Consider the following 56314-nt stretch of genomic DNA (forward strand, 5'->3'; position numbering starts at 1 on the left):
CCTGGGGCTCCGCCCCAGACCCCGCGCCTCAATCGCCGGCGAGGCTGGATTTTGCCCAGCGGCGTCTGGATCTGGCCCGGCGGCGCCGGGGCGTGCCGGCGCCGCTTCGCGGAGGCCTGGAATGCGGTGTCCCTCACGGTAGCCGCGGGTTGACAGGCCGAAGCGCTGGACGCCCGTGTGAGCCTCTTTGAGCCCCTCCCCGGATATGGGGAGTCGGACAGAGGAGGTTCAGGGCGGCACATGCGGACTCAGGCACCGGCAAACCCCCACTCATGTCAGTGGTACCGGTAGACTGGAGACAATCCCGCCCGATCGCGGGATCACGCAGACAACGCAGATCGACGCGGCCGCTCCCGCCGGCGCACATGCTGGTCCGGAGTACGGGCTGCGCTGTGCCAGAAAGGGCGCTTCGTGGCCGATTCCGGCGACTCCAACGAGAAGAATTACGACGCCAGTGCGATCCAGGTCCTCGAGGGCCTGGACGCGGTCCGCAAGCGGCCGGGTATGTACATCGGCTCGACGGGTGAGCGTGGTCTGCACCACCTCGTCTACGAGGTCGTCGACAACTCCGTCGACGAGGCGCTGGCCGGGCACGCGGACACCATCGACGTCACGATCCTCGCCGACGGCGGGGTGCGCGTGGTCGACAACGGCCGCGGCATCCCGGTCGGCATCGTGCCGTCCGAGGGGAAGCCGGCCGTCGAGGTCGTCCTGACCGTCCTGCACGCGGGCGGCAAGTTCGGCGGCGGCGGCTACGCCGTCTCCGGCGGTCTGCACGGCGTCGGCGTCTCCGTCGTCAACGCGCTGTCGACCAAGGTCGCGGTCGAGGTCAAGACGGACGGCCACCGCTGGACCCAGGACTACAAGCTGGGCGTCCCGACGGCCCCGCTGGCCAAGAACGAGGAGACCGACGAGACCGGCACGTCGGTGACGTTCTGGGCCGACGGCGACATCTTCGAGACCACCGAGTACTCCTTCGAGACGCTGTCGCGGCGCTTCCAGGAGATGGCCTTCCTCAACAAGGGCCTGACCCTGACGCTGACCGACGAGCGCGAGTCGGCGAAGGCCACGGCGGGCGCCGACGACCCGGACGCGGACACGGCCGAGCCCCAGGCGCGCACGGTGAAGTACTTCTACGAGGGCGGCATCGTCGACTTCGTGAAGTACCTCAACTCGCGCAAGGGCGAGCTGATCCACCCCACCGTCATCGACGTCGAGGCCGAGGACAAGGAGCGCATGCTCTCGGTCGAGATCGCGATGCAGTGGAACTCGCAGTACAGCGAGGGCGTGTACTCCTTCGCGAACACGATCCACACGCACGAGGGCGGCACCCACGAAGAGGGCTTCCGCGCGGCGCTGACCGGTCTGGTCAACCGCTACGCGCGCGACAAGAAGCTGCTCCGCGAGAAGGACGACAACCTCGCCGGCGAGGACATCCGCGAGGGTCTGACGGCGATCATCTCGGTCAAGCTGGGCGAGCCGCAGTTCGAGGGCCAGACCAAGACCAAGCTGGGCAACACGGAGGCCAAGACCTTCGTGCAGAAGGTGGTCCACGAGCACCTCAGCGACTGGTTCGACCGGAACCCGGTCGAGGCCGCGGACATCATCCGCAAGGCGATCCAGGCGGCCACGGCGCGCGTCGCGGCCCGCAAGGCCCGTGACCTGACGCGCCGCAAGGGCCTGCTGGAGAGCGCCTCGCTGCCGGGCAAGCTGTCCGACTGCCAGTCGAACGACCCGACCAAGTGCGAGATCTTCATCGTCGAGGGCGACTCCGCCGGCGGCTCGGCCAAGTCCGGCCGCAACCCGATGTACCAGGCCATCCTGCCCATCCGCGGCAAGATCCTGAACGTCGAGAAGGCGCGCATCGACAAGATCCTCCAGAACACCGAGGTCCAGGCGCTGATCAGCGCCTTCGGCACCGGCGTGCACGAGGACTTCGACATCGAGAAGCTCCGCTACCACAAGATCATCCTGATGGCGGACGCCGACGTCGACGGCCAGCACATCAACACCCTGCTGCTGACCTTCCTCTTCCGCTTCATGCGTCCGCTGGTCGAGGCCGGCCACGTCTACCTGTCCCGCCCGCCGCTCTACAAGATCAAGTGGGGCCGCGACGACTTCGAGTACGCGTACTCGGACCGCGAGCGCGACGCCCTGGTCGAGCTCGGCAAGCAGAACGGCAAGCGCATCAAGGAAGACTCGATCCAGCGCTTCAAGGGTCTGGGCGAGATGAACGCCGAGGAGCTGCGCGTCACCACCATGGACGTGGACCACCGCGTGCTCGGCCAGGTCACGCTGGACGACGCGGCGCAGGCCGACGACCTGTTCTCGGTGCTGATGGGTGAGGACGTCGAGGCGCGGCGCTCCTTCATCCAGCGCAACGCCAAGGACGTCCGCTTCCTCGACATCTGAGTCGGCCCGACGCTGACCGCCGCCTGAAAGGATTTCTGACCAGCAATGGCCGACGAAACCACCCCCACCGCAGAGAACCCCGCGGAGGAGCAGCCCGTGCTGCGCATCGAGCCCGTCGGGCTCGAGACGGAGATGCAGCGCTCCTACCTCGACTACGCGATGTCCGTCATCGTCTCCCGCGCGCTGCCCGACGTACGGGACGGCCTCAAGCCCGTCCACCGTCGCGTGCTGTACGCGATGTACGACGGCGGCTACCGGCCCGAGAAGGGCTTCTACAAGTGCGCCCGCGTCGTCGGCGACGTCATGGGCACCTACCACCCGCACGGTGACAGCTCCATCTACGACGCCCTGGTCCGCCTGGCCCAGCCGTGGTCGATGCGCATGCCGCTGGTGGACTCCAACGGCAACTTCGGCTCCCCGGGCAACGACCCGGCCGCCGCCATGCGGTACACCGAGTGCAAGCTCATGCCGCTCGCCATGGAGATGCTCCGGGACATCGACGAGGAGACCGTCGACTTCCAGGACAACTACGACGGCCGCAACCAGGAGCCCACCGTCCTGCCGGCGCGGTTCCCGAACCTGCTGGTCAACGGCTCCGCCGGTATCGCCGTCGGTATGGCCACCAACATCCCGCCGCACAACCTGCGCGAGGTCGCGGCCGGCGCCCAGTGGGCGCTGGAGCACCCGGAGGCCTCGCACGAGGAGCTCCAGGACGCGCTCATCGAGCGCATCAAGGGCCCGGACTTCCCGACCGGCGCCCTCGTCGTGGGCCGCAAGGGCATCGAGGAGGCGTACCGGACCGGTCGCGGCTCCATCACGATGCGCGCGGTGGTCGAGGTCGAGGAGATCCAGAACCGCCAGTGCCTGGTGGTCACGGAGCTCCCGTACCAGACCAACCCCGACAACCTGGCGCAGAAGATCGCCGACCTGGTCAAGGACGGCAAGATCGGCGGCATCGCCGACGTCCGCGACGAGACCTCGTCCCGGACCGGCCAGCGCCTGGTGATCGTGCTCAAGCGCGACGCCGTCGCCAAGGTCGTGCTGAACAACCTCTACAAGCACACCGACCTGCAGACGAACTTCGGCGCGAACATGCTGGCGCTGGTGGACGGGGTGCCGCGCACCCTGTCGATCGACGCGTTCATCCGCCACTGGGTGCAGCACCAGATCGAGGTCATCGTCCGCCGTACGCGCTTCCGCCTGCGCAAGGCGGAGGAGCGGGCCCACATCCTGCGCGGCCTGCTCAAGGCGCTGGACGCCATCGACGAGGTCATCGCCCTCATCCGGCGCAGCAACACCGTCGAGATCGCGCGCGAAGGCCTGATGGGCCTCCTGGAGATCGACGAGATCCAGGCCAACGCCATCCTCGAGATGCAGCTGCGCCGCCTGGCGGCCCTGGAGCGCCAGAAGATCGTCGCCGAGCACGACGAACTCCAGGCGAAGATCAACGAGTACAACGCGATCCTGGCCTCGTCGGAGAAGCAGCGCTCGATCGTCAGCGAGGAACTGGCCGCGATCGTCGAGAAGTACGGCGACGACCGGCGTTCCAAGCTGGTGCCCTTCGACGGTGACATGTCCATCGAGGACCTGATCGCCGAAGAGGACATCGTCGTCACCATCACGCACGGCGGCTACGTCAAGCGCACCAAGACCGAGGACTACCGCTCGCAGAAGCGCGGCGGCAAGGGCGTGCGCGGCACGAAGCTGAAGCAGGACGACCTGGTCGACCACTTCTTCGTCTCCACCACCCACCACTGGCTGCTGTTCTTCACGAACAAGGGCCGCGTCTACCGGTCCAAGGCGTACGAGCTCCCGGACGCCGGCCGCGACGCCCGCGGGCAGCACGTGGCGAACCTGCTGGCCTTCCAGCCGGACGAGAAGATCGCCCAGATCCTCGCGATCCGCGACTACGAGGCGGCGCCCTACCTGATCCTGGCCACCAAGGGCGGCCTGGTGAAGAAGACGGCGCTCAAGGACTACGACTCCCCGCGCTCGGGCGGCGTCATCGCGATCAACCTCCGGGAGACCGAGGACGGAAGCGATGACGAGCTGATCGGCGCCGAGCTGGTCTCCGCCGATGACGACCTGCTGCTCATCAGCAAGAAGGCGCAGTCCATCCGCTTCACGGCGACGGACGACTCGCTGCGCCCGATGGGCCGCGCCACCTCCGGCGTGAAGGGCATGAGCTTCCGCGAGGGTGACGAACTGCTCTCGATGAGCGTTGTCCGGCCGGGTACGTTCGTGTTCACCGCGACCGACGGCGGCTACGCCAAGCGGACCGCGGTGGACGAGTACCGCGTCCAGGGCCGTGGCGGTCTGGGCATCAAGGCCGCCAAGATCGTGGAGGACCGCGGATCGCTCGTCGGCGCGCTGGTGGTGGACGAATCGGATGAGATCCTCGCCATCACGCTCGGCGGCGGTGTGATCCGTACGCGCGTCAACGAAGTCAGGGAGACGGGCCGTGACACCATGGGCGTCCAGCTGATCAACCTGGGCAAGCGGGATGCCGTGGTGGGCATCGCCCGCAACGCCGAGGCCGGTCAGGAAGCTGACGAGGTCGACGAGATCGAGACAGGGATCGAGGCCGCGGCAGCCGAGGGAACGGCCGCCGAGGCCGCCGGGGGCGAAACGTCCCCGGATCGGGAGCACGAGGAGTAAGTCGTGAGTGGAGCCACGGGCGCCGGACCGGCCAAGACTGGAGCGAACGGTGCCCGTGGCCCCGCCGCGGACTCCAAGGGCGGGGAGACCCCCGCCGAGGGCAGGGGGGGAACCGTGACGGACACCCGAGGACCGCAGTCCGAGCCGCAGGCGAAGCCGCAGTCCGGGTCGAAGCAGAAGCAGAAGCCCGCCGCGGACGGGGCCGGGGCCGAGTCCGAGGCCAAGGGCAAGGCCAAGGACGCGGCCGGGCAGCCCTACCGTCCCCCGCAGGCGTACGCGGCCCCCAAGAAGCCGGGTGTGCAGCGGGGGCCCGTGCCGGGGACCCGTACGACGCCCCGGACGCGCAAGGCGCGGCTGCGGGTGGCCAAGGCCGACCCGTGGTCGGTGATGAAGGTCAGCTTCCTGCTGTCCATCGCGCTCGGCGTCTGCACGATCGTGGCGTCGGTGGTGCTGTGGATGGTCATGGACGCCATGGGCATCTTCTCGACCGTCGGCGGCACCATCAGCGAGGCCACCGGCTCGAACGAGGGCAACGGGTTCGATCTCCAGTCGTTCCTCTCGCTGCCGCGCGTGCTGATCTTCACCTCGGTGATCGCGGTGATCGACGTCGTGCTGATGACCGCCCTGGCGACGCTGGGCGCGTTCATCTACAACCTGTCGGCGGGCTTCGTGGGCGGCGTGGAGCTCACGCTGGCCGAGGACGAATGATCCGCTGACTGACCTGCGGGAATCTCCCACAGGAACGGATTTGGGTTCCACTGCGTCTGTGCGCTAATCTTCAGGAGTCAGCGCGCAGGCGCGGAGGGGCTATAGCTCAGTTGGTTAGAGCGCATCCCTGATAAGGATGAGGCCACAGGTTCAAATCCTGTTAGCCCCACAGTGAAGAAGACCCCCAGGCCCCCGGGCCCGGGGGTCTTCTTTCGTTGGGCCGTCCGAGGGGCTCCCAGATAACCGATCGGTATCGGTCGGTGTGTATTGTTGGCGCCCAGAAGTCCCCAACGTCAACGAAAGACGAGGTCGCGCGGTGAAGAAGCTGCTCCTGGTCGCACTGGCCGCCATCGGCGGGCTCCTCGTGTACCGCCAGATCCAGGCGGACCGCGCCGAGCAGGACCTGTGGACGGAGGCTACCGACTCCGTGCCTTCCGGTTCCGGCGTGTGAGCCCCACGTTTGATCTCATGAAGCCCCGACTGCCGCTGCAGTCGGGGCTTCGTGCTGTTCGGGCCGTGTTCGCGCTGGGGGTCCTGGGGACGGTGCTCTGGCCGGCGGGGAGCGCTCTGGCGGCCGCGCGGCCGCTGCCGGAGTACCGCGCGGCCGACGGGGCGCGGCGGATCGAGGGGAAGCCGTCGACGGCGGACGCTCCGCTGCTGGAGACCGGCGCGGTGTACGAGGACGTCCTGGCGCCGGGCGAGCGGGTGTACCGGCTCAACCTGGACGCCGCCTCCAGCGTGTACGTCTCCGCGGTGCTGCACCCGCCGGCCGGGACGGCGGCGGGGTACGGGGACGGTCTGGAGGTCGAGCTCATGACCACCGGGGGCCGTTCCTGCCCCGGCAACCCCGGCCGGGCGACGTTCGCCCACGACGCGGTCCCGCTCGGGGCGGTGGGCCAGCGGCTGCTCGCGGAGGACGCCGAGTGCCAGGCGGCCGGGACGTACTACGCGAAGGTGACCCGCAGCACCGCCGGGAAGGACTCCCCGCGGGCCGCCTGGCCCGTGGAGCTCCAGGTGCGGCGGGAACCCGCCCCGGCCGCCGGGACCGCCCCGACGGCGGCGCCGGGCGCGTGGCCCTCGGCCTCCCCGGTGCTGCCGGGCACCGACCCCGTCCCGCGCGGCGGGGGCACCGGCTTCAACGACGCGCGGGCGCTGGACGCGGGGGTGTGGCGGGACGAACTGCGGCCCGGGCAGACGCGGTTCTACCGGGTGCCGCTGGACTGGGGGCGCCAGCTCGGGATCGGCGCCGAGATCGCGAAGGCCCGGATGACGAAGGAGTACGGCTCGGCGGCGGACGGGCTCACCGTCGCGCTGTACAGCCCGTACCGGGGGCCGGTGGACTCGAAGGCCACCTCGTACGACGGGAAGCAGGCGGCGGTCACGCTGCCGAGGACCGCGCCGGTGGCGTACGGGAACCGGTTCGCCGACGCGGCGCCGGTCCGGGCCGTGCGGGTGGCCGGGTGGTACTACGTCGCGGTCACGCTGGGCGGGAAGGTGGGGGAGTTCACCGAGGACGCGGCCGCGGTGCCGTTGACGCTGCGCGTGGAGGTGTCGGGCGGCGGTGGCGGTGCGGGCGGCGGGGCTCCGGCGTACCGGGAGAGCCTGGCCGCGGCTGGGTTCGGGGTCGGGGAGGCCGAGCGGGGCGCGGCGCGGGAGGGGCTGACGGCTCCGGAGGCGGCGGCCGCGCGGGAGGACCACCGGTTCGCGATGCGGGTCGTCGCGGGGGCGGGGTTCGGGACGGGGGCGGTGTTGTCGCTGGTGCTGGGGGGCTGGGTGCTGCTGGCGCGGCGGGGGAGGCGTTGAGTTCCGCCGGGGGGTGGTCCGGGTGCGGGGGTGTCCGCGCGCCTCAGAGGCGGGTCAGGGCCCAGGTGCCGGTCGCGAAGCAGAGCAGGGCGGCCGTGAGGAGGGCCGCGGTCACCTTCGGGCCGGGCGGGGGGATGCGGCGCGGGGCGGCCGGCGGCGGGGCCGGGGGTGCCAGGTGGAAGCCGGTCGTGTCCGGGGCCGGGGGACCGCCGGGTACGGAGGCGGCCGGGGTGGCCGGAGCGGCCTGCGGGGGACGTGCGGCGGGCGGCGGGGCGGGGGCGGGCCCGGTGGCGAACGGCGGCCCGAAGCCCGGAGGAACGGCCGCGGCCGGGTGTCCGGGCTGCTGCGGCGCGGGCGGTGCGGTGTCGTCCGCGGGGCGCGCGGCGGGGCCCTGCGGGGTGTAGCCCGGGGGGAAGGGCGGCAGGTGGTCGAAGATCTCCACGGGTTCCTCGTCCGCGGGCGGGGCGGGGAGCAACTGGGCTGCCTCGACAAGGGCCTTGCGCGCCCCTGTGGCGGTCCGGAACCGGTTCGCGGGGTTCGGGTGCAGGAGGTTGGCGATCACGTCCCACAGGGGCGCCGGGACGCCTTCAGGGGCCTCGGGGACGCCGTGGGCGGGGAAGTGTTCGAGCAGGGCCCGGGAATCGGGCTTGCGGCCCGTCAGCAGGTACAGGGCGACCAGCCCGGCCGCGAAGAGGTCGGCGGGGAAGTCCGGTTCGGCGCCGCGCAGTTGCTCCGGGGCGAAGTAGCCCGGGGTGCCGACCGCGAGGCCCGTCTCGGTCAGTCTGGGCTCGCCCTTGCGCAGGGAGATCCCGAAGTCGGAGAGCCGCAGGTGCGGCCGACCCTTCCCGGTGGCCTCCAGCAGGAGGTTGGCGGGTTTGACGTCGCGGTGGACGACGCCCTCCGCGTGCACCGCCGCCAGCCCCGACAGGAGCTGGTCGAGCAGGACGCACGCGAAGCGGGGCGGCAACGGCCCGTAGTCCGCGACCACATGGGCCAGGGAGCCGCCGCCGACCAGGTCCATCGTGAGCAGGACCTCGTCGTCGTCGGCCGCCCAGCCGGCGGGTGCCAGGACGTGCGGGTGGTCGATGCGCAGGGCCTGCTCGCGCACGAACCTCAGGAGCATGGGGGCGTCGGTCCGCAGGAGCACCTTCGCCGCGACGTAGCGGCCCCGGCGCCGGTCCCAGGCCCGCCAGACGGCGCCCGCGCCGCCCTGCCCGATCGGGTCCACCAGCTCGTACCGGCCGGCGAAGAGCTCGCCCATCGCTGCGCCCGTCCCCCCGTTCCGTCCCCCGTCGCCCCCCCCGGTGCGTCAGTTCTGGTGGGCCTCGTAGTGGGCCACCGCCTCCGCCGTGCGCCCGGCGCCGTACACCCGGAGGAACTCGGCCAGTTCGGGGTGGCTGGGGGCGAGGGCGTTCGCCGCGTCGATGATGTCGCCGGCCGCCGAGACCGACCGCAGCAGCGACTGGATCTCGCGGACCACCCGCTTGACGGTGGGGGCGCCGGAACTCGTCGTGGTCTGGCCGCTGTTGCTGAGGACGGAGCCTCCCTGGGTGTTCTTGATCTCGTCCATCCGGTCGGTGGCCTCGCCCGCGCTGACGCTGCCGTCCGCCACCTGCCCGGCGAGGTCCTGGAGGGCCTGCACCCGCTGGACGACGGCGGGGTTACCGATCTTGGCGCGCTGCCCGCTCATCAGCTGGGACAGCATCGGCGCCGACAGTCCGAGGACAGCAGCGAGGCGGGCCTGGTTCAGACCGAGGTCATCTATGAGCCGCCGGAACAGGGCGCCGAGCGGCTCCCCGTACCAACTGCGCTGAAGCTCCCGGGCTCTGGCCGTGGCCTCTTGCTGAACTGCGTCCACTCTTACTACTCCCCTTCGCTGGTGCGAACCTCGCGAGCATCTTACGGAGCGTGGTCGCGGGGCGGGAGTCCCCATCATTTTGCGGGATGAGGGGGTGCACCGGGTACTCTGTCCTGCGGAACGGACACTCCCTCCCGGGGGAGGGCCCGCGTCCGGACGCACGGGGCCTTAGCTCAGTTGGTAGAGCGCTGCTTTTGCAAGGCAGATGTCAGGAGTTCGAATCTCCTAGGCTCCACTTCACAAAGACCCCCTGACCTGCGAAAACGCCGGTCAGGGGGTCTTTTGCGTCCCCCGGATGGCCCTGTCGCGGGGCCGCCCGGCCGCCCGTGGACGAGAGTGGGTGGAGGTACGCACCCGGGTACCACCAGGTACCACCAGGTACCGCCCAGGGGGTACCCAGGGGGCACCCACACCACGCCGGAGGCGCACGCAGATGGGACTCTTCGACTTCCTCAAGCACGACAAGAAGAAGCAGCAGGAGCAGACCGAGCAGCAGGCGGCCGCGCCGGGCGCGGGCGCCGCGCCGCCGACGCCCTCCGACATGGGCTCGAAGTACACCGACGCGGCGGCGGCCACCAAGGCGGCCGCCGAGCGGATGGCGGCCTCGGCCCCGCCCAAGGCGGCCGCGGCGCCGAAGCCGGCCATGCCGCCGACGGCCGGCGCGGGGCGGGCCCGGCCGGCCGAGCCCAGTGACCTGTCGGCCGCGCACAAGGCCGTACCGGTGCCGCCGAAGCCGGCTCCGGCGGCCAAGAAGCGCACGTACACCGTCAAGCCGGGGGACTCGCTCTCCGTGATCGCCCGCCGCGAGCTCGGCAACGAGGCCCGCTGGCGCGAGCTGTACGCCATGAACCGGGGCGTGATCGGCGCCAACCCCGACCTGATCCACCCGGGGCAGGTGCTGACGCTGCCCAGCTGAGCGGGTGGCGGACGGCACGCACGGAAGGGGCCCGGATCCTGGTGGATCCGGGCCCCTTCCGTGGCGTGCGCGTGGGCGGCCGGGCTCAGTGCGCCCCGTTCTCCTTCTCCTTCGCCGCCAGTTCGTCGTCGAAGTTCGCCGGAGCGGCGTCCTGCGCCGACAGTTCGGTGGCGGCCGGGGGCTCCACGAGCCAGTCCGGGTTCGACTGCTGGTCCCACCACTTCCAGGCCGCGAACGCCCCGCCGGCCAGGATGCCGACGAGCGCGATGCCCTTGAACAGCCGCCCGCACCTGGCGCGCCGTTCGCCGCGCCGCACCAGCCGCTGCACGTCCTGCGCGGAGACCTGCCCGCGCAGCGCGGCCAGCGCGGCCATCGAGCGGTTCGAGGCCTCCTCGGCGACCGGGTGGGCGGCGGCGAGGGCGCTCTCCAGGCGCGGCGCCGTGTAGTCGACGGCGTGCCGGCAGGCCTGCCGCGTCTGGTGGACGGCCTTCGTGGCGGCCCGGTCCACGTTCGGCGGGAGGTGCGTGCGGGCCGCCGTCATCCGTGGGTGCAGATGGGTGTCGTAGGCGGCGCGGGCCTGTTGGGACGCCTGGTTGGCGGCGTTGGAGACCTTCGGGGCCAGCCGTGCGTTCGCCTCCTGGGCGTAGTGGACGGCCGCGTCCCTGGCGGTCCCCGCATAGGGTGCCACCACTTCCGCCGCGTGCCTCATGGCGTCCCTGGCGTTCTCGGCGGCCAGGCTCACGCTGTCCTTGCGGGTCACGGGATCCTCCTCCTCGGTGGCGGACACAGTTCACCTTTCCACCCTTTGTCGGATCATGCCTGTCCGGGCGGCCCGCGGCATGCGTGACGGGGCATCCGGGGCGAGAGGGCATCCGGGTGGAGGAATTTCCGCCGGGCGGCGGCCTCCGTGGGAGGATCGGGACCGACAGCGATGACTATGGAAGGCAGATCCGTGGCCGAGAAGCTCTACGCCACCCTGAAGACGAACCACGGCGACATCGAGATCGAGCTGCTGGAGAACTTCGCGCCGAAGACCGTCCGCAACTTCGTGGAGCTCGCCACGGGCGCCCGTGAGTGGACCCGTCCCACGGACGGCCAGAAGACCACGGCCCCGCTCTACGACGGCACCGTCTTCCACCGCGTCATCAGCGGCTTCATGATCCAGGGCGGCGACCCGCTGGGCAACGGCACCGGCGGCCCCGGCTACCGGTTCGCCGACGAGTTCCACCCGGACCTCGCCTTCACCAAGCCGTACCTGCTCGCCATGGCCAACGCCGGCCCGGGCACCAACGGCTCGCAGTTCTTCATCACCGTCGCGCCCACCGCCTGGCTGACCCGCAAGCACACCATCTTCGGCGAGGTCACCGACAAGGCCAGCCAGAAGGTCGTGGACGCCATCGCCTCCGGCCCGACCAACCCGCGCACCGAGCGGCCGCTGGACGACGTGATCATCCAGTCGGTCTCCGTGGAGCGGCGCGCGGCCACGCGCTGACGGGAACCAACGCGGCCCGCCCGTCCGTACTGCTTGTGTACGGACCGGACGTATCCGGACCGGCAGGGGCGCGTCCCCTGCCCCGCCGCCGACCGAGGGGACCGATGGACACCGAGCGTCTGCCGGGCTGCTACCGCCACCCGGACCGCGACACCGGCATCAGCTGCACACGCTGCGACCGGCCCATCTGCCCGGAGTGCATGATCAGCGCCTCGGTCGGCTACCAGTGCCCCGAGTGCGTCCGCGGCGGATCCGGCACCGGGCACGCCCCGGCGGCCAACGCGCCGCGGACGGTCGCGGGCGGGCTGGTCGCCGCCGATCCCCAGCTCGTCACCAAGATCCTGATCGGGATCAACGCTGCGGTGTTCCTCGCCGCGTACGCCGTCCCGGGCCTGGCGGTCCAGCTGGAGCTGCTGGGGCGGTACGTGGAGTACTACGGGGCGCCCCTGGAGGGCGTCTCCACCGGGCAGTACCACCGGCTGCTGACCTCGGTGTTCCTGCATGTCGAGTGGTGGCACATCTTCGGCAACATGGTCGCCCTGTGGGTGATCGGCGGCCCGCTGGAGGCGGCCCTGGGCCGGGCCCGGTACCTCGTGCTCTACCTGCTGTCGGGGCTGGGCGGCAGCGCCCTGGTCTACCTGCTGACCGCGCCGAACACCCCGACGCTCGGTGCGTCCGGCGCCATCTGCGGGCTGCTCGGCGCCACCGTGGTCCTGGCCCGCCGGCTGCGCTACGAGATGCGGCCGGTGCTGATCACCCTCGGGCTGATGCTGCTGGTGACCTTCGTGCCCCTCGGGGGCGGCTGGTCGGTGTCCTGGCAGGCGCACATCGGCGGCCTGGTGACGGGCGCGCTGGCCGCCCTGGGGCTGCTCGCCCCCGCCACGGGCAGACGGCGCACCCTGGTCCAGGGGGCGGTCTGCGCGGCGGTCCTGCTGCTCACGGCAGCGGTGGTGGTCATGCGGACCGCCGCACTCACCTGATCACACCGGCGTCAACTCTCCACAGAGTTATCCACAGATCTTCTGTCTTTTCCTCAGGTGTGGATGACGCTGTGGATAACTCATGGGGAGAGGTTGCGCCGCTGGGCTATCCGTGTACTACTTCCACTGCGTGGAGACGCCGAATCCGGCGGCGATGAATCCGAAACCGACCACGATGTTCCAGTTGCCCAGCGCCTCGATCGGCAGCTGGGTATCGGTCACGTAGAAGACGACGATCCACGCGAGACCGATCAGGAAGAAGGCCAGCATGACCGGGGCGACCCAGCCGCGGCTTCCCAGCCTGATCTGCTGCGCCTGCTGCTTCGCCGGCGGCGGCGTGTAGTCGTCCTTCTTGCGGATACGTGACTTCGGCACGAGGGGCTCTCCTGTCGATGCGCTGGGGGACCTTGCCTGCCCCGGGCGTCCGTTAGCGTAGTGGACCTGTGGCGTTGAAGGAGAAGGGTACGTTGACCAATTCCGACGACTCCTCCGCGGGTCCCCGCCGCCGGGCCAGGCCGGTGCGGCTGCTCACGGCCGCCGTGTTCGCCCTGGCGGGCCTCATCTTCGTCACCAGCTTCAACACGTCCAAGGGTACGAACATCCGCACGGATGCCTCCCTCCTCAAGCTCTCCGACCTGATCCACGAGCGCAGCGCGAACAACGCCGAGCTGGAGAAGAGCGCCGCCGCCGTCCGCGCCCAGGTCGACGCCCTCGCCGACCGGGACAACGGCAGCACCAAGGCCGAGGACGCCAAGCTCGCCGCCCTGCGCAAGGCGTCCGGCACCGAGGAGCTGACCGGCAAGGGCCTCAGCGTCACTCTCAACGACGCCCCGCCGAACGCCACCGCCCGCGTCCCGGGCGTCCCCGAGCCGCAGCCCAACGACCTCGTGATCCACCAGCAGGACCTCCAGGCCGTGGTGAACGCGCTGTGGCTGGGCGGCGCCGAGGGCATCGAGGTCATGGGGCAGCGGCTGATCGCCACCAGCGCCGTGCGCTGCGTCGGCAACACCCTGATCCTCCAGGGCCGCGTCTACTCGCCCCCGTACAAGGTGTCGGCGGTCGGCGACCCCGGGGCGCTGCGCAAGGCCCTGAACAACTCCCCCGCCATCCAGAACTACCAGCTGTACGTCAACGCGTACGGGCTCGGCTGGAAAGTGGAGGAGGACAAGCGGCTGACACTTCCCGGCTACTCCGGCACAGTGGACCTCCACTATGCGAAGCCGCTGGAGTCCGCCTCGCCCTGACGCCGTACCGCGCCTGCTGCTACGGACGTTCAGCGAGCTGTGCCTGACGGCCGGGACGCTGATCGTGCTGTTCACCGCGTACGTCCTGCTGTGGACCGGGGTCAAGGCGGACCGGGCCATGGACGGGGAACGGGCCCGGCTGCGCGACCGCTGGGCGGCGGCCGCCCCGGCCCCCGCACCCCCGCCGGCCCCCTCCGACTCCCCGGCCCCCTCCGCTCCCGCACCGCAGCCCTACCCGGCCGGCGAGGCCTTCGCCGAGATGTACGTCCCCCGCTTCGGCGCGGACTGGAGCAAGCCGGTCCTGGAGGGCACGGACACCGCCCTGCTCAAGAAGGGCCTCGGCCACTACACCGGCAGCGCCCGCCCCGGAGGGGACGGGAACTTCGCCGTCGCCGGCCACCGGCGCACCTACGGAGACCCCTTCAAGGACCTGGACGAACTACGCCCCGGCGACACCGTGATCGTCCGCGACGCGGTGAACCGCTACACCTACACCGTCCGGGCCGAGCCGCTGCGGGTCCTGCCCACCGAGACCGCGGTCGTGGACCCCGTCCCCGCCCGCTCCCCCTTCGCCGCCCCCGGCAGGTACCTCACCCTCACCACCTGCGACCCCGAGTGGGGCCACAGCCACCGCCTGGTCGTCTGGGCGCAGCTCACCGCCACCGCGCCCGCCGATCCCGGAGGTTTGCCCGGGTGACCCCCGCCGCCGGGCCCCCGGCCCGTAGTCTGGTGCGGTACCGCCCCTGCGGTGCGTGAGTGAATCGTGGACGACGAAGGAAACAGACGGAATGTACGGCTGGATCTGGCGGCATCTGCCGGGCAACGCGTGGGTGCGGGCGCTGATCTGTCTCGTACTGGTCCTGGCGGTGGTGTTCGTGCTGTTCCAGTACGTCTTCCCGTGGGCCGAGCCGCTCCTTCCCTTCAACGATGTGACGGTGGACGAGGGATCGGGAGCCACTCCGTGAGCGCGCGCATTCTGGTTGTCGACAACTACGACAGCTTTGTCTTCAATCTGGTCCAGTACCTCTACCAGCTCGGCGCCGAATGCGAGGTGCTGCGCAACGACCAGGTGGAGCTCGCCCACGCCCAGGACGGCTTCGACGGCGTCCTGCTCTCCCCCGGCCCGGGCACGCCCGAGGAGGCCGGGGTCTGCGTCGACATGGTCCGGCACTGCGCCGACACCGGCGTCCCCGTCTTCGGCGTCTGCCTCGGCATGCAGTCCATGGCCGTCGCCTACGGCGGTGTCGTGGACCGGGCGCCCGAGCTGCTGCACGGGAAGACCTCCCCCGTGGTCCACGAGGGACTCGGGGTCTTCGCCGGGCTGCCCTCGCCGTTCACCGCGACCCGCTACCACTCCCTGGCCGCCGAACCGCAGACCCTGCCCGACGTGCTGGAGGTCACCGCCCGTACCGAGGACGGGATCATCATGGGCCTGCGGCACCGGGAGCACGACGTGGAGGGCGTCCAGTTCCACCCCGAGTCGGTGCTCACCGAGTGGGGCCACCGGATGCTCGCCAACTGGCTCGTGCGCTGCGGTGACGCCGGCGCCGTCGCCCGGTCGGAAGGCCTGGCCCCGGTGGTGGGCAAGGCCGTCGCGTGACGACGGTCGCGCCGTCCGCGCCCAGCGAGGGCCGGGCCGCGCGGCGCAGGGCTGCGCAGGAGGCCGCGAAACGCTCGCACGCGCGGGCCCGCAAAGGGGGCGGGCGGGGACGCCGTCGCGCCCGCCCGCGGTCCGGCGGACCGGTGGTGGTGCTCAGCCGGGCCGTCGGCGAGCTGTTCATCACCGTCGGCGTGGTGATGCTGCTGTTCGTGGCCTACCAGCTCTGGTACACGAACCTGCTGGCCGAACGGGCGGCCGACGGGGCCGCCGGTTCCCTGCGCCAGACCTGGGAGCACCCCCCGGCGGCCGCCGCGCCGCCCGTGGCCGCCTTCGAGCCGGGGCAGGGCTTCGCCATCCTCCACATCCCCAAGCTGGACCTGAAGGTGCCCGTGGCCGAGGGCGTCAGCAAGGTGAAGGTGCTCGACAAGGGGATGGTCGGCCACTACTCCGAAGGCGCCCTGAAGACGGCCATGCCGGCCGACAAGGAGGGCAACTTCGCCCTCGCCGGGCACCGCAACACCCATGGCGAACCGTTCCGGTTCATCAACCAGCTGGCGCCCGGTGACCCGATCGTGGTCGAGACCCGGGACGCGTACTACACGTACAAGATGACCTCGGTCCTGCCGCAGACCTCCCCCGCGAACGTCTCCGTGATCAAGCCGGTGCCGGAGGGTTCCGGGTTCACCGGACCCGGCCGGTACATCACGCTGACGACCTGCACCCCGGAGTTCACGAGCACCTACCGGATGATCGTATGGGGCAGGATGGTCGACGAACGCCCGCGCAGCCAGGGTGCTCCGCCCGCGCTGAACAGCCGCTGAACAGCCCGTAAGGACGAATCCGCAGTGTCTCGTGCCCGCCGCCGCTCCGCACCGCCGCCCGCCGACCGCAGTGTGGTCGCCGGGGCCCTGAGCCTGCTGGGGGAGCTCCTGATCACCGTCGGGCTGATCCTGGGCCTGTTCGTGGCGTACTCGCTGTGGTGGACCAACGTCCTCGCCGACCGGCAGGCCTCGGCCGGGGGCGACCAGGTGCGCCGGCAGTGGCAGCGGACGCCCGGCGCGGCCGAGGGCGGGACCGGGCAGCCCGGGGCCCTCGACACCCAGGACGGGATCGGCTTCCTGCACGTGCCGTCGATGAAGAACGGCGAGGTACTGGTCAAGCCCGGCACCTCTCCGGACGTCCTCAACGACGGCGTGGCCGGCTACTACACCGACCCGGTGAAGGCGGCCCTGCCCTGGGACGACAAGGGCAACTTCGCGCTGGCCGCGCACCGCGACGGGCACGGGGCGAAGTTCCACAACATCGACAAGGTGAAGAAGGGCGACTCGGTCGTCTTCGAGACCAAGGACACCTGGTACGTCTACAAGGTCTTCGCCGAGCTCACCCAGACCTCGAAGTACAACACGGACGTGATCAACCCGGTCCCCAAGGAGTCGGGCAAGACCGCCCCCGGCCGCTACATCACGCTGACGACCTGCACCCCGGTCTACACCTCGAAGTACCGGTACATCGTCTGGGGCGAGCTGGTGCGGACGGAGAAGGTGGACGCCCGGCGCACGCCTCCGGCGGAGCTGCGCTGACGGACCGCGCTGCGTCGCTTCCGCTGCGTTGTTTCACGTGAAACAGGCCCGGCCCCCCTCGGGGGCCGGGCCTGTTCTCCGTTCTCGTTCCTAGCGGCGTCCGCCGCCGGTGAGGCCGCCGAAGAAGCCTCCGTCGCCCTGGCCCCCGTCCTGGGGCTGGTTCGGGTTCGCCATGGTGCGGACGTTGATCACCGTCCCCGCCGGAACCGGGGTGCCGGCCGCGGGGTCGGAGGTCACGACGATGGCGTTGTCGTCGGTCGGGCCGCCCAGGACCGACCCGAAGTTCAGGTTGGCCTGCTTGAGGGTGTTCTTGGCCTGGGCCACCGTCTGGCCCGTCAGCGGCGGCACGGCGGACGGCTGCGCGTTGCCCTTGGCGATGCTGACGTTGACGGTGGTGTCCTTGGGCAGCTGGGTGCCGGGCTCGTACTGCTGGGCCACGATCGTCTTCGGGGCGGCCCCGGGCTGGTCCACCTCGGTGGTGCTGCCCAGCTTGAGCTTGGCGTCCTGGAGCGCCTTGACGGCCTGCTCCTTGGTCATGCCGCCGAGGTTCGGGACGGCGCCCTTCGCGATCTCCTTGGCGACGGTGAGGGTGACCACGGAGCCCTGCTCGGCCTGGGTGCCGGCCTTCGGGTTCTGGTCCATCACCGTGCCGGGGTTGGCCCCGTCGGACTCGACCTGCTTCTTCTCGACCTGGAACTTCTTGTTCTTCAGCAGGGTCTCGGCGTCGGCGAACGGCAGCCGCGACACGTCGGGGACGGCCGACTTCGGGGCGCCCGAGGAGACCTTGACCTTGACGACCGTGCCCTTGTCGACCTTGGTTCCGTCGGCCGGGTTCTGCGAGCAGACGTTGCCCTTGGGCTGGTCCGCGCAGGGTTCGTCGGCCTCCTTCTCCACGGTCAGGCCCACGTTCTTGCCGCTGCTCTGCGCCGACTCGAAGGTCTGGCCGACGAGCTTGGGCACCGCGGGGCGGTTGTCCGTGGGGGTGAAGATGGTCTTGCCGATCAGGATCGCGCCGACCAGCACGAGCACGGCGGCGACGGCCAGCAGGATCGTCGAGGCCCGACTCTTCTTCTGCTGCCGGCGTCCGTGGCCCTGGTCGTAGCCGCCCTGGTCCTGGTAGCCGTATCCGCCGTCGCCCCCGGGGGGCATCGGCGGCATCATCGAGGTCTGGCCCGCGTCCGGGGAGCGCAGGGCGGTGGTGGGCTGGTCGTAGCCCTGGTGCCCGTAGCCGCCCTGGTCGGGGTAGCCGTAGCCGGCGCCCATGGTGGCGGTCGCGGCGACGGGCTGGCCCTCGAGGCAGGCCTCGATGTCGGCCCGCATCTCGTCGGCGGACTGGTAGCGGTAGTCGGGGTCCTTGACCAGGGCCTTGAGGACGATGGCGTCCATCACGGGCGTGATCTCGGGGTCGAAGTTCGACGGCGGCTGCGGTTCTTCCCGCACGTGCTGGTAGGCGACCGCCACGGGGGAGTCGCCGACGAACGGGGGCCGCACGCACAGCAGCTCGTAGAGCAGGCAGCCCGCGGAGTAGAGGTCGGAGCGCGCGTCGACCTGCTCGCCCTTGGCCTGCTCCGGCGAGAGGTACTGCGCGGTGCCGATCACGGCGGCCGTCTGCGTCATGGTCATCCCGGAGTCGCCCATGGCGCGGGCGATGCCGAAGTCCATGACCTTGACCTGGCCGGTCCGGGTGAGCATGACGTTCGCGGGCTTGATGTCACGGTGGACGATGCCCGCGCGGTGCGAGTACTCCAGCGCCTGGAGGATGCCGATGCACATCTCCAGGGTCCGCTCGGGCAGCAGCTTGCGGCCGGAGTGCAGCAGCTCGCGCAGGGTGGAGCCGTCGACGTACTCCATCACGATGTACGGGATGGAGATGTTGTCGACGTAGTCCTCGCCGGTGTCGTAGACCGCGACGATGGCCGGGTGGTTGAGCGACGCGGCCGACTGGGCCTCGCGGCGGAACCGGGCCTGGAAGGACGGATCACGGGCGAGGTCGGCACGCAGGGTCTTGACGGCTACGGTACGGCCGAGCCGGGTGTCGTGACCGAGGTAGACCTCGGCCATGCCACCGCGGCCGAGCACGTGGCTCAGCTCGTACCGGCCGCCGAGGCGACGCGGCTCTTCCATAACGTTCCAGCCCTCTCCGTCAGTCCCGACCGCACCCGTGTGTGGTCCGGCGGTGTGCTGTTCGCGGCAAGGCTACCGGCCGATCGTCGGTGATCGGTTCGTGACCACAGGCTGATATCGGACCGGTACCGAGCGCTCGGATCCTGTCTGCGGGTCTCATCCCTTGTTCTTCAGGACGGCTTCCATGACGGCCTTCGCGACCGGCGCGGCCAGGCCGCCGCCGGTGATGTCCTCGCGGTCCTTGACGTCGCTGTCCTCGATGACGACGGCGACGGCGACGGGGGAGGAGCCGTCGGGCAGCTCCGCGTAGGAGATGAACCAGGCGTAGGGGCGCTTGGCGTTCTTCTCGCCGTGCTGGGCGGTGCCGGTCTTGCCGCCGACCTTGACGTTCTTGATCTTGGCCGAGGTGCCCGTGCCGTTCTCGACGACGTTCACCATCATCTGCTGGACCTTCTGCGCGTTCGCCGCGCTGAGGGGCCGGCTCATCTCCTGCGGCTCGTGCTTCTCGATCGTGTCGAGGTTGGGCGCGGTGAGCTGCTCGACCATGTACGGCTTCATCAGCTTGCCGTCGTTGGCGATGGCGGCGGTGACCATGGCCATCTGGAGCGGGGTGGCCGCCGTGTTGAACTGGCCGATCGAGCTCAGCGCGTTGCCGTCCTTGCCCATCGTCTTGTCGTAGACGCTGGCGAAGGCGCGGACCGGGGTGTCGATGGTGCTGTTGAAGCCGAACTTCTGGGCGGTCTCGACCATGCCGTCGCGGCCGACCTTGTCACCGATGTGCGCGAAGACCGAGTTGCAGGACCACTGGAGGGCGTAATTGAGCGTCGCCTTCTCGCAGCCGGTGGCGTGGTTGACCATCGGGGTCTTCGTGCCGGGCAGGATGTACGGCTCGGGGGTGTCCGTCGGGGCGTTGATGTCGCTGATCACCCCGTGCTCCAGCGCGGCGGCGGTGGTGACCACCTTGAAGGTGGAGCCCGGCGGGTAGGTCTCGCGCAGGGCGCGGTTGACCAGGTTCTTGTCGGCGCTGTCGTTGAGCGTCCGCCAGGCCTTCTCGTCGTTCTTCGAGTTGCCCGCGAAGGTCGACGGGTCGTACGAGGGGGTGCTGGCCAGGGCCAGGATGGCGCCGGTGCGCGGGTCGATCGCGGCGACCGCGCCCTTCTTGTCGCCGAGCTGCTGGAAGGCGGCCTTCTGGGCGTCGGCGTTCAGGGTGGTGATGACGTTGCCGCCCTGCTTCTTCTCACCGGTGAACATGCCGATCGTCCGGTCGAAGAACAGCCGGTCGTCGTTGCCGGTGAGGATGCCGTCGTCGATCTTCTCCAGCTGGGTGGAGCCGAAGGCCTGCGAGGCGTAGCCGGTGACCGGAGCCCACAGCGGACCGTCGACGTAGGTCCGCTTGAACTTGAAGTCGCTGCCGTCGGTGACCGCGGAACCGGTGATCGGCTGGCCGCCGACGATGATGTTGCCGCGCTCCGTGGCGTACTGGGCGATCTGGACCCGGCGGTTCTCCTTGCGGGTGCTGAGGTCCTCGGCCTGCACGTACTGCAGCCAGTTGGTCCGGATCAGCAGGGCGAGGACGAGGAGCCCGCAGAACAGCGAGATGCGTCGCAGGGGCTTGTTCATGACGGGCGGACCACCTGGGTCATCTCGGAATCGGGGGACGGGGCGGGGGCCGGGGCGGGGCGGCGTGCGGTGTCGCTGATCCGGATGAGGATGGCGATGAGCACCCAGTTCGCCAGGACGGAGGAACCGCCGGAGGCGAGGAAGGGCATGGTCATGCCGGTGAGGGGGATGAGGCCCATGACCCCGCCGGCGACGACGAAGATCTGGAGGGCGAAGGCGCCGGAGAGCCCGATGGCGAACAGCTTGCCGAAGGGGTCGCGGGCGGCGAGGGCGGTGCGCACGCCCCGCTCGATGATCAGGCCGTAGAGCAGGAGGAAGGCCATGACACCGGTCAGGCCGAGCTCCTCGCCGACGGTCGAGAAGATGAAGTCGGAGTTGGCGGCGAAGCCGATGAGGTCCGAGTTGCCCTGGCCCCAGCCGGTGCCGAGGACGCCGCCGGAGCCGAAGCTCATGATCGACTGTCCGACCTGCTCACAGGCGCCGGAGGTGCTGTAGCAGGCGAAGGGGTCGAGCCAGGCGGTGACACGGACCTTCACGTGGCTGGCGGTCATGCCGACGACGGTGGCGCCGCCGACCGACATCAGCAGGCCGATGACGATCCAGCTGGTCCGCTCGGTGGCCACGTACAGCATGATCACGAACATGCCGAAGAACAGCAGCGAGGTACCGAGGTCGTTCTCGAAGACGAGGACGAGCAGGCTCATCGCCCAGATCATCAGGATCGGGCCGAGGTCACGGCCGCGCGGCAGGTAGAGGCCCATGAAACGGCGGCTGGCCAGGGCCAGCGCGTCGCGCTTCACCATCAGGTAGCCGGCGAAGAAGATCGCGATGACGATCTTGGCGAACTCACCGGGCTGGATGGAGAAGCCGCCGACGCTGATCCAGATCTTCGCGCCGAAGACGTCCGCGCCCAGACCCGGGACCACGGGCAGGATCAGCAGGACGAGGGCGCCGGCCATCGAGATGTACGTGAAGCGCTGGAGCACGCGGTGGTCCTTGAGGACCAGCAGGACCACGGAGAACAGGGCGATGGCGAGCCCCGTGTACATCATCTGCCGCGGCGCGGACTCCGTGAAGGTGCCGAAGCTGCGCTTGGCGAGGGTCTGCAGCCGCTCGGACTGGTCGAGGCGCCAGATCAGGACGACGCCGAGCCCGTTGAGCAGGGTCGCGATCGGGAGCAGCAGCGGGTCGGCGTACTTGGCGAAGCGGCGTACGACGAGGTGCGCGATGCCGGCGAGCACGGCGAAGCCGAGCCCGTAGACCAGCATGCCCGGGGGCAGCTCGCCGTGGATCGACAGGCCCACGTTGGCGTAGGCGAAGATCGGGATGACCACGGCGAAGGCGAGCAGCAGGAGCTCGGTGTTCCGCCGGCTCGGCGCCTCGATGGCGCCGATGGTGGTCGTGTTGGTGACAACGCTCATGGTGTGGCGGGCCCCCTGTGCCCGCGTATGTCTACTGCTTCTCGCACTGGCCGACGACAGCCTGCTCCGCAGGAGTCAGGGTGGGGCCGGGCGTCTGGTTGCCCTGCGCTTCGGCGGCGCGGCGGACCTCTTCCTGCTTGCAGGCGGAGACCTGGGTGCCGAGCTCGTCGATCTTCTTGCGCGCCCCGTCGAGGCTGTCTTCGCTGATGGTGGCCTCGACCTGCTTCCGCTTGAAGGACGGCAGGTACTTCAGTTCGATCTCGGGATGATCCGTCTCGACCTGAGAGAGGTGGATCCACGCCAGGTTCTGGCTGATGCCGCGGTAGAGCGCGACGTGGTCACCCTTGACGCCCACGTAGTACTGGGTCTGAGTCCAGCGGTGCGCAGCGTACAGGCCTCCGCCGACGACACCGGCGACGAGCAGCAGGATCAGGGTGCGGGTGGTCCACTTGCGCCCTTTGCTGCGCCGCTTGCGCGGGTGGTCGTACGTGTCCTCGTACTGGCCGTCGGCGTCGTAGGCCTCGGGTTCGCCGAAGGTTCCGTACGGGGCGCCGCCGCCCTGGCTCTGGTCGGGGTATCCGTAGCCGGCGGCGTCACCGCTGCCCGGGGGGCCGAAGGCGCCCGGGGGCGGCGGGGTCTGGCGGCCGAGGCCCGAGGCCCGGCCGGCCGGGGTCTGCATGGCGTTGCCGTCGAACAGCTGGTGCGGGTTCTCGGCGACCGCGCCGACGACCACCGGGGTGTCGCTCAGCTGGGCGGCCATGGTGTCGCCGCTGTCGGTGTCGAGGACGTCCGCGACGATGCAGGTGATGTTGTCCGGTCCGCCGCCGCGCAGGGCGAGCTGGATCAGGGACTGCACCGTCTCGTGCGGGCCGTGGTAGTCGGCGAGGGTCTCCTCCAGGGTCTGGTGGGAGACCACGCCGGACAGGCCGTCGGAGCAGATCAGGTAGCGGTCGCCGGCCCGGACCTCGCGGATGGAGAGGTCGGGTTCCACCACGTCGCCGCTGCCGAGCGCGCGCATCAGCAGGGAGCGCTGCGGGTGCGTGGTGGCCTCTTCCTCGGTGATCCGGCCCTCGTCGACGAGCCGCTGGACCCAGGTGTGGTCCTGGGTGATCTGGGTGAGGACGCCGTCGCGGAGCAGGTAGGCGCGGGAGTCGCCGACGTGGACGAGGCCGAGGCGCTGGCCGGTCCACAGCAGGGCGGTCAGCGTCGTGCCCATGCCCTCGAGCTGGGCGTCCTCCTCGACCATGACGCGCAGCTGGTCGTTGGCCTGCTGCACGGCGATGCCGAGGGCGGTGAGGATGTCGGAGCCGGGGATGTCGTCGTCGAGCTGGACGAGCGAGGAGATGACCTCGGAGCTGGCGACCTCGCCGGCGGCCTGGCCACCCATGCCGTCGGCGACGGCGAGGAGCCGGGGACCGGCGTAGCCGGAGTCCTCGTTGCCCTCGCGGATCATCCCCTTGTGCGATCCGGCGGCGAAACGCAGGGACAGACTCATGCGCACCTGCCCTGTCGACGAAGTTGCTGCCCCGGAATACAACCGGTCTCGAGCCACACTGCCCACCCTCCGGTCGGGAGCGCGCTCGGGCCCGTGTCCCCGGTGGGACGGACCACTGCGGCTCGCTCGCTCCGCTCGCTCATTCTCGTACTACTTCCGCAGCTCGATGACGGTCTTGCCGATGCGGATCGGGGCGCCCGGCGGAATGGGCGTCGGGGTGGTGAGACGGGTCCGGTCGAGATACGTGCCGTTGGTGGACCCGAGATCCTCGACGATCCACTGGCCGTCACGGTCGGGGTAGATCCTGGCATGGCGGCTGGAGGCGTAGTCGTCGTCCAGCACGATCGTGGAGTCGTGGGCGCGGCCCAGCGTGATCGTCTGGCCGGCGAGGGTCACGGTGGTGCCCGTGAGGGTCCCCTCGGAGACGACGAGCTTGGTCGGCGCTCCCCGGCGCTGGCGCTGCTGGGGCGGGGCGGCCTGCCGTCCCGTCTGCTGCGGTGCGGCGGCGGCCCCGCCGCCGCGGCGCGAGCCGCGTTGCGTGACGCGCGTACCGAAGAGGTCGCTGCGGATGACCTGAACGGCCACGATGACGAACAGCCACAGAACGGCCAGGAAACCCAACCGCATGACCGTCAGGGTCAGCTCTGACATTGCCCCCGCTTCACCCTTCGGCTTGCCGGTAAATGATGGTGGTGCTGCCCACGACGATCCGCGAGCCGTCGCGGAGCGTAGCGCGGGTGGTGTGCTGCCCGTCCACCACGATGCCGTTGGTGGACCCGAGATCCTGGATCGTCGGGGGTGTTCCGGTCCGGATCTCACAGTGCCGGCGGGACACGCCGGGGTCGTCGATCCGCACATCGGCCTCGGTGCTGCGGCCGAGTACGAGCGTGGGACGCGAGATCTGGTGGCGGGTGCCGTTGATCTCGATCCAGCGGCGCATGGTGCCCGGAGCGCCGGAAGACGTGGGGGGGCCGCCGGGGCGGCCGCCGGGTGCGCCCGGGGGCGGACCCGCGGGCATGGGAGGGGCGCCGGCCGGCGGGTAGCCGTAGCCGCCCTGCTGGCCCTGCTGGCCCTGGGGGGCCTGAGAGGGGTCCTGGGAGGTGCTGGAGGCCAGGGTGCGGCTGCGGACCCGGTAGAGGCCCGTGTCCAGGTCCTCCGCCTTCTCCAGGTGGACCTTGATGGGGCCCATGAAGCTGTAGCGCTGCTGCTTGGCGTAGTCGCGGACGAGGCCGGCGAGCTCGTCGCCGAGCTGCCCGGAGTAGGGGCTCAGGCGCTCGTAGTCGCCGGTGCTCAGCTCCACGATGAAGTCGTTGGGGACGACGGTCCGCTCGCGGTTCCAGATGGTGGCGTTGTTGTCGCACTCCCGCTGGAGGGCGCCGGCGATCTCCACCGGCTGGACCTCGGACTTGAACACCTTGGCGAAGGTGCCGTTCACCAGACCTTCGAGACGCTGCTCGAACCGCTTCAGGACTCCCATCGGGCACCTCCTCCGTCGCTGTCGCCCTGTACTGCTTACTGATCGTATCCACGCGTGGCGGATTCGGGTGGTTCCCCTTCGCTCCTGTCCACAGGAGTGTTGGTCCTCACAAGGGATCGTAGGGGCGCTCCGGGAACAGTGTCCCGCACCCGGAGGGGGCTGCGGGAGGGGCCGTCGGGAGGTCCACCGGGGGTGACGGGAAAGCGATTTCAATCCACCCCGTCTGACGTGCTACTGTTTCGACGTCGCCAGGGGAACGGGCCGAAAGGCAAGATCCACTGGAGAGCTACTCGGGCGAGTGGCGGAACGGCAGACGCGCTGGCTTCAGGTGCCAGTGTCCTTCGGGACGTGGGGGTTCAAATCCCCCCTCGCCCACATCGGGGAAGCCCCGATCCGGAATCCGGATCGGGGCTTCCTGCTGTTCCGGGGTCGGCCGTCCGACGGTCGGCCGTCCGACTTTCGTCGTGCGGGGCGAGACGAAAGAGAGCGGGTGCGCGGGGGCGCCGCTGTCTAGGGTCGGTCGCGTGGATGCCGAGGCGAGGATGCGTGCGGGCCGGGACTGGCTGAAGGGGCCGGAGCCCTGGTCCCGGCGGGTGCTGGCGGGGGACCTGACGGTCGCCGGGGTGCTGGCCCTGACGGGGCTCGGCATCGACGAACTGGTCTCCAGCTCCGGTCTGAAGACGGTCCTCGGGTTCGTGGCCGTGGTGGCCCTGGTGATGCTGCGCAGGCGGCTGCCGGCGGCCACGCTGGTGCTCGGGGCCGCCGCGAGCGCGTTCCTGCCGGCCGTGTTCCTCGTGACGGTCGTACTGGGCTGGTCCGCGGGACGGCGGATCGTCGGGGTGGGCCGGGCGCTCGGCGCGTTCGTACTGGCCTTCCTCGCGTCGGTGGGCCTCACGCTGGTCGACCAGTGGACGCAGACCCGGCCCTTGCTGACGGTCGTGTTCACCACCCTGCTGTTCCTGGCCGCCACCGTCATGCCCGGCCTGGCCAGCCGGTACTGGCACCAGCGCCGGACCCTGCTGAGCGCCCTGCAGGAGCGCAACGACCGGCTGGTGCGGGAGCGGACCATGGTCGCCGGGCAGGCCCGGCTGCGGGAACGGCAGCGGATCGCCCAGGACATGCACGACAGCCTGGGCCACCAGCTGGCGCTCATCTCCGTGCACACCGGGGCGCTGGAGGTGGACCCCTCGCTCACCGACCGCCAGCGGGAGGCGGTCGGGGTGCTGCGGCAGGCCTCCGTGGCGGCGATGCACGAGCTGCGGGAGGTCGTGGGGATCCTGCGCGACGGGGTCGAGGCCCCGGTCCCCGTGGAGGAGGCGCAGCCGGCCGCGCGGGGGGTGGCCGGGATCGCGGGCATCGTGGAGGCGGCCCGGGCGGCCGGGACCGACGTACGGCTCGCCACGACGGGGCGGCCCCGCCCGCTGGTGTCGGCCTGCGACCACGCGGCGTACCGGATCGTGCAGGAGGCGCTGACCAACGCCTACAAGCACGCGCCGGGTTCGGCGATCACCGTGGAACTGCGCTACGAGGACGACTCGCTGGTGGTGGAGATCGCCAACGGCGCGGCGGCCGACCGGGGTTCCGGGGAGGTGGTCTCCGGCGGTCAGGGGCTGACGGGGCTGCGCGAGCGGGCCCGTCTGGTCGGCGGCATGGTGCACGCGGGTGCCACCGAGGGCGGCGGGTTCCGGGTGGCGGGCGTGCTCCCGTACGGGACGGAGCCGGCCGGGCTCGTCGAGGACGAGGTCGCCGACGACTTCGGGCAGCGGTCGCAGGCGCGGGCGCTCGTGCCGTACGGGACGCCCCCGCCGATGGACTGGGCGGCGCTGGACCGTGAGCTGGTGCCCGTCCGGACCCGGACCGGGGGTGTCGCGATGGGCTGCGGGATCGCCGTCGCCGCCGTGGTGCTGCTGGTCATCGTGCTGGGCGCGGGGGTGGCCCTGCTGCTGGGCTCCGCGAACAAGGCGATGATCAGCCGGAGCGACTACGACGCCGTGCGGGTGGGGCAGTCCGAGCAGGAGGTCCGGGACCGGCTGCCGGACGGTGACAGCGTCCTGACGTCGGGGCTGGAGCGCAAGGGCCCGCCGCGGCCGGCGGGGGCGGACTGTCTCGCCCTGCTGTCCGCGGAGGACTCCAGGATGACGACCGACACGGTTTTCCGGTTCTGCTTCCGGGACGGCAAGCTCGTCGAGAAGCAGGCGTACGAGGTCGAGCAGTAGGAGCGCGGGTGACAGCCAAGGTGATCCGAGTGGTGATCGCTGACGACGAGCCGCTGATCCGGGCCGGGATCAGGATGATCCTGACCTCGGCGCCGGACATCGAGGTCGTCGCGGAGGGTGCGAACGGCCGGGAGGCGGTCGAACTGGCCCGCTCCCACGCCCCGGACGTGGTGCTGCTGGACATCCAGATGCCCGTGATGGACGGGCTGACCGCGCTGGGCGAGCTGGGCCGGGCGGTGCCGGGGGCGCGGGTGCTGATCCTGACCACCTTCGGGGAGAAGGAGAACGTGCTGCGGGCGCTGGGCCAGGGCAGCGCGGGCTTCCTGCTGAAGGACTCGGCACCGGCCGAACTGATCGGCGCCGTCCGGGCGGCCGCCGCCGGGGACGCCTACCTGTCCCCCGCCGCGACCCGGCACGTGGTCGACCAGCTGGCCACCGGGCGGGCCCCGGGCCGGGGCGAGGAGGCCCGGCGGCGGGTGGACGCGCTGAGCGAGCGGGAGCGCGGGGTGCTGGCGCTGCTCGGGGAGGGACTGTCCAACGCGGACGCCGGCCGCCGGCTCCACATGAGCGAGGCGACGGTGAAGACGTACGTGAGCCGGATCCTCGCGAAGCTGGAGTGCGAGAACCGGGTGCAGGCGGCGCTGCTGGCCCGGGACGCGGGTTTGTAGCAGGGCTGTGGCAGCCCTGCGGCGGTGCCGTGCACGGGACTTGGGGTACGGTCGGGCCGATCTGACCGGCGAAGAAGCCGCCGGTGGGGCGCGACGAGGTGCGGGGGCTGCGCAGATGGTGACGGCATCGGGACAGTACGCGACGGACGCGGCGGCGGCCGCCGGTGCGGCGCGGGACGGCGGGCGGATCCCGCGCGTCCCGGGCTTCGCGCCGAGGACCGTGACGGGTTCCCCCAAGGAGGCCGGCAAGGCCCTGCGGCTGCGCGTGCCGCGCGCCGCCCACGCCGCCTTCGAGATGCCCGCCGACCGCCCGGACGCCGTGCGCGCCGTGGAGGAGTCCAACGTGGGCCGGGTCGCCGAGCTGACCCCGATACGCGTCGGCCGGATGGCCGCCAACCCGTTCGCCTTCCTGCGCGGAGCCGCCGGGCTGATGGCGCACGACCTGTCCGGCGGTCCGGTGACCGGCGTGGGCGCGCAGATCTGCGGTGACGCGCACGCGGCCAACTTCGGCCTCTACGGTGACGCGCGCGGCCGGCTCGTGATCGACCTGAACGACTTCGACGAGACCGTCTTCGGCCCGTGGGAGTGGGACGTGAAGCGCCTCGCGACCTCGCTGGTGCTGGCCGGGCGCGTGGCGGGTGCCGACGAGGTCACCTGCCGGGCGGCGGCGCAGGACGCCGTGGGCGCCTACCGGCGCACCATGCGGCTGCTGGCCAAGCTCCCCGCGCTCGACGCGTGGAACGCCATCGCCGACGAGGAACTCGTCTCGCACACCGACGCCCGCGACCTGCTGGGCACCCTGGAGCGGGTCTCGCAGAAGGCCCGCAACAACACCTCCGCCCGGTTCGCCGCCAAGTCCACCGAGGCCGCCGAGGACGGCGGCCGCCGCTTCGTGGACGCGCTGCCCGTGCTGCGCCGGGTCGGCGACGCGGAGGCCGCCGCCGTGGCCGCCTCGCTGGGCCCGTACCTGACCACCCTCTCGGGGGACCGGCTGCCGCTGCTGGCCCGGTACTCGATCCACGACGTGGCCTTCCGCGTCGTCGGCACCGGCAGCGTGGGCACCCGCTCGTACGTGGTGCTGCTGCTGGACCACCGGGGCGAGCCGCTGGTGCTCCAGGTCAAGGAGGCCCGTCCCTCGGTGCTGCTGCCGCACCTGCCCGCGCTGGGCTTCCACTCCCCCGCCGAGGAGCACGAGGGCCGCCGGGTGGTGGCCGGGCAGAAGCGGATGCAGGTGGTCTCCGACATCCTGCTGGGCTGGACCACCGTCGAGGGGCGCCCCTACCAGGTCCGTCAGTTCCGCAACCGCAAGGGCAGCGTGGACCCGGCGGCGCTGACCCCCGACCAGATCGACGACTACGGCCGGATGACCGGCGCCCTGCTGGCCCGGGCGCACGCCCACAGCGCCGACCCGCGGCTGCTGGCCGGCTACTGCGGCAAGAACGAGGAGCTGGACGAGGCGGTGGGCGCCTTCGCCGTGGCCTACGCCGACCGCAGCGAGGCCGATCACGCGGACCTGGTGGCGGCGGTGCGCTCGGGCCGGATCGCGGCCGAGTTCGGGGTCTGAGAGCCGGGCCCGTCGGGCGGGGGCCGGTTTCACGTGAAACATCCGCGTGGACCGTCCCCGGCCGGGCCGTAGGCTGGCCGGGTGAGCGAGCAGAGCGGACAGACCGCCCCCGAAGATCCCGCCGTCTCCGGTGACGAGCGGCCCGAGGCGCGCCTGGAGCGTGCCGTGCGGGCCGCCGAGCAGGCACTGATCGAGTTCGAGATCGCGGTGGAGACCTTCCGGGTGGAGGTCGAGAACTTCTCCCGGCTGCACCACCAGAAGCTCGGCCCGATGTACGCGCGGCTCGACGAGCTGGACGCGCTGATCGCGGAGGCGAAGGCCGCCCGCAGTGGCGATGCCGAGGACCTGCGCCGGGCCCGGGAGGCCCGTTCGCTGGTCATGCCGATGCCCGGGGTAGACGAGCTGTTCCACGACTGGCTGGGTTCGGACGGGATCTCCGACGACGCGGCCGCCATGCTCACCGACCGGCCGGTGCGCCCGCCGGAGCGGGTGCGGCCCTCGGAGGAGGTCCGCCGGCTCTACCGGGAGCTGGTCCGCCGGGCCCACCCCGACCTCGCCCAGGACGAGGCCGAGCGGACGCGGCGCGACGGGTTCATCGCGCGGGTCAACGCCGCCTACGGGCGCGGTGAGGAGCAGCTGCTGCGCGAGCTGGCCGAGGAGTGGGACGCCGGTCCGGTGGCGCCGGCCGCGGCGCCGAGCGAGAGCGAGGAGCTGTACGCCCGGCTGGAGTGGCTGTCGCAGCGCAAGGAGCTGCTGTCGATGGTGGCCAAGGAGCTGGAGGACAGCGCGATCGGCGCGATGCTGCGGATGGCGCCGGACGATCCGGACCGGCTGCTGGAGGAGATCGCCGAGCAGCTGCTGGCGGAGGTCTCCGAGCGCGAGGCGGAACTGGCGGCCCTGGCGACTCCGTGAGCCGGGGCGGCGGGGTCGGATAGGTTGGCAGGCCAGACCCGCGAAGAGAGAAGGCGACTGTCATGAACTTCGGACCGCTCCCCTCGGTGGAGGCCGCCGCGGTGCCCGCCGAAGGCCTCGTCCTGGACGTCCGTGAGGGCGACGAATGGGCGGCCGGTCATGTCGAGGGCGCGCTGCACGTCCCGATGAGCGACTTCGTCGCCCGCTTCGGTGAGGTGACGGAGGCGGTCGCGGACGGCCGGACGGCGTACGTGATGTGCCGCGTGGGCGGGCGCAGCGCCCAGGTCACCCAGTACCTGGTGGGCCAGGGCATCGACGCCGTCAACGTGACCGGCGGCATGCAGGCCTGGGAGGGTGCCGGGCGCCCGATGGTGACGGACAACGGGAACCCGGCCTTCGTCCTCTAGCGGTTCCGGCTCCGGGCCGCCGTCTCAGCCGAGGGGGTGGGCGGCCAGCAGGTCGCCCAGGGCCTCCTCGTGCGCGGCGGCCGGGCCGAGCTGGAGTTCCAGCTGCTTGGCCCAGGCGTGGTAGCGGTGCAGCGGGTAGTCCGTGTCGGCGCCGAAGCCGCCGTGCAGGTGCTGGGCGGTCTGCACGACCCGGCGGACGCCCTCGGAGGCCCAGATCTTCGCGACGGCCACGTCCCCGGAGGCGGGCAGCGGGCCGCCCGCCGTGCCGGTCGCGGCGTCGAGGCGCCAGGCCGCCTGCCAGAGGGTGACTTCCATGGCGCGCAGGTCGATGTAGCGGTCGGCGGCCTGGACCGCGACGGCCTGGAAGGTGGCCACGGGGAAGCCGAACTGCTCCCGCTTGCCGGTGTAGGCGCTGGTCATGGCCAGGACGGCCTCGCCGAGGCCGAGTGCGAGGGCGCAGGTGCCGGTGGCCAGGACCTGGCGCAGCCGCTCCCAGGCGCCGGGGGTGTCGATCACGTGGGTGGCGGGCACCCGGACCCGGTCCAGGGTGAGTTCGGCGAACTTCTCGCCGCTGGTGGAGTACTGGTCGGCGAGGGTGAGGCCCTCGGTGGTGCGCGGGAGCAGCGCGAGGACGGCCTCGCCGTCGCCGGCGTGCGCGGGTACGGCGATCCAGTCGCTGCTGTGCGCCCAGGGGACGGCCGTCTGCACCCCGTCCAGGGTCCAGACCGTTTCCTCGCGGTGTGCGGTGACGGCGAGTTCGGCGGGGTCGTGGCCGGTGCGGCCCTGCGCGGCGACGGTGAGGACGAGCGAGCCGCGCCCGGCGGCGGGCAGCAGGGCGGCGGTCAGTTCGGGGCTCCCGTGGGCCTGGACGGCCACGGCGGTGGCGCAGTGTTCCAGCAGCGGGACCCGGGCCAGGACCCGGGCCGCCTCGCGGAGCACCAGGCAGAGCGCGATGGTGTCGAGGCCGGCCCCGCCGTGTTCCTCGGCCAGGACGAGGCTCAGCAGATCGGAGCCGGCGAGGGTGGCCCACAGGGGGCGGTCGAAGTCCTCGGCGACGGCTCCCGGCGTGAGCGCGGGGCTGGGCACACCGTCGGGGGCCACGTCGGCGAACACGGCCTTCGCCGCCTCGACGGCCGCCTGCTGTTCCTCGGTGAAGGTGAAGTCCACTGCCTGTCCTCCCGCGCGCACCGGTTCCGATCCAGCTGCTGGATCTGACGGGCCGTCAAGATAAGGCAGGCGGCGGGAAAAACACAGCCCGCCGGGGTGGCCCGGCGGGCCCGGCGGGGCTCAGCGGTCGAAGTCGATCTCCACTTCCTCGGTCACCGGGTGGGACTGGCAGGCCAGCACGAACCCGGCCTCCGTCTCCTCCTCCTCCAGCGCGAAGTTCCGGTCCATCCGCACCTCGCCCGACACCACGAACGCCCGGCAGGTGCCGCAGACCCCGCCCTTGCAGGCGTACGGGGCGTCCGCGCGGTTGCGGAGCACGGCGTCGAGCAGGGACTCCCCGTCCTGCACGGCCCAGGTGCCCGAGCGGCCGTCGAGGCGGGCCGTGACCCGGCCGTGGGCCGCGACCGGAGCCGAGGACCGGACCGGATCCTGCGGGGCGGTGTCCTCGACGTGGAAGATCTCCTCGTGCACCCGGGTGCGGGCGACGCCGAGGGCGGCCAGGGCCCGCTCCGCACCGGTGACCAGCCCGTACGGGCCGCACAGGAACCAGCCCGTGACCTCCCCGACCGGCAGCAGCGCGGGCAGCAGGGCCGTCAGACGGGCCTCGTCGAGACGCCCCGACGGCAGCCCGGCCTCCTGCTCCTCACGGGAGAGGACGGTCACCAGCTGGAAGCGGTCGGGGTGGCGGTCCTTGAGGTCGGCCACCTCCTCCAGGAACATCGTCGAGGCCGCCGTACGGTCACTGCGCACCAGGCAGAACCGGGCGTCGGGGCGGGCCGCCAGCAGCGTGGCCGCGATCGACAGCACCGGGGTGATGCCGCTGCCGCCGACGATCGCCGCGTAGTGCGGCGAGGCCGGGGCCGCCGCCGGGTCCAGCACGAACCGGCCGGCCGGGACCATCACGTCCAGCACGTCCCCGGCGGCGATCTCCTTGTGGGCGAAGGTGGAGAACTCGCCGCCCTCCACCAGCCGCACCCCGACCCGCAGCTCGGCCGGCCCGGGGCCGTCGGCGGCCGGGGCGGGGGAGCAGATGGAGTACGTCCGGCGGACCTCGGCGCCCTCGGCGGCCCTGCGGCGGAGCGTCAGGTGCTGGCCGGGGGCGTGCCGGTACTCGGCGCGCAGCGCCTCGGGCACCGCGAGGGTCAGCGCCACCGAGTCGTCGGTGAGCCGGTCGACCGCCGCCACCGTCAGGGGGTGGAACGCGCCGTGGCGGGGTGCGGCCATCTACAGCTCCTTGAAGTGGTCGAACGGTTCGCGGCAGGCGACGCACCGGCGCAGCGCCTTGCAGGCGGTGGAGGAGAAACGGCTGAGCAGCTCGGTGTCGGTCGAGCCGCAGTTCGGGCAGCGCACCGACAGGGTGAGCGGGACCGGTCCGCCGGCGGCGTGCGGGCGGGGCGGGGCGATGCCGAACTCGGCGAGCTTGCGGCGGCCCTCGGCGCTGATGTCGTCGGTGGACCAGGCGGGGGACAGCACCGTGGTGACCCGCACCTCGGGTATGCCGTGGCAGGTCAGGACCCGCTCGATGTCGGCGGACATGGCCTCGATGGCCGGGCAGCCCGTGTAGGTGGGGGTCAGGAGGACCTCGGCGTGCCCGTCGTCATGCATGCGTACGCCGCGCAGGACGCCGAGCTCGGCGAGGGTCAGCACGGGCAGCTCCGGGTCCGGGACGGTGCCGGCCAGCTCGGCCAGCTCCGCCTCCAGACGGGTGGTCCCGGCGGCGGTCACCAGGACGCCCCGGGGTGGCTGCGGTGCAGGTGCTGCATCTCCGCGAGGAGCCGCCCGAAGGACTCGGTGTGCAGGCCCTCGCGGCCGGCTCCGGCGGCCCAGGCGCCCGTCCGCGGGCCCTCGGGCAGCTCCAGGCCCGCCTGCTCCAGTACGCCGCCCAGCGCGGCCAGCCAGCGGGCCTCCAAGGCGGCCGGGTCCACGTCCAGGCCGTCGACCGGGCGGAACATCTCCCCGGTGTACTTCCACAGTCCGTCCAGGGCCGCGCGCATCCGGCGGCGGCTCTCCTCGGTGCCGTCGCCGAGCCGCAGCGTCCACTGCTCGGCGTGGTCGCGGTGGTAGGCCGTCTCCTTGACCGCCTTGGCGGCCAGCGGGGCGAACGGGCCGTCGCCCGCGGCCAGCTCCGCGTACAGCTCGTGTTGGTAGAGGGAGAAGTACAGCTGACGGGCGATGGTGTGCGCGAAGTCCCCGTTCGGCTGCTCGACCAGCTGGAGGTTGCGGAAGGCGCGCTCCTCGCGGAGGAAGGCCAGCTCGTCCTCATCGCCCGCCATGGACAGCAGGACGCGGGCCTGGCCGAGCAGGTCGAGCGCGATGTTCGCGAGGGCGACCTCCTCCTCCAGGACCGGGGCGTGGCCCGCCCATTCGCCGAGGCGGTGGGAGAGGATCAGCGCGTCGTCCGCGAGGGCGAGGACGGCGGCCGTGGCCGCGGACGGGACGGCGGTGTCGGCGGTGTCGGCGCTCACAGGTGGCGCACCCCCTCGGGGATCTCGTAGAAGGTGGGGTGCCGGTAGGGCTTGTCGGCGGACGGAGCGAAGAACGGGTCCCGCTCGTCCGGCGAGGAGGCGGTGATCTCGGCCGAGGGCACGACCCAGATGGAGACGCCCTCGTTGCGCCGCGTGTAGAGGTCGCGTGCGTTGCGCAGGGCCATCTCCGCGTCGGGGGCGTGCAGGCTGCCCGCGTGCGTGTGCGAGAGGCCGCGGCGCGAGCGCACGAACACCTCCCACAGGGGCCAGTTCTGCGTCATGCCTGTACCTCTCGTCCGGTGCCGGTGTGCTTCTGCGCGTACGCCGTGGCCGCTTCGCGGACCCAGGCGCCTTCCTCGTGGGCCCTGCGGCGCTGGCTGATGCGCTGTTCGTTGCAGGGGCCGTTCCCCTTGAGCACGTCCCAGAACTCCGCCCAGTCGATGGCGCCGAAGTCGTGGTGCCCGCGCTCCTCGTTCCACTTGATGTCCGGGTCGGGGAGGGTCAGGCCCAGGGACTCGGCCTGCGGGACGGCGATGTCGACGAAGCGCTGGCGCAGCTCGTCGTTGGAGTGGCGCTTGATGCGCCAGGCCATCGCCTGGGCGCTGTGCACCGACTCGTCGTCCGGCGGGCCGAACATCATCAGCGAGGGCCACCACCAGCGGTCCACCGCGTCCTGGGCCATCGCGTGCTGGGCCTCGGTGCCCTGGGAGAGGGCGAGGAGCAGCTCGTAGCCCTGGCGCTGGTGGAAGGACTCCTCCTTGCAGATCCGGACCATCGCGCGGGCGTAGGGGCCGTAGGAGCAGCGGCAGATCGGCACCTGGTTGGTGATCGCCGCACCGTCCACGAGCCAGCCGATGGCGCCGACGTCCGCCCAGGTCAGGGTCGGGTAGTTGAAGATCGAGGAGTACTTCTGCTTGCCGGAGTGCAGCTTGTCGAGCAGCTCGTCACGGCTGGTGCCGAGGGTCTCGGCGGCGCTGTAGAGGTACAGCCCGTGCCCCGCCTCGTCCTGCACCTTGGCCATCAGGATCGCCTTGCGGCGCAGGGAGGGCGCACGCGTGATCCAGTTGGCCTCGGGCTGCATGCCGATGATCTCGGAGTGGGCGTGCTGTGCCATCTGGCGGACCAGGGAGGCGCGGTACTCCTCGGGCATCCAGTCGCGCGGCTCCACGCGCTCCTCCGCCGCGACGGCGGCGTCGAAGTCCGCCCTCAGCTGCGCGCCGAGGCCGGCGGATCCTCCGTCCACCCCGCCCGACGTCCCCGTCTCCGGAGTCACTGCGACCATCACGGCTCCCTGTCCGAATCTGCGTCCGCGCCTGCCGTCCGCGCCTGTCGTCCGCCCGACCGACCGATCGTTCGGTTCATCCTCTTCAATGGTGAGACGGCGGCCCGTAGGGTGTCAACCTCTGTGGGCAACCCTGTGGACGCCGGATGATCGGGGCGGGATGGACGCGAACGAGCGCGAGCGCGCGGACGAGCCCGGTTCCGCGCCTCCCCGGCCGCCCGGGATCGCCGGGCTGTCCCTCCCGTACCGGATCCTCGCGGCGCTGGTCCTGGCGGCCCTGGCCGTCGCCGCCTGCCTGCACCTGGGGCTGGTCTTCCTGCACGTCGCGCCGTCCAACACGCTCAGCAAGCGGAACGCCGGCCTGGTCGACGGCTGGGTGTACCCGGAGTTCGAACAGAACTGGAAGCTGTTCGCCCCCAACCCCCTCCAGCAGAACATCGCCGTGGAGGCCCGCGCCCAGGTCCGCGACGGGGACGGCGCCCTGGTCACCACCGGCTGGCGCGACCTGTCGGCCGTGGACGCGGCCGCGATCCGGCACGAGCCGCTGCCGAGCCACACCCGGCAGAACGAGCTCCGCCGGGCCTGGGACTTCTTCACCGGCTCCCACGACGACCAGAACAAGGCGACCGACGCCCGGCGCGGGGAGCTGTCCGAGGCGTACCTGAAGCGGATCGCGGGAGCCCGGCTGGGGGCCGGTCTGGCCGACGGCGAACGGCTCGTACGGGTCCAGCTGCGCTCGGCGACGCGGGCCGTGGCCGCGCCGGCCTGGAGCGAGGAGAAGACCGACACCCAGACGTACTACCGGGAGCTGCCGTGGTGGACCGTCTGAGGCGCGTGCTCGCGAGGGTCAGCGGGGAGGCGCTCGGGCCGTACCAGAGCGCCGTCGTGCGGATCGGCTTCGGCGGGACGTGGCTGTTCTTCCTGCTGCGCGAGTTCCCGCACCGGCACGAGCTGTACGGGCCCGACGGGCCGTGGAGCTGGGAGCTCGCGCAGCGGCTGGTCGCCGGGAACCACGCCTTCACGGTGCTGCTGTGGTCGGCGTCCGGGTGGTGGTTCGAGCTCGTCTACGGCCTCGCCGTGGCCGCGAGCGCGCTGCTGGCCCTGGGCTGGCGGACGCGGGCGACGTCGGTGCTGTTCATGGTCGGGGTGCTGTCGCTGCAGAACCGCAGCGTGTTCATGGGGGACGGCGGGGACAACGTCGTCCACCTGATGGCGATGTACCTGGTGCTGACGCGCTGTGCCCGGGTGTGGTCGCTGGACGCGCGGCGGGCGCGGCTGCGCGGCACCGCCTCGGCCGGGGCGGCGGGGCCGGTGCTGTGGGGGGTGCTGGGCGCGGTCCTCGCGTACGGGGCGGTGAGCGGGCGGCTGAGCGGCGGGTGGACGGCCGTCTTCGCGGCGCTGTGGACGGGCGCGGCGCTGTGGTGGCTGGTCGAGCGGTACGAGCCGGAGGGGGAGCGGCGGGCCGCGCTGGACGTGCTCGCGAACCTGCTGCACAACGCCGGGATGCTGGTGATCATGGCGGAGGTGTGCCTGATCTACGCGACGGCGGGCTGGTACAAGATCCAGGGCTCGCGGTGGCAGGACGGCACCGCGCTGTACTACCCGTTGCGGCTGGACTACTTCAGCCCGTGGCCCGGGCTGTCGGGGGTGCTGGCGGGGAGCGGGGTCGTGGTGATGCTGCTGACCTACGGGACGGTGGCGGTGCAGGTCGCGTTCCCGTTCGCGCTGTTCAACCGGCGGGTCAAGAACGTGCTGCTGGCGGGGATGATGCTGGAGCACGCGGGGATCGCGGTGCTGCTGGGGCTGCCGTTCTTCTCGTTGGCGATGATCGCCGCTGACGCGGTGTTCCTGCCGACGGGGTTGCTGGTGTGGGTGGGGGTGCGGGGGGCTGCGCTGCGGGTGCGGGTGCGGGTGCGGGTGCCGCTGCGCGGAGCTGGTCCCCGCCCCGCCCTTTCTCCGTTTCCCGGGGCAAGCCCCGGACCCCTTCTGGGGGCTCCGCCCCCAGACCCCCGCGCCTCAAACGCCGGCGAGGCTGGATAGTGCCCGGCGGGGCCGGATAGTCCCCGGCTCGGTACCGCGCAGCGGTCGGCGGGGTGGCGCGTCGTAGGGTCGGGGCATGAGTGGTGTGGTGCTGGAGTGGGTCGAGAATGTCGGGCGGGACGATGTCGTCCTGCTCGACGGGTTCCATGCGTTGAAGCACGCGCTGCGGTTCGGGGCCGAGGTGCTGGTCGTTGTGGCCGAGGAGCCCGAGGGGGTGCGGGGGCTCGCCGCCGCGCTCGCGCCCGACGTGGAGGACGCGGTGGCGCGGCTCGTGCGCCGGGGGAAGCTGAAGGGGCTGCTGCCCCGCGTGCACCCCACCGGGGTCGCGGCCCTCGCCGTGCGGCCCGACCGGGAGGCCGGGCGGGCCGCCCTCGCGCGGACGCCCCGCCCCGCGCCGGTCGTCCTGCTCGACAACCCCCGCAACCTCGGCAACGTCGGCGCCGTCGTCCGCCTCGCCGCCGGCTTCGGCGCCACCGGCGTGGTGACCCGGGGCGACCTCGACCCCTGGCACCCCAACGTGGTCCGCGCCGGGGCCGGCCTGCACTACGCGACCACCGTGGACCGGCTGGAGCTGGAGGAGCTCCCGCCCGGGCCCGTGTACGCGCTGGACCCGGAGGGGGAGGACATCCGCGGCCTGGTCCTGCCCGACGACGCGCTGCTCGCCTTCGGCTCCGAGCGGCACGGGATCTCCCCCGAGCTGCGGGACCGGGCCGACCACCTCGTCTCGCTACCGATGCGCCCGCAGGTGTCCAGCTACAACCTGGCCACCAGCGTGGCCATGACCCTCTTCCACTGGGGCGGGCCCGCCGCGCAGTGACAGCGCGGATGCCAGCGCGCCGGCCAGCACGATCGCCGCGCCCGCGCCGAGGGTGGCCCCGTCCGGGTGGACCAGCGGTTGGCCGCGCAGGGCCTGCCAGGTCAGCAGGGCCAGCACCGCGGCGTAGGCGGTGCCCGCGACCAGCACGAGCCGCAGCCGCACCCGCTCGTCGTACAACCGGACGAAGCGCGGGGCGAGGGCGGTCAGCGCCAGGGCCAGCAGCGGCAGGAGCTGGAGCGCGTGCATCCCGACGAAGTGCGGGATCCGCAGGTCGCCGCCGGTGGTGGACCAGCCGGTCAGGGGCATGCCCGGGCCGCCGTCCGGGACGCCCACGCTGTGCCCGCCGGTGATCGGCGGGTCGTCCAGGCCCGCCGCGCGCTGCTCCGCGGTGGGCTGGGTCATCAGGAAGCCGAGTCCGGCGCCGGTGAGGGTGAGCACGGCGGCGAGCCGGATCGACCAGGTGGTCGCCCGGTCGGCGAGGGGGGCGCGGAAGAGGAGGACGGCGATGACGAGCGTGGCCGTCCACAGCGCCACCGCCATGAAGGCCATGCCCTGGTACACGGCCGAGTCGAAGGGCGTCGCGTTGTTGAAGTGGCTGCGCTCGCCGCGCACCACCTGGCCGGTGATCAGCACCATCTCCACCGTGCCCGCCGCGACGAACGCGGTCCCGGCCCACCAGGCCGGCCTGCGCAGCCGCGGCCGGGCCCGGCCCAGCAGGGTGATCATCCAGGCGAGGCTGAGCGTGTAGCCGGTGAAGGAGAGGGCGAACTTCAGCGGCTTCGCCCAGATCGGCGCGCCCACCAGGACGCGGTCGTCGAACAGCAGCCCGGCGGCGGAACCGGCCGCCCACACCAGCATCACCGCCGCGAACACCACCAGCGGCCGGTGCCATGTCCGTAACGCAGCCCGGTTCATCGATGTCATTCCGACCCACCCCCGTAATGGATAGTGGCACTCGCCGCTATCTGATAGCGCCACTATCTATCATGGGGCGGGAAGTGGGCAAGCGGAAAAGAAACGGAAAAGCACGGTGCGCATCGGCGAGTTGAGCCGCCGGACCGGGGTGACGGTCCCGACGATCAAGTACTACGTACGGGAGGGGCTGCTCCCGCCAGGCGAGCTGACCAGTCCCAACCAGGCGAGTTACGGGGACCCGCACGAGCGGCGCCTGCGGCTGATCCGGGCCCTGCTGGAGGTCGGCGGGCTCTCGCTCGCCGCCATCGGCGAGGTCCTCTCGGCGGTGGACGACCGGGAGCGGCCGGTGCACGACATGCTGGGCGAGGTGGCCGACCGGCTGGTGGCGGAGCACGCCGGGGGGCCGGACGCGGAGACCGTCCTGGCCCGGGAGAGGGTGGCGCGGCTGATCGCGGAGCGGGGCTGGGACGCCGACCCGGACAGCCCGGCGGGCGAGGCGCTGGCGGCGGCGCTGGCGGCCTTGGCCCGGGTGGGGCACGGCGCCTTCGCCGAGGTGCTCGACGCCTACGCGGGGGCCGCCGAGGAGGTGGCCCGCGCGGACCTGGAGTTCACGGCGCGCCGGGTGGACCGCGAGGACCTCGTCGAGACGGTCGCCGTCGGCACCGTGCTCGGCGACGCCATGTTCGCGGCCCTGCGCAGGCTGGCCCAGACGGACGCCTCCTCCCGCACCTTCCCGAGGGAGTAGCGGGGGCGTCCGCCCGGGCCGCCGGGCCGACCGGCCCGGCTCACGGGTCAGGCCTGGCGGCGTACCTCCACCACGCGGAAGCGGTTCGCGACGAACGCGCCGTCGCACAGGGCGGCGTTCGCCGCCGGGTTGCCGCCCGAGCCGTGGAAGTCGGAGAAGGCCGCCGTCTGGTTGACGTAGACCCCGCCCGTCAGGTTCAGCGACAGCTGCGCCGACTCCTCCAGGCAGACCTCCTCGATCGCCCGCTCGGTGTCCGCGGAGGTGGTGTAGGCGCCGACCGTCATCGCGCCCTTCTCGCGCACCGTGCGGCGCAGCAGCTCCAGGGCGTCGGCCGTGGAGTCCACGGCCACCGCGAAGGAGACCGGGCCGAAGCACTCCGACAGGTACGCCGCCTCCGGGTCGGGCTTGCCGGCGTCCAGCTTGACGATGACCGGGGTGCGCACGACCGCGTCCGGGAACTCGGGGTTGGCCACCTCGCGGGAGGCCAGCGCGACCTCGCCCAGGCCGGCCGCCGCCTCCAGGCGGGCCTTGACGTCCGGGTTGACCAGGGCGCCCAGCAGGGCGTTGGCCCGGGCGTCGTCGCCCAGCAGGCCGCCGACCGAGGCGGCGAGGTCGGCGACGACCTCGCCGTACGACTTGTGGCCGGCGTCCGTCGCGATGCCCTCGCGGGGGATCAGCAGGTTCTGCGGGGTGGTGCACATCTGGCCGCTGTAGAGGGAGAGCGAGAAGGCCAGGTTGGACAGCATGCCCTTGTAGTCGGAGGTCGAGTCGACGACGACCGTGTTGACGCCGGCCTTCTCCGTGTAGACCTGCGCCTGGCGGGCGTTGGTCTCCAGCCAGTCGCCGAACTCCGTCGAGCCGGTGTAGTCGATCAGCTTGATCTCGGGGCGGACCGCGAGGGTCTTGGCGATGCCCTCGCCCGGCCGCTCGACGGCGAGGGCCACCAGGTTCGGGTCGAAGCCGGCCTCGGCCAGCACCTCGCGGGCCACCTTGACCGTGAGCGCCAGCGGGAGGACGGCGCGTGGGTGCGGCTTGACCAGGACGGCGTTGCCGGTGGCGAGGGAGGCGAACAGGCCGGGGTAGCCGTTCCAGGTGGGGAAGGTGTTGCAGCCGATCATCAGGGCGATGCCGCGGGGCACCGCCGTGAAGGTCTTGCCGAGCTCCAGCGGGTCGCGCTTGCCCTGCGGCTTGGACCAGTCTGCCTGGCCGGGGACCCGGGTCTGCTCCTCGTACGCGTAGGCGACGGCCTCCAGGCCCCGGTCCTGCGCGTGGGGGCCGCCCGCCTGGAACGCCATCATGAAGGCCTGGCCGCTGGTGTGCATCACCGCGTGCGCGAACTCGTGGGTGCGGGCCGAGATGCGGGACAGGATCTCGATGGAGACGGCGGCGCGGGCCTCGGGGCCGGCGTCGCGCCAGGCCGGGATGCCGGCCTTCATCGCGGGCAGCAGCACGTCCGCGTCGGCGTGCGGGTACTCCACGCCCAGCTCCGGGCCGTACGGCGAGACCTCTCCGCCGGTCCAGCCGTCGGTGCCGGGCTGGTCGAGGTCGAAGCGGGTGCCGCGGACGGCCTCGAAGGCGGCGAGCCCGTCGGCCGGGGCGGTCTCCCCGTAGGCCTTGGGGTGCTCGGGGTGCGGGGACCAGTAGGCGCGGCTGCGGATGGCAGCCAGCGCCTGGTCCAGGGTGGGCCGGTGCTTCTCGGTGAGCTGGGAGAGGGTGAGCTCGGCGGCCATCAGGGACCAACTCCTCGTTGAGCCGGGCGGGATCGGGCTGGTTCTCAGCGCGGGATCGGGCAGGGGCGGGTGAAGACGAGCAGACTGGAGTTAGAGTAACCGAACGATCGGTCGGGACAAGAGGGCCCGGCAGGACCTGTGGACAACCCCGTGCGGGAGGATCAGGACATGACAGCAATCGAGCGGTCCCGCACTGTGGCGGTCGTCGGCGCCGGCACCATGGGCCAGGGCATCGCCCAGGTGGCCCTCCTCGCAGGTCACCGCGTGCTGATCCACGACATCGACGCCGCCCTCGCCGCCACCGGCGCCGCGCTGGTCCGCGACCGGGTCGAGCGGATGGCCGCCAAGGGCCGCCTCGACCGGGCCGAGGCGGAGGACGCCGCCGGCCGGATCGGCGCCGCCGACGGCCTGGCCGGCCTCGCCGACGCCGCCCTCGTCATCGAGGCCGTCGTGGAGGACGTCACCGTCAAGCAGGCCCTCTTCGCGGCACTCGAAGAGGTGGTTTCGCCGGACGCCCTGCTGGCCACCAACACCTCCTCCCTCTCCGTCACCGAGCTCGCCGCCGGTCTGGCGCACCCCGGCCGCTTCCTCGGCCTGCACTTCTTCAACCCGGCCCCGCTGCTCCCCCTCGTCGAGGTGGTGAGCGGCTCCGCCACCGACCCGGCCGCCGCCGAGCGCGCGTACCGCACGGTCCTGGGCTGGGGGAAGACCCCGGTCCGCTGCGCCGACACCCCCGGCTTCATCGTCAACCGGATCGCCCGCCCCTTCTACGCCGAAGCCTTCGCCGTCTACGAGGAGCAGGGCGCCGACCCGGCGACCATCGACGCGGTCCTGCGCGAGAGCGGCGGGTTCCGGATGGGCCCGTTCGCGCTGACCGACCTGATCGGCCAGGACGTCAACGAGGCCGTCACCCGTTCGGTGTGGGAGTCCTTCTTCCGCAGCCCGAAGTTCACCCCCTCGCTCGCCCAGCGCCGCCTCGTCCAGTCGGGCCGCCTCGGCCGCAAGTCCGGGCACGGCTGGTACCCGTACGGCGAGGGCGCGCAGCCGCCGGCGCCGCACACCGCCGGGCCCGAGGAGGCGCCGGAGAAGGTGACCGTCGTCGGCGACCTCGGCCCGGCCGCCGCGCTGGCGGAGCTGATCGAGGAGGCCGGGATCGCGGTGTCCTCCACCGCGCACGGCGGCCCGTACATCCAGCTGCCCGGCGAGGGCCAGCTGGTGCTCGCCGACGGCAAGACGGCCGTCGAGTTCACCGACGTCGTCTACTTCGACCTCGCGCTGGACTACCGCGGGGCGACCCGGATCGCCCTGTCGGCGGGCGAAGACACCAGCGAGCGCACCCTCGCCGAGGCCGTCGGCCTCTTCCAGAAGCTGGGCAAGCAGGTCTCCGTCATCGGCGACGTCCCCGGGATGATCGTCGCCCGGACCGTGGCCATGCTGATCGACCTCGCGGCCGACGCCGTCGCGCGCGGGGTGGCCTCCGCCGAGGACATCGACACCGCGATGCGGCTCGGCGTCAACTACCCGCTGGGCCCCTCCGAATGGCACGGGCGGGTCGGCCGGGACTGGGCGTACGACCTCCTGCACCACCTGGACGAGCGCTGTCCCGGGGGCCGCTACGCCCCCTCGCTGGCCCTCTTCAAACTGGGCTACGCGGACGACGGCGAAGCGGAGGAGGCCGCGGAGGCGGCGGAGGAGGGCACCGGATGACCACGGCCAGGCGGGACACCTACACCCCCGAGACGCTCCTGTCGGTGGCGGTGCGGGTCTTCAACGAGCGCGGCTACGACGGCACGTCGATGGAGCACCTCTCCAAGGCGGCCGGCATCTCGAAGTCCTCGATCTACCACCACGTGGCGGGCAAGGAGGAGCTGCTGCACCGGGCCGTCAGCCGGGCGCTGGACGAGCTTTTCGCCGTGCTGGAGGAACCGGGCGCCCTGCGCGGCCGGGCGGTCGCGCGCGTCGAGTACGTCACCCGCCGCACGGTGGAGGTCCTGGTCGCGGAACTCCCCTACGTCACCCTGCTGCTGCGGGTGCGCGGCAACACCCGCACCGAGCGCTGGGCGCTGGAGCGCCGCCGCGAGTTCGACCACCAGGTGGCGGAGCTGCTCAAGGCCGCCGCGGCGGACGGGGACCTGCGGTCGGACGTGGACATCCGGCTGGCCACCCGGCTGCTGTTCGGCATGGTCAACTCGCTGGTCGAGTGGTACCGCCCGCACCCGGGCACGACCCCCGACCAGCTCGCGGACGCGGTGGTCGGCATGGCCCTGGACGGCCTGCGCGCGAAGTCCTGACGGGCGTACCGGAGGGGGGCGGGCGCCGCCCCCTCCGCCGTTCAGTCCTCCGAGAGCGCCGGGCCGCCGCCGCCCGGGCCCGGATCCAGCAGGTCCGTTTCCTCGAACACCAGCAGCGTCCGGGTGGAGAGCACCTCCGGGATGGACTGCAGGCGGGTCAGCACCAGCTCCCGCAGGGTCCGGTTGTCAGCCGTGTGGACCAGCAGCAGGACGTCGAAATCCCCGCTGACGAGCGCGATGTGGGCGGCGCCCGGCAGCTCGCGCAGCTTCTCGCGCACCGTTCGCCAGGAGTTCTGGACGATCTTCAAGGTGATATAGGCGGATGCGCCCTGACCTGCGCGTTCGTGGTTCACCCGGGCGGTGAACCCGCGGATCACCCCGTCGTCGATCAGCCGGTTGATCCGGGCGTACGCGTTCGCGCGCGAGACGTGCACCTGCTCGGCCACCGACCTTATCGAGGCGCGGCCGTCGGCCTGGAGCAGCCGCATGATCGACCGGTCGATCGGGTCGAGGGGGCGGGGCGGGACGGGCGGGACCGGAGGGACGGGCGGCACCGAGGGGGTCGACGGGGCCGGCGGGCCCGACGGGGCCGATGGCGTCGTCATCGGGGTACCCCCCGCCGAAGCCGGTACGGAGCCCGTTCCGGCCATTTGTTCATCCGGCATTGCCCACTGCCTCCCTCTCCTGGACGTCCTGCACCCATCCCAGGGCCCCGTCGCCAGTTTGTCCACAGCCTGGAGCCGCCTGTAGCCAAATTGCGCCGACGACCGAACAATCGGTAGGTGAGGCACCCCACAACCGGGGAGTCCCTTCGCCCGCTTCCCACGAGGAGGTGTACGCCGCCATGACGGTCCAAGAGCTGCCCGGTGCCGGTGCGTCCCACCGTGTCACCCCGCCGCCCGCCTGGAGGCCCCGCACGGAGGCCGCTCCGCTGCTTCCGGACCCGGAGCCCCACCGGGTCCTGGGCACGCCGGCCGCCGAGCACCTCGACCCCGCGCTGATGCGCCGCTACTACGCGGAGCTGGTGCGGGGGCGCCGCTACAACGCGCAGGCCACCGCGCTGACCCGGCAGGGCCGTCTCGCCGTGTACCCCTCCACCGTCGGGCAGGAGGCCGCCGAGATCGCGGCCGCGCTGGTCCTGGAGGAGCAGGACTGGCTGTTCCCCAGCTACCGCGACACCCTCGCGGCCGTGGCGCGCGGACTGGATCCCGTGGAGGCGCTCACCCTGCTGCGCGGCGACTGGCACACCGGCTACGACCCGCGCGAGCACCGCATAGCCCCCCTCTGCACCCCCCTCGCCACCCAGCTCCCGCACGCGGTCGGCGTCGCGCACGCCGCGCGGCTGCGCGGGGACGAGGTCGTCGCGCTCGCCATGGTCGGCGACGGCGGCACCAGCGAGGGCGACTTCCACGAGGCGCTGAACTTCGCGGCCGTCTGGCAGGCCCCGGTGGTCTTCCTGGTCCAGAACAACGGCTTCGCCATCTCCGTCCCGCTCGCCAAGCAGACGGCCGCCCCGACCCTGGCCCACAAGGCCGTGGGCTACGGGATGCCGGGCCGGCTGGTCGACGGCAACGACGTCGCCGCGCTCCACGAGGTGCTCACCGAGGCCGTGCAGCGGGCTCGCGCGGGCGGCGGCCCGACCCTGATCGAGGCCGTCACCTACCGGATGGAGGCCCACACGAACGCCGACGACGCGACCCGCTACCGGTCCGACTCCGAGGTCGAGGCCTGGAAGGCGCACGACCCGGTCGAGCTGCTGGAGCGCGAGCTGACCGGACGCGGCTGGCTCGACGAGGCCGGCGTCCAGGAGGCGCGCGACGCGGCCGAGGCGATGGCCGCGGACCTGCGCGAGCGGATGAACGCCGAGCCCGTACTGAACCCGATGGACCTCTTCGCGCACGTCTACGCCGAGCAGACCGGCCGGCTGCGCGAGCAGGCCGCCATGCTGCGCGCGGAACTGGAAGCTGAGGACGACGCATGACCACGGTGGCTCAGCAGGCGGTCAAGCCCGCGACCATGGCGCAGGCGCTGACCCGGGCCATGCGCGACGCGATGGCCGAGGACCCCACGGTCCACGTGATGGGCGAGGACGTCGGCGCGCTCGGCGGGGTCTTCCGGATCACCGACGGGCTCGCGAAGGAGTTCGGCGAGGACCGGGTCACGGACACCCCGCTCGCGGAGGCCGGCATCCTCGGCACCGCCGTCGGCATGGCCATGTACGGGCTGCGGCCGGTCGTGGAGATGCAGTTCGACGCGTTCGCCTACCCGGCCTTCGAGCAGCTCATCTCGCACGTGGCGAAGATGCGCAACCGCACCCGCGGCAAGATGCCGCTGCCGATCACCATCCGCGTGCCGTACGGCGGCGGCATCGGCGGCGTCGAGCACCACTGCGACTCCTCCGAGGCCTACTACACGGCCACCCCCGGGCTCACCGTCGTGACCCCGGCGACGGTCGAGGACGCGTACGGGCTGCTGCGCGAGTCGATCGCGAGCGACGACCCGGTGGTCTTCCTGGAGCCCAAGCGGCTCTACTGGTCCAAGTCGCAGTGGTCGCCGGAGGCCCCCGCGGCCGTCCCGGGCATCGGCAAGGCCCTGGTCCGCCGGGCCGGTACGAGCGCCACCCTGATCACGTACGGGCCCTCGCTGCCGGTCTGCCTGGAGGCGGCCGAGGCGGCCCGCGAGGAGGGCTGGGACCTGGAGGTGGTGGACCTGCGCTCGCTCGTCCCCTTCGACGAGGAGACGGTCGTCGCCTCCGTGCGCCGCACCGGGCGCGCGGTCGTGGTCCACGAGGCCGGCGGCTTCGGCGGCCCGGGTGCGGAGATCGCCGCCCGGGTGACGGAGCGCTGCTTCCACCACCTGGAGGCGCCGGTGCTGCGCGTGACGGGCTTCGACATCCCCTACCCGCCGCCGATGCTGGAGAAGCACCACCTGCCCGGTGTGGAGCGGATCCTGGACGCGGTGGCCCGCCTGCAGTGGGAGAACTGATGCCGCAGGTCATGGAGTTCAAGCTGCCGGACCTCGGCGAGGGGCTGACCGAGGCCGAGATCGTGCGGTGGCTGGTGGCGGTGGGCGACGTCGTCGCCATCGACCAGCCGGTCGTCGAGGTCGAGACGGCCAAGGCGATGGTGGAGGTGCCCTGCCCGTACGGCGGTGTGGTCACCGCCCGGTTCGGCGAGGAGGGCGAGGAGCTGCCGGTCGGCGCCCCGCTGATCACCGTGGCGGTGGGCGCGGTGTCGGCGCCCGGCGGGGCCGGGCAGGCGCCGGCCGCCGAGGCGGAGGCCGAGGGCTCCGCCAACGCGCCCCGGCCGCTGATCGGGTACGGCTCGGACCACTCGCGCCCGGCGCGTCGGCGGCGGGTGCGACCCGTTACCGCCGCGGTTTCGGCGCCCGTCGCGGCGCCGGTCCCGGTCGCGGCTCCGGTCCCGGTCCCGGCGGCTCCGGCGGCTCCCGCCGGGCCGGTGCCCGTCATCTCGCCGCTGGTGCGCAAGCTGGCCCGGGACAACGGGGTCGACCTGCGGGCGCTGCGCGGGTCCGGGCCGGAGGGCCTGATCCTGCGGGCCGACGTGGAGGCCGCGCTGCGGACTCCGGAGCCCGTGGCCGCCCCGGCGGCCGCGACCGTCCCGGTGGCCGCGCAGGGCGAGCGGATCCCCCTCAAGGGGCTGCGCGGCGCCGTGGCGGAGAAGCTCTCGCGCAGCCGGCGCGAGATCCCCGAGGCCACCTGCTGGGTCGACGCGGACGCCACCGAGCTGATGGCGGCGCGGGCCGCGATGAACGCGGTGGACGGCCCGAAGATCTCGGTGCTGGCCCTGCTGGCCCGGATCTGCACGGCCGCGCTGGCCCGGTACCCGGAGCTCAACTCCACGGTGGACCTCGCGGCGAAGGAGATCGTCCGGCTCCCGGCCGTGCACCTCGGCTTCGCCGCGCAGACCGAGCGGGGGCTGATGGTCCCCGTCGTCCGCGACGCCCAGACGCGCAGCCCGGAGTCCCTGTCGGCGGAGTTCGCCCGGCTGACGGAGCTGGCGCGGGCCGGGAAGCTGGCCCCGTCGGACCTCACGGGGGGCACCTTCACGCTCAACAACTACGGGGTGTTCGGGGTGGACGGCTCCACGCCGATCATCAACCACCCGGAGGCGGCGATGCTGGGGGTGGGACGGATCATCCCGAAGCCGTGGGTGCACCAGGGCGAGCTGGCGGTCCGTCAGGTCGTCCAGCTGTCGCTGACGTTCGACCACCGGGTGTGTGACGGGGGGACCGCAGGGGGGTTCCTCCGGTACGTGGCCGACTGCGTCGAGAATCCGGCGGTGCTGCTGAGGTCCCTGTAGGGGGGTCGGGGAGGGGCGCCGCCGCGCGGAGCCGTCTCCCCGCCCCACCCCTTCTCCGTATCTCCCCCAGCTACCCCTGGGGGCACCCCCAGGGGTAGCGCCCCGGACCCCCTGGGGGCTCCGCCCCCGGCCCCGCGCCTCAGACACCGGCGGGGCTGGTCGCCGCCGCCCTGCGCTGAGTTGTCCCGGAGGGTCAGAATGTGAGGAGGAGCTTGCCCACGTGTGTGCTGGCCTCCAGGACCCGGTGGGCTTCCGCGGCCTCCGTGACGGGGTACGTGGCGTGGACCACCGGGCGGACCCGGCCGGAGTCGATCAGGGGCCAGACGTGCTCGCGGACCGCCGCGATGATGGCCGCCTTCTCCTCCAGCGGGCGGGCCCGCAGCGAGGTGGCCGTGATGGCGCCGCGCTTCGCCAGCAGCATGCGCAGGTCCAGTTCCGCCTTCACCCCGCCCTGGAAGCCGATCACCGCGAGCCGGCCGTTCATGGCCAGCGCCTCCAGGTTCCGGCTCAGGTACTTCGCGCCCATGATGTCCAGGATCACGTCCGCCCCGGCCCCGTCGGTCGCGGCCTTGAGCTCCTCCACGAAGTCCTGCTCGCGGTAGTCGACCAGGATGTCCGCGCCCAGCTCCGCGCAGCGCTCCAGCTTCTCCTTGCCGCCCGCCGTCACCGCCACCCGCGCGCCCACGGCCTTGCCCAGCTGGACCGCCATGGTGCCGATGCCGCTGGAACCGCCGTGCACCAGCAGGGTCTCGCCCGGGCGGAGTCCGGCGACCATGAACACGTTGGACCACACCGTCGCGACGACCTCCGGCAGGGCCGCCGCCGCCACCAGGTCCACGCCCTGCGGGACCGGCAGGAGCTGCCCCGCCGGGACGGCGACCTTCTGCGCGTACCCGCCGCCCGACAGCAGCGCGCACACCTCGTCGCCCACGGCCCAGCCCGACACCCCGGGCCCGAGCGCCACGATGCGTCCGGAACACTCCAGGCCGGGATAGGGCGAAGCCCCCGGCGGAGGATCGTAGAAGCCCTGCCGCTGCAGGACGTCGGCGCGGTTCACGGCGCTCGCCGCGACCTCGACGAGCACCTCGCCCTCGCCCGCCACCGGATCGGGTACTTCGGCCCAGACGAGGGCCTCGGGGCCGCCCGGCTGCTCGATGGTGATCGCATGCATGGCCCGGAATCTACCGCGCCCGCTACTCCGCCGGGCCGAGCGTGACCTGAGGGGTCGTCGGGGGAGTGGCACGGACGATGGTGATCAGACGGTCGGTCAGCTGGAGGGGACTCGCGTGCGGATCGTCGTACGGCAGCAGCCGGTGCCCGCGCACCACGCTGACCACCAGGTCGTCGGTCTCCCGGACGCCCCGGCCGACCTCCGCCCGGTTCACCGGACGCTCGATCAGGTCCAGGCCGCTGCCCTGCTGGATCAGGTCCTCCATCACCGCGCCCGCCCGAGGGCTGAGCACGGACAGCCCCAGCAGCCGGCCGGCCGCGCTCGCGCTCGTGATGACGGCGTCGGCGCCCGACTGCTTCAGCAGCGGCGCGTTCTCCTCCTCGCGGACCGCCGTCACGATCTTCGCGCCCCGGTTGAGCTGCCGGGCCGTCAGCGTCACCAGGACCGCCGTGTCGTCCCGCTGGGTGGCGATGATGACCTGACGGGCCTTCTGGAGTTCGGCGCGCAGCAGTACGTCCGAGCGGGTGGCGTCGCCGACGACCCCCGTGAACCCCTCGGAGTTGGCCATGTCGATGACCTTGGCGCTGGGGTCGACGATGACGACCTGCTCCTTCTGGAGGCCCGTCGCCAGCAGGGTCTGCAGCGCCGAGCGGCCCTTGGTGCCGAAGCCGACGACGACCGTGTGCTCGCGCAAGTTCTTCCTCCAGCGGTTCAACCGCCACTCTTCCCTGGTGCGTTCGGTCAGGACTTCCAGCGTGGTGCCGACCAGGATGATCAGGAACAGCACGCGCAGCGGGGTGATCAGCAGGACGTTGACCAGCCGGGCGCTGTCGCTGTACGGGACGATGTCGCCGTAGCCGGTGGTCGACAGGGTGACGGTCGCGTAGTAGACGCAGTCGAGGAAGTCGACCGAGTCGTTGGCGTTGTCGTGGTACCCCTCCCGGTCGAGCCAGACGATCAGGACGGTCAGGCACAGCACGAACAGGGCCATCAGCAGTCGGCGCGTGACCTGCCGCAGCGGCCTTTCCACGACCCTCTTGGGGAGCTTGATCCTGCGGGCGACGAGCCTCTCGTCCGCCCCGCGCGCCATCGCGTCCTGGCCGTGGAGTTTCACGTGAAACATCCCCCCGCGGCCCACGGCAGGTCCAGGACCTCCAGTTCCTGCCCGTTCTGCGCGCCGTGCGGCGGTACGACGGCCAGCGCGTCGGCGGCGGCCACCCCGCGCAGCATGGCCGGGCCGTTGTAGCGCAGCGGTACGGCGTGCTCGTCGGTCAGCAGGACCGGCACCAGCCGGGTGTCGTACGGGTGCCCCGGCACGTCGCCCTGGACGGGCACGGCGTAGCGGGGGCGCTGGCGGCGGCCGGCGAGGGCCCGCAGGAGCGGCTCGGCCAGGGTCAACAGGCCGGACACGGCGGCGAGCGGGTTGCCCGGCAGGCCGACCACGTGGCGGCCGTCCGTACGGTCGCCGATGCGGGCCAGCAGCATCGGGTGCCCCGGGCGCACGGCGACCCCGTCCACGAGGAGTTCGGCGCCGGCCCGTTCCAGGACCGGGTGGACATGGTCGACGGGGCCCGAGGCGGTGCCGCCGGTGGTGATCACCAGGTCGGCGGTGGAGCCGCTGACGGCCTGGAAGAGGGCCTCGGCTCCGGCGGGATCGTCGCCGAGGCGCCGGGTGGAGACCACCTCGGCCCCGATGCGGCTGATCCAGGGGGCCAGCATGGGGCTGAGGGCGTCGCGGATCAGCCCGTCGTGCGGGAGGCCCTCGGTGAGGAGCTCGTCGCCGAGGACGAGGATCTCCACGCGGGGCCGGGGCCGGGTGACGAGCTCGTCGTACCCGGCGGCCGCGGCCAGCCCGAGGACGGCGGGGGTGACGAGCGAGCCGGCCGGGAGCAGCGGGTCGCCGGAGCGGCATTCCTGGCCGCGCGGGCGGATGTCCTGGCCGGTGCCGACGGGGCGGGTGGCGTACAGCTGGCTGCCGGACTCGCGGGCGTGCTCGCTGCGGATCACGGCGGTGGTGTCGGCCGGGATCCGGGCGCCGGTGGCGATCCGGACGGCCTCGCCGTCGGCGAGGCGCACGGAGGATCCCTCGCCGGTACCGCCGGCGAGGACCCCGTCGCCGGGGCGGATCGCCCAGGGGCCGGGCCCCGCGACCGCCCACCCGTCCATGGCGGAGGTGTCGAAGGAGGGGAGGTCGCCGAGGGCGTCCAGGGAGGTGGTCAGCACCTCTCCGAGGGCCTCCGCGAGGGCCACCCGGTGGCTGCGGGGCCGCACGGTCGTGCCGGCCAGGGCGGCGGTCTCCCGGGCGCGCTGCCAGGCGGTGGCGCGGTGGCCGCCCGCGCCGCCCTCGGCGGCGGGGGCGCGGCTGACCAGGGCCAGGGCCTCGTCGAGGGCGCCGTCGGCGTCGGTACGGGTCACGGAGAGCCGTTCCCCTCGGGGTCGGTGGGGGCGGGGGACCCGGCTTCCGCCGCCCAGCGCAGCGCCAGGTCGGCGGCCTTGCGGGAGGCCTCGGCGACGGCCTGGGCGGGGTCGGCGCCGGCGGCCTCGGCGCGGGCGGCCGCGTAGCCGACGAGGAAGGTCGTCAGCGGGGCGGCGGGCCGGGCGACACCGTGGGCGGCGTCACGGGCGAGGTCGAGCAGGGTCTTGGTGTCGACGTCGAGGTCGATGCCGAGCTCGGTCTTGGCGGCGTTGATCCATTGATCCAGCACGTTCCCATGCTCCCTGATCCGGGCGCGGGCCGTCGCCAGGTCCTCCCAGGTGTCGCAGTCGAAGGAGGCGAGTGGCGCAGCGGCGGTGACCCTGGCCAGGTCCAGTTCGGCGGTGAGGGCCTTGAGGGGGAGGCCGTGGAGGGTGCCGTGCTCGGTCGCGAGCAGGGCGATCTCGCGGCGCAGGGACTCGGCGCGGTAGGCGGCGACGAGGGGCTGGTCACGGCCCTCGGGGTCCCGTAGCAGGGCCCCGTCGCCCGGGCCGTCGGCGGCCGCCGTCAGCAGGGCGCGGACGGTGTCGCGGTCGAGGAAGGGCAGGTCGGCGGAGAGCACGAGGACCACGGGGGCGGTGGTGCGCCGCAGCCCGGCGTGGAGTGCGGCCACCGGGCCGCCGCCGGGCGGGGACTCCAGGGTCCAGTCGACGGGGCGGGCAGTGGGCCTGCGGGCGCCGACGACGACGGTGGCGGCGGCGTCCTGGCAGGCCGCCAGGACACGGTCGAGGAGGGTGCGGCCGCCTACCGGGAGGGCGGGCTTGTCGGCCCCGCCCAGGCGCCTTGCGGCGCCGCCGGCCAGGACGATGGCGTCGTAGCTCATGTCCCCGAGTATGCGGGGGCGGTGGCGGGGCCGGGGGAGGCCGCTTACCGGTTGCTTATGCGGTGGGGGCGGGGGCTGCGGGTGTGCCCCTGCGCGGGGGCTGCTCCCCGCCCCGCCCCGGACCCCGCGCCTCGAACTCCCCCGGCCAACGCCGGGAGGGGCCCGGGCGGGGCTGAAGACAGCCCCGCCCGGGTTCCTACAGGTACGGGCCCGAGCGGATCGCTCCGTGGGGGCCGTCTTCGTCGTCCTCGTGGGGGCCGCCGGGGGGCAAGGCGCGGCGCATCTGCTCCAGTTGGGCCCGCGCCGCCATCTGCTGGGCGAACAGGGCCGTCTGGATGCCGTGGAAGAGGCCTTCCAGCCATCCGACCAACTGGGCCTGGGCGATACGGAGTTCGGCCTCGGAGGGGATCGCCTCCTCCGTGAACGGGAGGGAGAGGCGCTCCAGTTCCTCGACCAGCTCCGGAGCCAGGCCGTCTTCCAGTTCCTTCACCGACGCCGCATGGATGTCCTTGAGACGGACCCGGCTGGCCTCGTCCAGAGGTGCGGCGCGGACCTCTTCCAGAAGTTGCTTGATCATGCTGCCGATCCGCATGACCTTGGCGGGCTGTTCGACCATCTCCGTCACCGGGACCTCGCGCGACTCGTCATCGGCGCCGCCGACCGCCTCCCCGTCCTGTCCCACGATCAGGACGTGCGGGGGACTGTCCTGCGACCGTTCACTCCTCGGCATCTCCATGCCGTCATTCTCTCGCACACCTTCGTTCTCACACGGTGTGCCCCCGCACGGGCGTGATCCACCCTGTGCGGGGGCGGCAACGTCATCCGGTCGCGCGGCGGGCCAGGGCCCCGCTCGACCTGGTGACCGCGGCGGCCAGCAGGGCCGCGCCCAGCGGGACGAGGACCAGGAGGCCGGCCAGGGTCTCCCAGGGCACGGCGATCGGGACGTAGAGGGACTCGTCCGGCGAGGAGTAGCCCATCTCGATGCTGCGCAGCAGCAGGCTCTGCTGCTCGCGTTCCTGGGTGAGGCGCAGGCCGACCGCCGGCAGGATGCCCGCGGCCGAGCCGAGGACGACGCCCATCAGGGCCACCACCCCGCACTGGAAGCCGCTGAGGGTGCGCCGTACCCGTGGGGCCGCGCCGACCGCCGCCAGGGTCTTCAGGTCGGCCTCGGAGTCCGCCTGGGCCAGCCCCGTCGCGATGCCCGCCGCGCCGATGGTGACCAGGCCGGCGAAGACGGCGAGGGCCAGCACGCCGATGGTGCTCTCGCTCTGGTAGCCGCGTTCGATCGTGACGCGGACGTCGGCGCCCATCCGGTCGATCTCCCCGTCCAGCCGCTGCCGCTGCTCGGTCGTGGCGGCCTTCTCCAGGCTGAAGTACGCCCCGAGCGGGGCCGTGGCGATGCCCGCGGCCTTCGCGGCGGAGGGTGGCAGGACGAGCCCCACTCCCCAGGACCGGACGCCCTCGGGCGCCTGGTGGACGGTGAGGACCTTGTCCTGTCCGGGCAGTTCGGCGTGGGTCGCGGAGGCCTTCCGCGCGGCCTCCGGGTCGGTGATCAGCCGGAGGGTGACCTTCCCGTCCTTCACGTCGCGACGGTCGAAGGAGACCGGTTGCCCCGCCTTGAGGGCCGCCACCGAGCCGGGGTCGGTGACCGCCAGGACCTGGAGGAGCTTCTCGTCCGCCACGATCGTCTTGAACGAGGCGCCGGGGCGGTCCGGCATGGCGCAGCGCGGGTCCTGGCGCAGCTTCTTGGCCTCCGCCGGGGGGAAGTCGGCGGGGCCGTGCTCGGACTCGTAGAGCGGGCAGCGCTGTTCCTTGGGGACGATCAGCTCGACCCGTCCGCAGCCCGGGGAGGTCCCGTACTCCTCGCAGTTCGGGTTGCCGACCACCAGGCGGTCCACGTCGGCGCGTACCGCCAACGGCAGGTCCCTGCCGAGGACCTCGCGGACCGTCGGCACGTCCTTGTGGGCGCTGTTCTCGTTGACGCTGAGCAGGCCGGCGCCGTCGGGGAGTTTGGCGACGTACTCGTGGCGGGCCTGGACGTCCTGGCTGTGCTGGTACGTGGACACCGCCACGGTTCCGGCGACGGCGGCCAGTACGGCGGCCACGGCCGGGGCCGTGCGCCCCCGGTTGCGGACGGCGTCGCGCAGCGCGAGCCGCGGCGACAGCGGCAGCCACCGGCCCAGCCGGCCGAACAGGCCGACCAGGAGCGGGGTGAGGGCGACGACACCCAGCTCGGCGAGGGCGCTGCCGGCCGCGACGAGGGTGGGGCTGACCCGGAAGCGGGTGCCGTAGAGGGCGACGGCGGCGCCGCCGAGGACGGCGAGCAGTCCGATCAGGGGCAGGACCCGGTTGGCGCGCCGGATGCCGCGCCGGCCGGTGAGGGAGGCCAGGACGGTCTGCCGGGAGGCGGTGACGGCGGGGACGAACGCGGCCAGCAGGCCGGTCAGCAGGGCGAGCACGGCGATGCCGAGCAGTTCGGCGGGGCGGAAGTCGAAGCCGCCGAAGCGCACGCCGATCCTGTCCTCCAGGAAGGGCCGCAGTCCGACGGTGAGGCCGATGCCGGCCGAGCAGCCGATGACGGCGGCCACGGCGCCGATGACCAGGCCCCCGGACAGGACGATGGCCCGGATGTGCCGCCTGTCTCCGCCGTTGGCGCCGACCAGGCCCAGCTGACGGCGCGAGCGCCGGGCGCCGACCGCGAAGGCGGGCCCGGCGAGCAGACAGACCTCCAGCAGGGCCAGGCCCACGACGGTGGCCACGGTGGCCTGCTCGGTGAACCGGCCCACGTTCAGGCCGGGTCCGGCGAAGCGCTCCTTGCCCTCCTGCGCGTACAGCGGTACCTCGGAGTCGGCGGGCGGGTGCGCCACCACGGCGCGGGAGAGGACGAGCGCGCCCTTGGCGTTGGTCTCCTTGACCAT

General features: G+C 72.5%; 52 protein-coding genes, 3 tRNA genes and 1 pseudogene (1 of these 56 cut by a window edge). 31 read left to right on the plus strand and 25 right to left on the minus strand.

What is annotated here, in order from left to right:
• Positions 1 to 390 precede the first annotated feature (390 nt).
• The 6 genes from gyrB to ACFVXK_RS10025 all read left to right on the plus strand — a co-directional run bounded on the left by gyrB (position 391) and on the right by ACFVXK_RS10025 (position 7581).
• Positions 391 to 2412 (plus strand): DNA topoisomerase (ATP-hydrolyzing) subunit B, encoded by a 2022-nt coding sequence (gene gyrB / locus ACFVXK_RS10000; RefSeq protein ID WP_389611066.1) that lies wholly within the window; start codon positions 391 to 393, stop codon positions 2410 to 2412.
• 45 nt (positions 2413 to 2457) lie between these two features.
• Positions 2458 to 5070, plus strand: coding sequence for a DNA gyrase subunit A (gene gyrA / locus ACFVXK_RS10005; RefSeq protein ID WP_389611022.1), 2613 nt, complete (start codon positions 2458 to 2460; stop codon positions 5068 to 5070).
• Between the two features lie 3 nt (positions 5071 to 5073).
• A complete protein-coding gene (locus ACFVXK_RS10010; RefSeq protein WP_389611023.1) occupies positions 5074 to 5778 on the plus strand; it encodes a DUF3566 domain-containing protein in 705 nt (234 codons plus the stop codon).
• Between the two features lie 95 nt (positions 5779 to 5873).
• Positions 5874 to 5947 (plus strand) — tRNA-Ile (locus ACFVXK_RS10015).
• 147 nt (positions 5948 to 6094) lie between these two features.
• Positions 6095 to 6229: a DLW-39 family protein gene (locus ACFVXK_RS10020; protein ID WP_208809277.1), complete on the plus strand. Its 135-nt coding sequence runs from the start codon at positions 6095 to 6097 to the stop codon at positions 6227 to 6229.
• 17 nt (positions 6230 to 6246) lie between these two features.
• Positions 6247 to 7581 carry a hypothetical protein gene (locus ACFVXK_RS10025; RefSeq protein WP_389611024.1) on the plus strand — a complete coding sequence of 445 codons (1335 nt, stop codon included), beginning with the start codon at positions 6247 to 6249 and terminating at the stop codon, positions 7579 to 7581.
• A 43-nt stretch (positions 7582 to 7624) separates the two neighbouring features.
• Here the strand turns inward: ACFVXK_RS10025 and ACFVXK_RS10030 are convergent, their stop codons facing one another.
• Positions 7625 to 8842 (minus strand): serine/threonine-protein kinase, encoded by a 1218-nt coding sequence (locus ACFVXK_RS10030; protein ID WP_389611025.1) that lies wholly within the window; start codon positions 8840 to 8842, stop codon positions 7625 to 7627.
• A gap of 48 nt (positions 8843 to 8890) precedes the next feature.
• Positions 8891 to 9439 (minus strand): transcriptional regulator, encoded by a 549-nt coding sequence (locus ACFVXK_RS10035; RefSeq protein ID WP_042817888.1) that lies wholly within the window; start codon positions 9437 to 9439, stop codon positions 8891 to 8893.
• Positions 9440 to 9601: 162 nt separating this feature from the next.
• Here ACFVXK_RS10035 and ACFVXK_RS10040 point away from each other — a divergent pair.
• Positions 9602 to 9674 (plus strand) — tRNA-Ala (locus ACFVXK_RS10040).
• A 198-nt stretch (positions 9675 to 9872) separates the two neighbouring features.
• Positions 9873 to 10355, plus strand: a complete 483-nt coding sequence (locus ACFVXK_RS10045) for a LysM peptidoglycan-binding domain-containing protein (protein WP_389611026.1) — start codon at positions 9873 to 9875, stop codon at positions 10353 to 10355.
• An 85-nt stretch (positions 10356 to 10440) separates the two neighbouring features.
• Here ACFVXK_RS10045 and ACFVXK_RS10050 read toward each other — a convergent pair whose 3' ends face one another.
• A complete protein-coding gene (locus ACFVXK_RS10050) occupies positions 10441 to 11115 on the minus strand; it encodes a DUF5324 family protein (protein WP_389611027.1) in 675 nt (224 codons plus the stop codon).
• A gap of 192 nt (positions 11116 to 11307) precedes the next feature.
• On the opposite strand from ACFVXK_RS10050, the gene ACFVXK_RS10055 reads away from it, so the two are divergent.
• Entirely contained in the window at positions 11308 to 11847 is a 540-nt protein-coding gene (locus ACFVXK_RS10055) for a peptidylprolyl isomerase (protein ID WP_389611028.1), read from the plus strand.
• A gap of 104 nt (positions 11848 to 11951) precedes the next feature.
• Positions 11952 to 12827 (plus strand): rhomboid family intramembrane serine protease, encoded by an 876-nt coding sequence (locus ACFVXK_RS10060; RefSeq protein WP_389611029.1) that lies wholly within the window; start codon positions 11952 to 11954, stop codon positions 12825 to 12827.
• A 117-nt stretch (positions 12828 to 12944) separates the two neighbouring features.
• On the opposite strand, the gene crgA is transcribed toward ACFVXK_RS10060, so the two are convergent.
• Entirely contained in the window at positions 12945 to 13202 is a 258-nt protein-coding gene (gene crgA / locus ACFVXK_RS10065) for a cell division protein CrgA (RefSeq protein WP_079428582.1), read from the minus strand.
• Positions 13203 to 13294: 92 nt separating this feature from the next.
• On the opposite strand from crgA, the gene ACFVXK_RS10070 reads away from it, so the two are divergent.
• The 6 genes and pseudogenes from ACFVXK_RS10070 (at position 13295) to ACFVXK_RS10095 (ending at position 17251) form a co-directional block, all read left to right on the plus strand.
• Complete coding sequence (locus ACFVXK_RS10070) at positions 13295 to 14071, plus strand: DUF881 domain-containing protein (RefSeq protein ID WP_389611030.1); 777 nt, start codon at positions 13295 to 13297, stop codon at positions 14069 to 14071.
• Positions 14040 to 14768, plus strand: coding sequence for a class E sortase (locus tag ACFVXK_RS10075; protein ID WP_389611031.1), 729 nt, complete (start codon positions 14040 to 14042; stop codon positions 14766 to 14768). The genes ACFVXK_RS10070 and ACFVXK_RS10075 overlap by 32 nt, the downstream gene beginning before the upstream one ends.
• A gap of 91 nt (positions 14769 to 14859) precedes the next feature.
• A complete protein-coding gene (locus ACFVXK_RS10080) occupies positions 14860 to 15036 on the plus strand; it encodes a hypothetical protein (protein ID WP_045945358.1) in 177 nt (58 codons plus the stop codon).
• Positions 15033 to 15671 (plus strand): aminodeoxychorismate/anthranilate synthase component II, encoded by a 639-nt coding sequence (locus tag ACFVXK_RS10085; RefSeq protein WP_388942634.1) that lies wholly within the window; start codon positions 15033 to 15035, stop codon positions 15669 to 15671. Before ACFVXK_RS10080 ends, ACFVXK_RS10085 begins: the two co-directional genes overlap by 4 nt.
• Before the next feature lie 146 nt (positions 15672 to 15817).
• Positions 15818 to 16492, plus strand: a pseudogene (locus tag ACFVXK_RS10090) (class E sortase); the annotation flags it as partial.
• 24 nt (positions 16493 to 16516) lie between these two features.
• Positions 16517 to 17251 carry a class E sortase gene (locus ACFVXK_RS10095; RefSeq protein WP_389611032.1) on the plus strand — a complete coding sequence of 245 codons (735 nt, stop codon included), beginning with the start codon at positions 16517 to 16519 and terminating at the stop codon, positions 17249 to 17251.
• 90 nt (positions 17252 to 17341) lie between these two features.
• On the opposite strand, the gene pknB is transcribed toward ACFVXK_RS10095, so the two are convergent.
• The 6 genes from pknB to ACFVXK_RS10125 all read right to left on the minus strand — a co-directional run bounded on the left by pknB (position 17342) and on the right by ACFVXK_RS10125 (position 25388).
• A complete protein-coding gene (gene pknB / locus ACFVXK_RS10100; protein ID WP_389611033.1) occupies positions 17342 to 19375 on the minus strand; it encodes a Stk1 family PASTA domain-containing Ser/Thr kinase in 2034 nt (677 codons plus the stop codon).
• Between the two features lie 156 nt (positions 19376 to 19531).
• Entirely contained in the window at positions 19532 to 20995 is a 1464-nt protein-coding gene (locus tag ACFVXK_RS10105; protein WP_389611034.1) for a peptidoglycan D,D-transpeptidase FtsI family protein, read from the minus strand.
• Positions 20992 to 22416: an FtsW/RodA/SpoVE family cell cycle protein gene (locus tag ACFVXK_RS10110; protein ID WP_389611035.1), complete on the minus strand. Its 1425-nt coding sequence runs from the start codon at positions 22414 to 22416 to the stop codon at positions 20992 to 20994. The genes ACFVXK_RS10105 and ACFVXK_RS10110 overlap by 4 nt, the downstream gene beginning before the upstream one ends.
• Before the next feature lie 31 nt (positions 22417 to 22447).
• Entirely contained in the window at positions 22448 to 23911 is a 1464-nt protein-coding gene (locus tag ACFVXK_RS10115; protein ID WP_389611036.1) for a PP2C family protein-serine/threonine phosphatase, read from the minus strand.
• Positions 23912 to 24061: 150 nt separating this feature from the next.
• A complete protein-coding gene (locus tag ACFVXK_RS10120) occupies positions 24062 to 24562 on the minus strand; it encodes an FHA domain-containing protein (RefSeq protein ID WP_344160193.1) in 501 nt (166 codons plus the stop codon).
• 10 nt (positions 24563 to 24572) lie between these two features.
• Complete coding sequence (locus tag ACFVXK_RS10125; RefSeq protein WP_389611037.1) at positions 24573 to 25388, minus strand: FhaA domain-containing protein; 816 nt, start codon at positions 25386 to 25388, stop codon at positions 24573 to 24575.
• Between the two features lie 292 nt (positions 25389 to 25680).
• Between ACFVXK_RS10125 and ACFVXK_RS10130 the strand changes: the two genes are divergently transcribed.
• The 6 genes from ACFVXK_RS10130 (at position 25681) to ACFVXK_RS10155 (ending at position 31155) form a co-directional block, all read left to right on the plus strand.
• A tRNA-Leu gene (locus ACFVXK_RS10130) sits at positions 25681 to 25763 on the plus strand.
• A gap of 167 nt (positions 25764 to 25930) precedes the next feature.
• Positions 25931 to 27604: a histidine kinase gene (locus ACFVXK_RS10135; protein ID WP_389611067.1), complete on the plus strand. Its 1674-nt coding sequence runs from the start codon at positions 25931 to 25933 to the stop codon at positions 27602 to 27604.
• 20 nt (positions 27605 to 27624) lie between these two features.
• The gene (locus ACFVXK_RS10140; protein ID WP_389611068.1) at positions 27625 to 28272 is read left to right on the plus strand and encodes a response regulator; all 648 of its coding nucleotides are present in this window, start codon (positions 27625 to 27627) and stop codon (positions 28270 to 28272) included.
• 115 nt (positions 28273 to 28387) lie between these two features.
• The gene (locus ACFVXK_RS10145) at positions 28388 to 29836 is read left to right on the plus strand and encodes a DUF2252 domain-containing protein (protein WP_389611038.1); all 1449 of its coding nucleotides are present in this window, start codon (positions 28388 to 28390) and stop codon (positions 29834 to 29836) included.
• An 81-nt stretch (positions 29837 to 29917) separates the two neighbouring features.
• Positions 29918 to 30748 carry a J domain-containing protein gene (locus tag ACFVXK_RS10150; protein ID WP_389611039.1) on the plus strand — a complete coding sequence of 277 codons (831 nt, stop codon included), beginning with the start codon at positions 29918 to 29920 and terminating at the stop codon, positions 30746 to 30748.
• A 62-nt stretch (positions 30749 to 30810) separates the two neighbouring features.
• On the plus strand, positions 30811 to 31155 hold the full coding sequence (locus ACFVXK_RS10155) for a rhodanese-like domain-containing protein (RefSeq protein ID WP_358891446.1): 345 nt from the start codon (positions 30811 to 30813) through the stop codon (positions 31153 to 31155).
• A gap of 24 nt (positions 31156 to 31179) precedes the next feature.
• Here the strand turns inward: ACFVXK_RS10155 and ACFVXK_RS10160 are convergent, their stop codons facing one another.
• From ACFVXK_RS10160 to paaA, 6 genes are all read right to left on the minus strand, one after another.
• Entirely contained in the window at positions 31180 to 32322 is a 1143-nt protein-coding gene (locus tag ACFVXK_RS10160) for an acyl-CoA dehydrogenase family protein (RefSeq protein WP_389611040.1), read from the minus strand.
• A 120-nt stretch (positions 32323 to 32442) separates the two neighbouring features.
• Positions 32443 to 33546, minus strand: a complete 1104-nt coding sequence (locus tag ACFVXK_RS10165) for a 2Fe-2S iron-sulfur cluster-binding protein (protein WP_389611041.1) — start codon at positions 33544 to 33546, stop codon at positions 32443 to 32445.
• On the minus strand, positions 33547 to 34047 hold the full coding sequence (gene paaD, locus ACFVXK_RS10170; protein WP_389611042.1) for a 1,2-phenylacetyl-CoA epoxidase subunit PaaD: 501 nt from the start codon (positions 34045 to 34047) through the stop codon (positions 33547 to 33549).
• Positions 34044 to 34787, minus strand: coding sequence for a 1,2-phenylacetyl-CoA epoxidase subunit PaaC (paaC, locus tag ACFVXK_RS10175; protein WP_389611043.1), 744 nt, complete (start codon positions 34785 to 34787; stop codon positions 34044 to 34046). Before paaC ends, paaD begins: the two co-directional genes overlap by 4 nt.
• Positions 34784 to 35068: a 1,2-phenylacetyl-CoA epoxidase subunit PaaB gene (paaB, locus tag ACFVXK_RS10180; RefSeq protein ID WP_042801229.1), complete on the minus strand. Its 285-nt coding sequence runs from the start codon at positions 35066 to 35068 to the stop codon at positions 34784 to 34786. Before paaB ends, paaC begins: the two co-directional genes overlap by 4 nt.
• Positions 35065 to 36069 carry a 1,2-phenylacetyl-CoA epoxidase subunit PaaA gene (gene paaA, locus ACFVXK_RS10185; RefSeq protein ID WP_389611044.1) on the minus strand — a complete coding sequence of 335 codons (1005 nt, stop codon included), beginning with the start codon at positions 36067 to 36069 and terminating at the stop codon, positions 35065 to 35067. The genes paaB and paaA overlap by 4 nt, the downstream gene beginning before the upstream one ends.
• A gap of 160 nt (positions 36070 to 36229) precedes the next feature.
• Here paaA and ACFVXK_RS10190 point away from each other — a divergent pair, with 160 nt between their 5' ends.
• From ACFVXK_RS10190 to ACFVXK_RS10200, 3 genes are all read left to right on the plus strand, one after another.
• The gene (locus tag ACFVXK_RS10190; protein ID WP_389611045.1) at positions 36230 to 36898 is read left to right on the plus strand and encodes a DUF5819 family protein; all 669 of its coding nucleotides are present in this window, start codon (positions 36230 to 36232) and stop codon (positions 36896 to 36898) included.
• Positions 36886 to 38109, plus strand: coding sequence for an HTTM domain-containing protein (locus ACFVXK_RS10195; protein ID WP_389611046.1), 1224 nt, complete (start codon positions 36886 to 36888; stop codon positions 38107 to 38109). The genes ACFVXK_RS10190 and ACFVXK_RS10195 overlap by 13 nt, the downstream gene beginning before the upstream one ends.
• Before the next feature lie 76 nt (positions 38110 to 38185).
• Positions 38186 to 38926, plus strand: coding sequence for a TrmH family RNA methyltransferase (locus ACFVXK_RS10200; RefSeq protein WP_389611047.1), 741 nt, complete (start codon positions 38186 to 38188; stop codon positions 38924 to 38926).
• On the opposite strand, the gene ACFVXK_RS10205 is transcribed toward ACFVXK_RS10200, so the two are convergent.
• Entirely contained in the window at positions 38837 to 39841 is a 1005-nt protein-coding gene (locus tag ACFVXK_RS10205; protein ID WP_389611069.1) for a hypothetical protein, read from the minus strand. The two genes, ACFVXK_RS10200 and ACFVXK_RS10205, sit on opposite strands and share 90 nt — an antisense overlap.
• Positions 39842 to 39956: 115 nt before the next feature.
• Here ACFVXK_RS10205 and ACFVXK_RS10210 point away from each other — a divergent pair, with 115 nt between their 5' ends.
• On the plus strand, positions 39957 to 40586 hold the full coding sequence (locus ACFVXK_RS10210; protein WP_389611048.1) for a MerR family transcriptional regulator: 630 nt from the start codon (positions 39957 to 39959) through the stop codon (positions 40584 to 40586).
• A 47-nt stretch (positions 40587 to 40633) separates the two neighbouring features.
• Here the strand turns inward: ACFVXK_RS10210 and paaN are convergent, their stop codons facing one another.
• Positions 40634 to 42316: a phenylacetic acid degradation protein PaaN gene (gene paaN, locus ACFVXK_RS10215; protein WP_389611049.1), complete on the minus strand. Its 1683-nt coding sequence runs from the start codon at positions 42314 to 42316 to the stop codon at positions 40634 to 40636.
• A 168-nt stretch (positions 42317 to 42484) separates the two neighbouring features.
• Here paaN and ACFVXK_RS10220 point away from each other — a divergent pair, with 168 nt between their 5' ends.
• Both ACFVXK_RS10220 and ACFVXK_RS10225 read left to right on the plus strand, forming a co-directional pair.
• On the plus strand, positions 42485 to 44023 hold the full coding sequence (locus ACFVXK_RS10220) for a 3-hydroxyacyl-CoA dehydrogenase (RefSeq protein WP_389611050.1): 1539 nt from the start codon (positions 42485 to 42487) through the stop codon (positions 44021 to 44023).
• Complete coding sequence (locus ACFVXK_RS10225) at positions 44020 to 44607, plus strand: TetR/AcrR family transcriptional regulator (RefSeq protein ID WP_389611051.1); 588 nt, start codon at positions 44020 to 44022, stop codon at positions 44605 to 44607. Before ACFVXK_RS10220 ends, ACFVXK_RS10225 begins: the two co-directional genes overlap by 4 nt.
• Before the next feature lie 41 nt (positions 44608 to 44648).
• On the opposite strand, the gene ACFVXK_RS10230 is transcribed toward ACFVXK_RS10225, so the two are convergent.
• Positions 44649 to 45212, minus strand: a complete 564-nt coding sequence (locus tag ACFVXK_RS10230) for an Lrp/AsnC family transcriptional regulator (RefSeq protein WP_389611052.1) — start codon at positions 45210 to 45212, stop codon at positions 44649 to 44651.
• 239 nt (positions 45213 to 45451) lie between these two features.
• Between ACFVXK_RS10230 and pdhA the strand changes: the two genes are divergently transcribed.
• The 3 genes from pdhA to ACFVXK_RS10245 are packed head-to-tail and all read left to right on the plus strand — an operon-like array spanning position 45452 to position 48929.
• A complete protein-coding gene (gene pdhA, locus ACFVXK_RS10235) occupies positions 45452 to 46588 on the plus strand; it encodes a pyruvate dehydrogenase (acetyl-transferring) E1 component subunit alpha (protein WP_389611053.1) in 1137 nt (378 codons plus the stop codon).
• Entirely contained in the window at positions 46585 to 47592 is a 1008-nt protein-coding gene (locus ACFVXK_RS10240) for an alpha-ketoacid dehydrogenase subunit beta (RefSeq protein ID WP_389611054.1), read from the plus strand. Before pdhA ends, ACFVXK_RS10240 begins: the two co-directional genes overlap by 4 nt.
• Positions 47592 to 48929, plus strand: coding sequence for a dihydrolipoamide acetyltransferase family protein (locus tag ACFVXK_RS10245; protein ID WP_389611055.1), 1338 nt, complete (start codon positions 47592 to 47594; stop codon positions 48927 to 48929). The genes ACFVXK_RS10240 and ACFVXK_RS10245 overlap by 1 nt, the downstream gene beginning before the upstream one ends.
• Before the next feature lie 193 nt (positions 48930 to 49122).
• On the opposite strand, the gene ACFVXK_RS10250 is transcribed toward ACFVXK_RS10245, so the two are convergent.
• The 6 genes from ACFVXK_RS10250 to ACFVXK_RS10275 form a co-directional block, all read right to left on the minus strand.
• The gene (locus tag ACFVXK_RS10250; protein ID WP_389611057.1) at positions 49123 to 50100 is read right to left on the minus strand and encodes an NAD(P)H-quinone oxidoreductase; all 978 of its coding nucleotides are present in this window, start codon (positions 50098 to 50100) and stop codon (positions 49123 to 49125) included.
• A gap of 22 nt (positions 50101 to 50122) precedes the next feature.
• Complete coding sequence (locus ACFVXK_RS10255; protein ID WP_389611059.1) at positions 50123 to 51223, minus strand: potassium channel family protein; 1101 nt, start codon at positions 51221 to 51223, stop codon at positions 50123 to 50125.
• Complete coding sequence (locus ACFVXK_RS10260) at positions 51211 to 52515, minus strand: molybdopterin molybdotransferase MoeA (protein WP_389611060.1); 1305 nt, start codon at positions 52513 to 52515, stop codon at positions 51211 to 51213. The genes ACFVXK_RS10255 and ACFVXK_RS10260 overlap by 13 nt, the downstream gene beginning before the upstream one ends.
• A complete protein-coding gene (locus ACFVXK_RS10265) occupies positions 52512 to 53396 on the minus strand; it encodes an NTP transferase domain-containing protein (protein WP_389611061.1) in 885 nt (294 codons plus the stop codon). The genes ACFVXK_RS10260 and ACFVXK_RS10265 overlap by 4 nt, the downstream gene beginning before the upstream one ends.
• A 196-nt stretch (positions 53397 to 53592) precedes the next feature.
• The gene (locus ACFVXK_RS10270) at positions 53593 to 54132 is read right to left on the minus strand and encodes a bacterial proteasome activator family protein (RefSeq protein WP_389611062.1); all 540 of its coding nucleotides are present in this window, start codon (positions 54130 to 54132) and stop codon (positions 53593 to 53595) included.
• Positions 54133 to 54214: 82 nt separating this feature from the next.
• Positions 54215 to 56314: the 3' portion of an FtsX-like permease family protein gene (locus ACFVXK_RS10275; protein WP_389611070.1), read on the minus strand. Its footprint extends 660 nt past the window's final position; 2100 of the gene's 2760 nt are visible here — the last part of the coding sequence; the start codon falls outside the window, past its right edge; the stop codon is at positions 54215 to 54217.

The organism is Streptomyces sp. NPDC058157 (assembly GCF_042884105.1).
Classification (GTDB): Bacteria; Actinomycetota; Actinomycetes; order Streptomycetales; family Streptomycetaceae; genus Streptomyces.

Coding starts and splice junctions, on each gene's coding strand:
- ACFVXK_RS10125 (WP_389611037.1), bottom strand. CDS start 25,388: ATGGGAGTCCTGAAGCGGTTCGAGCAGCGTCTCGAAGGTCTGGTGAAC.
- ACFVXK_RS10265 (WP_389611061.1), bottom strand. CDS start 53,396: ATGAGCTACGACGCCATCGTCCTGGCCGGCGGCGCCGCAAGGCGCCTG.
- ACFVXK_RS10110 (WP_389611035.1), bottom strand. CDS start 22,416: ATGAGCGTTGTCACCAACACGACCACCATCGGCGCCATCGAGGCGCCG.
- paaA (WP_389611044.1), bottom strand. CDS start 36,069: ATGGTCGCAGTGACTCCGGAGACGGGGACGTCGGGCGGGGTGGACGGA.
- paaN (WP_389611049.1), bottom strand. CDS start 42,316: ATGGCCGCCGAGCTCACCCTCTCCCAGCTCACCGAGAAGCACCGGCCC.
- paaB (WP_042801229.1), bottom strand. CDS start 35,068: ATGACGCAGAACTGGCCCCTGTGGGAGGTGTTCGTGCGCTCGCGCCGC.
- ACFVXK_RS10270 (WP_389611062.1), bottom strand. CDS start 54,132: ATGGAGATGCCGAGGAGTGAACGGTCGCAGGACAGTCCCCCGCACGTC.
- ACFVXK_RS10220 (WP_389611050.1), top strand. CDS start 42,485: ATGACAGCAATCGAGCGGTCCCGCACTGTGGCGGTCGTCGGCGCCGGC.
- ACFVXK_RS10135 (WP_389611067.1), top strand. CDS start 25,931: ATGCGTGCGGGCCGGGACTGGCTGAAGGGGCCGGAGCCCTGGTCCCGG.
- ACFVXK_RS10225 (WP_389611051.1), top strand. CDS start 44,020: ATGACCACGGCCAGGCGGGACACCTACACCCCCGAGACGCTCCTGTCG.
- ACFVXK_RS10255 (WP_389611059.1), bottom strand. CDS start 51,223: ATGTTTCACGTGAAACTCCACGGCCAGGACGCGATGGCGCGCGGGGCG.
- ACFVXK_RS10245 (WP_389611055.1), top strand. CDS start 47,592: ATGCCGCAGGTCATGGAGTTCAAGCTGCCGGACCTCGGCGAGGGGCTG.
- ACFVXK_RS10025 (WP_389611024.1), top strand. CDS start 6,247: ATGAAGCCCCGACTGCCGCTGCAGTCGGGGCTTCGTGCTGTTCGGGCC.
- ACFVXK_RS10205 (WP_389611069.1), bottom strand. CDS start 39,841: ATGAACCGGGCTGCGTTACGGACATGGCACCGGCCGCTGGTGGTGTTC.
- ACFVXK_RS10105 (WP_389611034.1), bottom strand. CDS start 20,995: ATGAACAAGCCCCTGCGACGCATCTCGCTGTTCTGCGGGCTCCTCGTC.
- ACFVXK_RS10145 (WP_389611038.1), top strand. CDS start 28,388: ATGGTGACGGCATCGGGACAGTACGCGACGGACGCGGCGGCGGCCGCC.
- ACFVXK_RS10075 (WP_389611031.1), top strand. CDS start 14,040: ATGCGAAGCCGCTGGAGTCCGCCTCGCCCTGACGCCGTACCGCGCCTG.
- ACFVXK_RS10240 (WP_389611054.1), top strand. CDS start 46,585: ATGACCACGGTGGCTCAGCAGGCGGTCAAGCCCGCGACCATGGCGCAG.
- ACFVXK_RS10080 (WP_045945358.1), top strand. CDS start 14,860: ATGTACGGCTGGATCTGGCGGCATCTGCCGGGCAACGCGTGGGTGCGG.
- pdhA (WP_389611053.1), top strand. CDS start 45,452: ATGACGGTCCAAGAGCTGCCCGGTGCCGGTGCGTCCCACCGTGTCACC.
- ACFVXK_RS10230 (WP_389611052.1), bottom strand. CDS start 45,212: ATGACGACGCCATCGGCCCCGTCGGGCCCGCCGGCCCCGTCGACCCCC.
- ACFVXK_RS10155 (WP_358891446.1), top strand. CDS start 30,811: ATGAACTTCGGACCGCTCCCCTCGGTGGAGGCCGCCGCGGTGCCCGCC.
- ACFVXK_RS10190 (WP_389611045.1), top strand. CDS start 36,230: ATGGACGCGAACGAGCGCGAGCGCGCGGACGAGCCCGGTTCCGCGCCT.
- ACFVXK_RS10060 (WP_389611029.1), top strand. CDS start 11,952: ATGGACACCGAGCGTCTGCCGGGCTGCTACCGCCACCCGGACCGCGAC.
- ACFVXK_RS10250 (WP_389611057.1), bottom strand. CDS start 50,100: ATGCATGCGATCACCATCGAGCAGCCGGGCGGCCCCGAGGCCCTCGTC.
- ACFVXK_RS10030 (WP_389611025.1), bottom strand. CDS start 8,842: ATGGGCGAGCTCTTCGCCGGCCGGTACGAGCTGGTGGACCCGATCGGG.
- gyrA (WP_389611022.1), top strand. CDS start 2,458: ATGGCCGACGAAACCACCCCCACCGCAGAGAACCCCGCGGAGGAGCAG.
- ACFVXK_RS10200 (WP_389611047.1), top strand. CDS start 38,186: ATGAGTGGTGTGGTGCTGGAGTGGGTCGAGAATGTCGGGCGGGACGAT.
- ACFVXK_RS10165 (WP_389611041.1), bottom strand. CDS start 33,546: ATGGCCGCACCCCGCCACGGCGCGTTCCACCCCCTGACGGTGGCGGCG.
- ACFVXK_RS10120 (WP_344160193.1), bottom strand. CDS start 24,562: ATGTCAGAGCTGACCCTGACGGTCATGCGGTTGGGTTTCCTGGCCGTT.
- pknB (WP_389611033.1), bottom strand. CDS start 19,375: ATGGAAGAGCCGCGTCGCCTCGGCGGCCGGTACGAGCTGAGCCACGTG.
- ACFVXK_RS10115 (WP_389611036.1), bottom strand. CDS start 23,911: ATGAGTCTGTCCCTGCGTTTCGCCGCCGGATCGCACAAGGGGATGATC.
- ACFVXK_RS10045 (WP_389611026.1), top strand. CDS start 9,873: ATGGGACTCTTCGACTTCCTCAAGCACGACAAGAAGAAGCAGCAGGAG.